Genomic DNA, 51,557 nt, shown 5'->3' with positions numbered 1-51,557 from the left:
ACGGGTTCATCCCGAAACATTGCCATCCCCAAGACAAGCCAAAGTACTTGGTCTGATGGTAGTCGGCGCCTTCTAATCGTCGCGGAGGCACTCAAACGCAGTGCAGATTCAACCCATTCGACGGGGATGTTTTGAGTAAATGAGCTGAGGTCTGAGAAGTTAAAGAGGTCGCTGAGGTCGAGCAGGTCTTGCTGAAAATCCATAAAAAATCCGATGATGTTTCCATCATTGGATTTTCTATTAAGCCCTGCGCTAACTCAAACACTTAAGTGAACAGCATTGCCGGTTTACCGGGGTTTTTTTTTAGCCATACCTGCAAAGGATTAGCAGTATAGGCAATTTGATATTGGTTTAGTGGCTGATAGTCACAAAAAGGGTTGGGATAGTATGATATCGTGCCCGGCTCATTTGTGCTGTTCAGGTGTCTGGTAATTTGTGATAAATGATATTGTCTGGCATCTGGCAGTTTCTGGTGCCTGACAAGCTAAAGTATTAACGAACGTTAACGCCGAATTTTTGGGTTGGTCTTGCTATAGTGCCGGTAATTGATTAGAAAGTTCGGCTACTGACAAAATTGTCAAACGAAGGGGATTTTGTTGGTTTTTGAGTGACATATCGCCACTTTTCTTACCAAAGAACTAAGTCCGGGGTAAAAAGAACTAAGCCCGGGGTAAAGTGGCAGAAGTGCATGATCCTGAGTATGAAATAAGAACCTCAGGAACAGGTCGGACTCTTAGGTAACAATAATGCTGACTGACGACAACCCTAGGTGGCGTTAGTCCTGGGTGGCGACAATATAATGCCGGTAGGCGGGAAATCCGGAGGCTTGATGAGTCCCGCTTCGGTGTCCGGCAGGAATAAGAAAGTAAACGGAAGTAAGAGTATTTCGAAGATGCGGTATTTAAAGGGCTGGAAGTGATACTGAAATCCGTAGCAATGTTTGTAATTGCCGGCCTGAGCTATTTTATTGCCCTGGTATTGTACATGCCTGTGAGTTTTGCCTGGGGGTATGTCCAGGAATGGCTTCCGCTGCAACAGCTACCCGTCAAGGTACAACAGACTAATGGCACTCTATGGGATGGCGAGGCGCTATTAAGCAGCCGTCAGCTCAGTGGGGTGATCGACTGGCAACTGGCTCCCCAGAGTCTGATCACTTCTGATTCATTGGTTAATATTGATTTCAGGTCAGACCGCATCAGTCTGACATCACAGGGAGCGTTAAGAAATTTCGAACAGGCAGAGCTCGATGCAAATCTGGAGCTAGACCTGGCAGCGCTGAATCCTTTGTTACGCCAGCATCGCTTAAATCTCAGCGGTGTGCTCACAATCCAGCGTTTGTCGACGGTGGTGGATCTGAATACAGGCAAGCCCCTGGAGCTTAAGGGGCAGGGCCGATGGGAGGGTGGCTCTGTCAGCTATCCCATGGGCAGAGAGGTACAGTCGACTGTAATGCCGCCGTTGGTTGGACAGATTACCCAGGTCGGCCAGGATATCTCTCTGGAAGTTACGGAAGAAGAATCGGGTAAAGCGGTGATGCAGGCTCAAATGGGGCCTGATGGTGTGGCGAAGATACAGATCCGCCGTCGGTTGCTGGATTTAGCTGGAGCACCCTGGAGTGGAAGTTCCGGACCGGATGATGTTGTGTTCAGAATCCAGCAAAAGGTGATTTAGACCCATGCAATCGTCTACTATTGCCAAACTTGCCTGGTGGGTAGGAATTCTGTTGGTTGCTGCGGTAGCCTGGCAGGCTGCAAAATTGACCTGGTTATTCTGGGAGGGAGCGCCACAGGCGATTGTGTTACCTTCCGGGGCGGTCAAAGGGAGTACGTCTGACGGCTTGAGTGCGCCGGGAAATTACTTGTCCTGGAATCTGTTTGGTAAAGCCAAAATCAAACAGGCAGATAAAGCCACTTTGAAACAGGTGGATGCTCCTGAGACAAAACTTAGGCTGGACCTTTATGGAGTTGTCGTTGGCCTGACGGACAATCAGTCCGGAGCCATTATTGCGGAGCGCGGTCGTAACGCGGAGTATTACCGGATTGACGATGACTTGCCGGGTAATGCAAAACTGGCCGCGGTCTATCATGACCATATACTCCTCAGTCGGTCGGGAGCTCTGGAGAAGCTGACCTTTGAGGAAGGGGCAACCTACGCTGCTTCCAATATCGAGGAGGTTTCAAGCCCGGCTCAGAGTGGTGGGGTAGACACTCCTGAGGAGTTTATGAGTGTAGCTCAGCAAAGGTTAACTGAAGATCCAAGGGCGGCACTGGCATCTGTAGGGTTGAGTCCAATCAATTCAGATGAAGGTCCCTCGGGGTACGTTTATAACGGAAACAATCCGATGCTGGGTGCTATGAGCATGCAGAAGGGTGATGTGATTCGTTCTGTAAACGGCCATGTTTTGGGTAACATAGAAGAAGACAGTCAGAGGCTACAGGAGCTCTATGAGAGCGGTATGCTGGAAGTAGAGATAGAGCGTGATGGCGCTGTATTCACCATCAACTATCCTTTACGCTGATGGATTCTGATTTACAAAAGTTGTTCGGGGTAAATGGAAACAGGCCATTAGAGTCTGATAATTGGCCCTTAAATTTGCGGATACCAACTGATCATAAAAATTTATGGATATGAAAACGATAAAAACCTCTGTTTTGGCTCTGTTGTTGTCATGCTTTCTGATAGGAGGGGCATGGGCTGAAGATCAAACCTGGAAGGTCAACCTCAAGGATGCGGATATCCGCGCATTTATCACCCAGATTGCTGATATTACCGGCTATAGTTTCGTGGTCGATCCCCGGGTTAAGGGGAAAGTCACCGTTGTTTCCAATGCGCCGATGTCTCAGGACGAAATCTATGAAATGTTTCTATCGGTGCTGAACGTTCATGGGTTTGCCGCCATTCCGTCTGAAGGTGTGATCAAGATTGTTCAGCAGAATGAAGCCAAGCAGACGGCGGAAAACCTGAAAATGTTCAAGTCTGTTCCCAAGGAGCAACTGGTTACCCGCGTTATTCAGGTAAAAAATGCCAATGCACTGGAGTTGGTTCCCATTCTGCGTCCTATGGTGGCTAAATATGGACACCTGGCGGGAGTGGCCGCAGCTAATGCTCTGATTATCAGTGATCATGTGAACAACATTCAGCGCATTGAAAGAATTGTCGGAGAGCTGGACAGTCCTTCCAACTATGAGCTTGAAGTTGTGCAACTGAAAGAAGCCTGGGTTGGTGACATGGTGAAGCTGCTTGAAGAGCTGGCACCGGCTGAGCTTGGTAAAGGCCCGACCAAAGCGGCCAATAAGTTCAGTGTTGTTGCTGATGAGCGTAGCAATCGTCTGATTCTTAAAGGTGATGAAAACTTCCGCGATAAAATGCGTGAACTGATCTCAAAGCTTGATCAGCCTGCAGCGATTACCGGTACGACGAAAGTTATCAATCTGCGCCACGCGGATGCCGAAAAGCTGGCAGAACTGCTCAAGGGGTTGATGGGCGATATTGCTCCAGCCAAAGGTGGTGGAGAGGGTGCAGCGGCGCCGGGGTCAGGCAAGGTCAGTATCTATCCTGATGAAGGACTTAATGCACTGGTGGTGAGGGCTGAGCCTTCGGTAATGAAAGAAATCGAGGCTGTCATTCAGCAGTTGGATATTCGCCGTGCCCAGGTGTTGATTGAGGCGGCAATTGTAGAGATAAGTGATGGTCTGAGCCGTCAGTTGGGTGTTCAGTTGGCTGCTGGTGATATTAGTGGTGAATCAGGACCTGCGGGTCTCACCAACTTTACCAATGTTGGTATCTCTGCCTCGGCCGTATTGAGCGCGATTGCCTCACAGACAACAGATATCGCGCTTGGTGATATTGCTGCCATTGGTGTTGGTGAGCAGAATGAGGGGGGGGCTCAGTGGGCTGCATTGATCCAGGCCCTTGGGACCAGTGGTCAGGCCAACCTGTTGTCCACTCCGTCAATTATCACTATGGATAACCAGCAATCAGAAATTATTGTGGGCCAGAACGTACCGTTCCGTACCGGTGAGACGGCAACAGGGACTGATGGTACAACGAATCCATTTACGACCATTGAGCGTCAGGACGTAGGTCTGACTCTAAGGGTGACTCCTTCTATCAGTGACGGAGATCTGGTTCGACTTGAGATTGAGCAGGAATCCTCTTCGATTGCGCCATCCAATGAGAATGCGTCAGACCTGATTACCAATAAACGTCAGATTAAAACCTCTGTACTTGCTGATAACTCAGAAACCATAGTTCTGGGTGGTTTGATCAGTGAGAACTATCGTACCAGTGAAGCGAAGGTGCCTCTGTTGGGGGATATTCCTTTACTAGGGGTTCTTTTCAGAAGTAATTCCAGGACCAAAGACAAGCAAAACCTCCTGGTCTTCCTGCGTCCAACCATTCTGCGTGACAAAGAGCAAGCAGCTCGAGTCAGTCAGGATAAATTCAACGCCCTGTGGGAGCTGAATCTGGGGATCAAAAGGAAGTCAGAGGGCGAAGACCATGCTGCTGAAATGGTCAAGCCGGATATCAATGAGCTGTACCAGAACAATAGACTGGAGCAGTGATCGGCAAGACATAAAAAAACCGAGCCTTGTGCTCGGTTTTTTTATGTCTGAATGCTTTTGCAGTCAGCGTCTGTGCAATTTATTTAACACCAGGAATCACTGGTGGCATAGGGCAATCAAGCAACTCAATTACTAATCGGAGTAGTTGATATTCCTTGAGTGTGACTGTTTGGTCGTGCATGACGGCTTCAGCACAGGCATCAATGATTGTAGGCTTCAGTAGAGGGCTCATGTTGCTGACTCGACGGATGGACTGGCTCAGTAGGGTTGACGAAATAGAGGGCTGGTAGCTGAGCTTCGTCAGTAGGGGGTAATAGAGTGTTGTGATCTCATTGAAAAGGGATTCTGGCCCCCTTGAGACTTGTTGATTACCGGATCCTTTAGTGCCGAGAAAGCAGAACATAGAAAGTATTACGGATAGTTCTGTTGCCAGAATGTCCGGCTTGTTTACGGTTTTTTCTGGTGGTTTGGTCAGGAGATGTTTGGCGGCAAATGAGAGAATAACGAACTCCGTAAAAGTCGTTTTATTATCTGCAGCAACCAATTCTTTGAGTGTTTGGGTGATGTGTTGTCTCACTTGGCTGTTACATGACTTGAGGACTGAGGTCGCGACTTCAAGCAGTGTCATCATGGCCTCAGGTGGGAGTTGTTTTAGTCTATTCCAGCTTTCGATGTAGTCAGGGTGCGAGAGAATGCTCTGACCATCAGAACTTTTCAGCTCCGTCTGCGTTGATGCCATTAAGCTGGTTTCTTTTAATACCAGTCCGTAAAGCAGTAGTTCACAGTGGGTGGGTTGATGAAGGGTGTCACCGAAGATCCGATCCAGTTCTCCCAGAATGTGGGTAGCCCAGCGTTGGCTATCCTCGGGGACAGATCCGGCGAGTTCATGCAGCGCGGAAGGAGGTTTTTGTTTTGCTGTCGGAGGTGGTGCCTGTGTGGTTTTCGTGCTGGCAAAGCCGCTGATGCCTGCTGATATAGGTGATTCATCTTTTTGCCCGGCTTCTGGCGCCAATTTTCCGGTGTTGTAGCGAGACCGCATGCGACTCATGAGTTTAGGGTCGATGGCGTCAATTCGCTGATTGATAGGGGGGTGAGAGGCAAACCAGCTATTTAGCTTAAGTGATTCTCCAAAACACATATGATTAACCTCCTGGGCTTTGGAGGTTGCAGTGAGGTAAGAATTTTGATTGGTGTAACCGATTTTAAACAAGGCTGCACCTATTCCATCGGGGTTGCGTGTAAACTGCACAGAGGATGAGTCAGCCAGTAATTCACGCTGCCTTGAGATTGCAGCTTGTATCATCCTCCCAAAAAAGAGCCCGGTATATCCAACAACAAAAAGTACCGCTCCGGCTCCTACAAGAGCTGCGGTGGAGCGGGCGTCATTGCCTCGTCGGCTGCCGACGCGAAAGCCCGTACGTGAAGAGTGAAAGGCACTGCGGAACAGAAAGCTGCCAATAGCGCCGATGAGTAAAATCCCGGCGAGGACAGAGACAATCTGTATGTTCAGTCGGGTGTCTGCGTTATGGATGTGACTGAATTCGTGGCCAATGATGCCCTGAAGCTCATCTCTGGTCAGTTGCTCCAGCGCGCCCTGTGTTACCGTCAGCGACATATCTTCAAGCCGGTACCCGGCTACGAATGCGTTAATTCCCTGCTCACTATGAAGGATAAATAGTCGGGGCATGGGCACCCCTGAAGCGATGCTCATTTCCTCGGTAATATTGATCAGCCTGCGTTCCCCTGGTAACCGGGTTTCTGGTGAGACAGGGGATGCTCCGAGTAACCGTGCGAGACTTTCTCCTCCCTTGTTCAGTTGGATTAATCTCCACAGGGTGCCGGCACCTACAGTCAGTACAACGCCTCCCGATATCCACCAGAACGGTTCCTGAAACCAAGCTTGGATGGATATGAGGTTATTGATCCACAGTCGGGTCACCCAATAAGCAGCGAAGTTTATAATGACCGTCATGGAGGTGAGTGCCAGTGCAAAATACAGGAGTAGCCAGTAAGTATTGCGACGGGCTTTGTCTTGCTTCTCAAAAAAGTCCATAGATCTAATTGCATGTGATGTGGTTCGGCATCATTCGGTGAATAGTCAGAAAGCCAGCGAATGATGCCTGAAGGGAATGACCTGGTTTAAAGTTTAGTTAAAGCTGACTTTAACGGCTTTTTTAACCTCCGCGGATTCAACCTCAAACATTTCGGTTTCCTTGAATCCGAAGAACCCGGAGATAAAGTTGTTTGGAAATTGTTCCCTGTAAGTGTGATAGTGCATCACGGCATCGTTATAGGCCTGACGGGAAAAACCGACTTTGTTTTCAGTGCTGGTCAGCTCTTCCATCAACTGTTGCATGGTGTCGTTAGCCTTGAGATCCGGGTAGTTTTCGGATACGGCGTAAAAGTTGGCAAGCGCTTTATTTAAAAGGCCTTCAGCCTGGGAGAGTTGCTTGATCTTGCCGCCGTCATCCGGCTGTTGGGCTGCGGCCTGTGTGGCGGTCACTGCCTGATTGCGTGCCTGCATGACTTGCTCAAGGGTTTCTTTCTCGTGTTTCATGTAGGCTTTGGCGGACTCGACCAGATTGGGGATGAGGTCGTGCCGTCTTTGCAGTTGCACATCAATTTGCGCAAAGGCGTTTTTGAAGCGGTTTTTGAGAGAAACCAGTTTGTTGTATATGGCAATCAGGTAGATCACCAATACGACTATCACACCTATTCCGATCATGGTCGAAATGCTCATGTTTACTCCTTTCTAGACTATTGAATCTGGTTCTTAAGCTTCGGCAGCGCTGGCAATGGTTTGGCAGTATTTCTGGAATTCATCAGCTGGAATAGGGCGGCTATAGAAGAAGCCTTGCACCAGATGGCAGCCATCATGCTTCAGAAATCGTTCCTGCTCCTCGGTTTCTACACCTTCGGCGATGACCTCCAGCCGTAAGCTTCGGCCAAGCTGGATAATGGCATGCACAATCTGTGTGTCATCTTCATCCTGTAGCAGATCCCGGACAAACTGCTTATCGATCTTGATTTTGTAAATAGGCAACTGTTTCAGATAGCTCAGGGAAGAGTAACCAGTACCGAAATCATCTACGGCGCATTTAACCCCATATTCCTTTAATTGCCGGAGTGTGGCAATGGCATCGCCCAGATTTTCCATGAAGCTCGTTTCAGTGATTTCAAACTCGATATTGCTGGTTGTCAACTGATGGGATTCCAGAATGGAGAGCACTTTGGGGACGAAATTCTTTTGTCTGAGTTGCTGGGGAGACAGGTTGACGGCGACTTTAATGTTCAGTCCCTGAGTACTCCACTCGCGAATTTGGCGGCAGGTTTCATTGAGTACCCATTCACCGATCTCCACGATGGATTCATTGGCTTCTGCCAGAGGAATAAACTGGTCCGGTGGAATAAATCCTTTCTCCGGATGCTGCCAGCGAATCAGTGCTTCTGCGCCGACAACTGTGCGATTGGTGAGATCGATCTGGGGTTGGTAGACCACAAAAAACTGTTTTTCCTGGACTGCTCGGGCGAGATCTTTTTCCAGGCGCTTGCGATCACGAATTTCACTGTCGACACTGGCTACATAAAACTGAAAATGATTCTGGCTCTGAGATTTTGCGAGCATCATGGTCTGCTCGGCTTTCTGCATGATTCGTTCGGCATCTCCGGCATCCTCGGGGTAAAGGGTAATCCCGATAGTTGTTGAGGTGGGAATCAAGGTGCCGTCATTTTCGAAAGGCCTGCTTAATTCATGCAGCAGGGTTTCTGCAAAGCTGGCCACACGGTAGTTGCTGGTAACATTAAACAGAATCAGGGCAAACTGATCTCCGCCGAGGCGGCAGACGGTGTGAACTCCTTCTCTCTGAGACAGCAGTCTCTCTGCGTAGGACTGCAGCAACTTATCACCCTGGGCGTAGCCAATCTGTTCATTAATCGATTTGAAGTCATCGATCCCGATACAGAATATTGCGAGTTTCTGATTGCTCATGTCTGCTTCGTCGATGGCGGAAGCGACATAGTTTGTGAACAGCAGGCGATTAGGTAATCCGGTCAAAGAATCGTATTGGGATAATTTGAGAACTCTTGCCTCTGCAGCATGGCGCTGTTTCTGGTGCTCCTCAATCGATTTGAGGAGAGAGTTTGCTGAACTCACCCAAAGTCCGAGTTCGTCTTTCTCATGTGACTCGGGAGTGGGGATTGACTGAAGGCCGGGTTCTGCCGGATTGATTCTCAAAAGCGCTGAAATAATGTTTTTCAGCGGTCGTGTCAGCAGGTAGTGATAGACCAGGTAAAGTACTATCGCCAGAACCAGTGCCCGCAACAGTCCGGTGACAAAGATTGAAATTGACCGCTCAAGGAATAACTCTGAGGAGTAGGCGGTGTCGAGAACGACAGCGAGGTCTCCATAGTAGGTTGGCTGAGGGGTCGGTCGATACAGGGAAATTTTGTATTGGCGAGCCTCGCCGAATACGAAGTCGGTAAACCAGCGATAATCAGCCTTCAGCAAGGGTTTGGATTTCTCTGCCAGTACCAGATTGTTGGGGTGAGATATGATTGCGTGGCGGACTGAGCGTTTTTCAAACAGCCCTTCAAGAACCTGGGCTGCCAGATCCGGATCAATATTATAAACGGCCTGAGTGGCGGGATCTCTGACAACAGCCAGCATTTGCCGGGCATCATCATCCATTTCATCGGAGGTTCTGACTGCTTCAAAAACTATCTGCCCGGCGCTGAGGATAAAGCCAACAATGAGTGCGGTGATAAGCACTCGGTTCATGAGTTGAGTCGATAGACTCTGGTGCCAGGGTAGCTGGGGCGAATTGTCCATATTTGTGTATGAGTTGAATACCTTTCGGGGAACAGGGAAGCCTCGTTAAAGACTTTGCTCTTAACGAATTAAGTGTAGTGTCTGACCGTTGAAACCCCAAATAATCTGCCGTTCATTCCACATCTTTCCATATTCTATCCTGTCCTGGCTTACTATCTTGATTATTGATGCGCCAATTTGCTCGTATTGCAAAAAAAAAACCGGAGTTGAGGCTCCGGTTTTTCAATTCTAAGGCTGTCGATTAGCCTGGGGTTTTAACGATTAGCCCAGATTTTTGGCGACGAAGTCCCAGTTAACCAGGTTCCAGAATGCGTCCATGTAGGCAGGACGAGCATTGCGGTAGTCAATGTAGTAGGCGTGCTCCCACAGATCGACAGTTAGCAGGGCTGTTTTGCCTTCAGTCATAGGAGTGCCAGCATTGCTGGTATTCGTGATCTCCAGAGAGCCGTCAGCATTCTTCACCAACCAGGTCCAGCTTGAACCAAAGTTGTTGATGGCTTTGTCTGTAAACTGCTTCTTGAATTCGTCAAAAGAGCCGAAAGCTGAGTTGATTGCGTCAGCAACAGCGCCAGTAGGAGCGCCACCACCATTGGGGCTCAGGCAGTGCCAGTAGAAAGTGTGGTTCCAGATCTGGGCTGCGTTATTGAATACAGGGCCACTGGAAGACTTGATGATGTCTTCCAGGCTTTTGCCTTCGAATTCAGTTCCTGGTACCAGGCCGTTCAACTTATCGACATAAGTTTTGTGGTGTTTGCCGTAATGGTACTCAAGAGTCTCTTCTGAAATGTGAGGGGCAAGTGCATTTTTTGCGTAAGGGAGTTCTGGAAGTTCAAAAGCCATGGTGTTCTCCATTTTTCAATGTGTTGATCCCAACTCTGTCTCATGTTCCGAACGATCATGAATGAGTAATTGTGGGCATTTTTCCCCGGCTTTTCCCTGTTGGGGTGCCGGTATAATTATGACGTCTGGTGCTGGATGGCCAAGTATTCTGCCGATGCGTTGATGTATACACGCAAAGCTATTGTTACGCGAAACCAAGGCCACGCCAGCGTCGGGACAGGGATGTCCTGTGCCCGCAAGCCCCGAGAGGTTGATCTCTTCCTCAAGATCAAAATCATAGCATGCCTTGATATATGGGGACTATCCCGAAAAATTCAAAGTTTTCAATGGCATTAATAAAAAATAAGTATCGTTGACTGGTGCAGAATTCGTGACAGGAAATAGCTAATTCTGTCTAGGAATTCTGCTCCGGTGACCAGGCAAAAGGTGCGTGTTCCGGTACAAAGGGCAGGCAGCGCTCAATTTTGTCCTTTAGCTCAGCGTAACTTTCCGCATTGACATTTATATGACCAACTTTGCGACCTTTGCGCTCAGATTTTCCGTATAAATGCAGGTGAGTGTCACGTAGTTTCAAGATCTGAGCTGCGTCCACAGTTCTGCCAATCAGGTTGATCATGCCGCTGACACGGTGTGGGTCTGTATCTCCGAGTGGGAGTCCCAGGATCGCTCGTAAGTGGTTTTCGAACTGCCCGGTATGGGCGCCATCCATTGACCAGTGGCCGGAGTTGTGGACTCGTGGTGCCATTTCGTTGGCCAGCAAACCTTCCGGTGTCTCGAAGAGTTCAAGCGACAGGACGCCCACATACTCAAGATGGTCCATCAATTTATGGAGGTATTCGGTAGCCGTGTCCTGGGTTTGCTGAGAAACCTTTGGTGCTGGGGCGATGGTGTATCGCAGTATGCCTTCATGATGAATATTTTCCACCAATGGGTAAGCAATAAATTCGCCCTGAGTGTTACGGGCTGCGATCAGGGAGACTTCTCTTGAGAAATGCACGAAGGATTCTGCAATCAGTCTGGGGTGGCCGATGGCTTCCCAGGCGGCTTGAGCTTCATTGGGAGATCTCAGGACTGCCTGACCTTTGCCGTCATATCCTTCGGTAACAGACTTGGCAACCACCGGTGTACCAAGCTCCTCGGCTGCTTTTTCCAGTTCTTCTGCACTGGCCACAATCCGGTATTCAGGAGTGGGAATGCTTAATTGCCGGAACAGGCCTTTTTCGTGCTCTCGGTTTTGGCATACTCGAAGCGCTTCAACACCTGGGTAAAGTGGTTTTTTCGATGCAATGTTATTTGCCAGATCCAATGGCAGGTGCTCGAATTCGTAGGTAACCACATCCACTGAGTCAAGGAACCGATCCAGCTCTTCCTGAGTGTTCTTGGGATCTGAATAAATCTTACCAACACCGGCTGAGGGGGCGCCGGAGGTGTCATACAGTGAAAACTCCAGTCCCAGAGGCAATCCTGCCAAAGCCATCATGCGGCCGAGCTGGCCAGCTCCCAGTACACCAACCCTGGTTGGACGGGGCTGTTCGGATGAAGGAATTTTCGTAGATGGATTGGTCATAGGTACGGCACGCCTGAATGACTGATAGAGGATAGTTTAGGACTGTTTTGGATCGGGTTCACTGAGAATTCTGTCAGTTTGTTGCTGACGGAAAGTCTTGATGGCTTCTCTGACAGTGAGGTCATTGGTTCCCAGTATCTGGGCTGCCAGGAGACCAGCGTTTGCAGCGCCTGCTGTACCGATGGCAAGGGTGCCGACTGCAATGCCGGCTGGCATCTGTACGATAGACAGCAGGGAGTCGAGGCCCTTGAGTGCCTTGGATTGCACAGGGACTCCAAGTACGGGAAGTGCGGTTTGCGACGCTACCATGCCAGGCAGGTGCGCAGCGCCGCCAGCGCCTGCAATAATGACCTTCAGACCTCTGTCTTCGGCAGTCTTGGCATACTCGAACAACTTGTCAGGTGTGCGGTGGGCAGATACGACCTGAGTTTCATAGGCAACTCCCAGGTTGTCCAGCATTTGAGCCGCGTGCTCCATGGTGGGCCAATCAGATTTGGACCCCATGATGATCCCAACTAAAGGCTGCATGATTTCTCCTCAATCGACGCCAGCTGCGATGAACACTATATTCTTCAGTGAATCAGATGAATTCGGTGCTGTGTGCAATTAGGCCATAAATTTATGAAAAAAAAAGAGGCGCATAGTTTAGTGAGTCGTATCAGGTGATGCAAACCTCTTGAAACTCCTGGAATCAATCATAGCGCCAGTTTGGTAAAAATAGGTGTCTCTGGGCGACAGATTGTCCGATTCCGCACAGAGGTTGCTCTGAAAAGTCAGGCCATGCCCTGTCTGGAAAGTATGGGCTTTATCTTAGTCCGGAAAATCGGAATAATATTCAAAATTCAATTTGTTATTGGCCTGAACCCGTGAAGTTGTCGGCAACCGGGGAGAGGCTGGGTGAGAGAGGAACTATGGACACCATTAAGCCGGAAAAAGATGAAGTAGACCGGTTTCATTCCCAGCGGCGGTCAACTAAAACGCCGCCGAACGATGAGAAAGGCAGCGAAACTCCCACTGCTGTACCTGCAAAGGCGAGTGGTGGTAACACAGTCAGTCTCACGAAATCAGCTCAGTTTGCATTGGTGTTTGTGTTTCTGATGGTCGTGATATTGGCCGGAATCGGCTTTTGGCAGGTGAATTCCCAGCAAAACACGATCCAGACTCTGGAGCAACAGCTTGAGCAGGCAAGACAATACATCTCTCAAAGTAAGTTGATCACCGCCAGATTGGAGGGGCAGATCAATCAGACAGATGCCACCATGGCGCAGAGTGGTAATGAAATGGCGCGAGAGCTGAAATTTCTTGATTCGGAGATGCGTAAACTATGGGATGTTTCCAACAAAAGAAATAAACAGTGGATTGAGGAGAATCAGCAGGCGCTTAAGACTTTGCAGTCGAACCTGAAAGCCAATGTGGATCGCACTCAGGGGCTAGCTGGTGAAGTAACCGGCCTTATCGCATTGAATGAATCTCACGGCCAGAGTATTAGCAAGCAGGATGAGGCGATTGCTAAATTGGCCGACAGCAGCAAAGCTTCCTTGAACCAGTTAACTGAAACCACCAAGGAAATTCAGGCGCAGCAGGTTTTGCTGGAAGGGCAGTTGGGGCAGAGGATTAATAAGCTGGAGGAAAATCTATCCTCGCAAACGCAGACTCTGGCGAGAATAGAGCGTGATGTGACGAAGCTTAGTCAGAATGACTACGAAAATCGTCTAAAGTTGCTCGAAGAAAATATGAGTGGTCTGGATAAAACCCGTAATCAGCTGGTTCAGCGTTTTGTCGAGCTGGATCGTCGTATCAATGAAATGACATTGGAAATCCGGTCTCTAAAGTCTCCGCAATCCGCTGGCACGCAATAATTACGCTTTCTGATCTCATTGCCGACTAAATAGAGAAGAGCGCCAGGACCTTAAGGTCTTGGCGTTGTATTGTAGACTTGGTTGTCAAAGTTTGGTGGGCGAAAGTCCGGCACTATCTGCACTTCGACCAATTGTCCGAACAGAATTGCTGCAGCAATTGACGTTTCCAGGCGAGCGATTTTATTTGGGTCATATAGCGACGCATCTTTATCCGCCTGCGCTGCCTGCTGATTCTGATTATATTCGGGGCCGCCAGCGGCGGGAGGGGCAAACAGTCCTGCAACGAATATATCGGCCAGTTCCGGATTGTTCAGTATCGCCATTGTAATTGATTCCATTGTGCTCCTGTTGGCGATCTCCTGGTCAGGAATGAAGTTGATCAGAGCTTCTGAAAAAGTGATGTCCAGGCCATCCCCGTTTTCAAATATCATTTCAATACTGGCTTCTACCGGTGAAAAGTCCGGTGCAAGAGAGTCGGGCACGTCGAGAGGGTCTTCGGCAAAACTGAACAGAGAGACTGTCAGCGCCAAAGTTGGAGCTATTAGGCTGCGGGTGCAGGAGACAGGTGCACCTTTCCTGATGTGTTTGGCTTTGTTAAGCAGTGTCATAGACACCTCCAGATAAGACTTCCTGGTCCGCACCGGCAATCCGCTACTACTTGAATCAATGGAGGCTCAGGCGACTCACTGTGTCGTTTATCTTCATTTATTGTTATGGATACTTTCTTATAACCGGGCCTGAAGGGCCGGTTCTTTCTTCTTATAGAATAAGTGTAACAATTAATCGGTATATTTCAGTGATGCAATTAGAAGTTTTTGACGCTTTTTTAGTCGGAAACGGTATAGGTGGAGGGTGGATGTTCTGGCCCTTCGTGGCATTATATTGAGCTGTCTTTTGAATGGCTTTGTTGGCTCAGTCAATAGAAATGGAATTTGGACGGAGGAATCATGAGTGTATCAAATGTCATTAACCAGCAGTTTGATCGAACCGCTCTGTTTGTGGACTCGTTGCGGACAAGATACGCCAAGGCCTACACCAAAGCGCTGAGTTCAGGAAAAGAAACTCTTAAGGAAGCAGGGGAGTTTACATCCAGTATTGAGCCGAGAGTGAAAGGGTTTGCCGCCGCGCATTGGCAACAGGCTCAAACCTTTATGGTTGACCTGAACCGTAACCTGGCGGAAAAGTCTATTCCTGAAGACAGGCGCTGCCAGATAGTTAACCACCGTCTTGAATGTAAGGCGAGGGAAGCGGCTAAGGATAATAAAGCGCCTGATTTGTAACTACTTTGCAACCCCAATTATCCATCGGATAAAAAATGAAATCAGTGTTTGACAGGCAGCGATAAATCATTAAAATGCGCATCTCCATTTGAGACGTGGGTGGTTAGCTCAGCTGGGAGAGCATCGCCCTTACAAGGCGAGGGTCGCAGGTTCGATCCCTGCACCACCCACCACTTCTCTAAGTGCTTTATGTAATTAGAAAAATGGAAATTGTTGGAGCGGTAGTTCAGTTGGTTAGAATACCGGCCTGTCACGCCGGGGGTCGCGGGTTCGAGTCCCGTCCGCTCCGCCAACTTCTCTCTTGATGGATCCAGTTTCGACTGGGTGGTTAGCTCAGCTGGGAGAGCATCGCCCTTACAAGGCGAGGGTCGCAGGTTCGATCCCTGCACCACCCACCACTTCTCTAAGTGCTTTATGTAATTAGAAAAATGGAAATTGTTGGAGCGGTAGTTCAGTTGGTTAGAATACCGGCCTGTCACGCCGGGGGTCGCGGGTTCGAGTCCCGTCCGCTCCGCCAACTCTTCCTTAAGGCAGTATCTTATCACTTCTTTTTAGATTGAAGCTGCTTCCAAATCTCATGCTTTTGATCACTCCGATTCTTATATTCTCATTGTTTTTTATGACGTTTGCGTGTCTGTTGGTCTGATTTTTCTGTCCGCTGTCTTCTTCTTGCTTATTTGTAAGCGATTTCTTTTAGGGTGTGTCATAAGTTTGTCATTCTCATACCGTAGTTTAGAAGGAATAATCTGCTTTCGAGGATTCAATAATGCAGGACTATATTGATGAGCTGGTCGAGCTCAATTGGGTAGAGTTTGATGATGACGAGGATTTGGATGACGGCGAAGAGTGGTAGCCCCTTAGACTCGATCGCGACTTATTTCTCTTCTGAGTTTTTGTGTAATTCCCTGAAAGGCTTGGGGTTTGAGTTAAACCATCGCTTAAAGGCGCGGTGAAACGCTGCGGGTGATGAATAACCAAGCAAGAAACCTATCTCACCTATTGAGAGGTCCGTTGCTGTCAAATAGCGTGCGGCGATACTCTTCCTCGTATTATCAACTACTTCGCTGAATTTGAGGCCTTCTTTATTGAGTCGTCTCTGTAATGACCAGGGTGTCAGACCCAACTGTCCGGCGATATCCTCCAGTTGTATTTCCTTTTTCTGCAGTAGTGGTGTGACGATTTGTCGCACGCGTTCTTCAAAAGGTTGTGCGCCGAGCAAGGCTGAAAGCTCGCGGTTACAGAGCTCAACAGCGTCCTGATGGGATGCTGTGTGCGCATAATGAGAGGGTTTGGTTAGCGCTTCTTCCTTGAATATCAGTGCGTTCCTTGGTTGCTCGAATTTGACCGGGCATTGAAAGAAGCTCTGGTATTCGGACGCGTAGGGCGGTGCGGGAAACTCCACCTGCACCTCTTGTATAAGGCTGCCTGATTCAGTAATCCATCCAGCCAGTTGATGCCAGCTGGCTAATATGCAATCAACCACGAAATAGTTGAAATCATTGTATGGGCTGATGGAGTAGAACTGCGCAATACCGCATCCATGCTCGATATAAAACCGACTGATGCCGCGCTTGTTTTCGCTACTCAGTCGCTCATAGTGAATCCAGAGTCTCAAGGCGGTTTCCAGATTGGCCGATGTCATGCTGGCGTGACCCGTTAGCCCCAGATGGGAAATTGTGATGCATGATCCCATTCTCAAACCCAGCTCGGGTAGTGTGAATTGTTGTATCAAGGCATGTCCCAGTCGCATGAATCTGGGAATACTGATTCGGGCTTTAGGAGTAGCCAGAAACTCTCTGGTAATCCCGAACTGCTGCATTGTTTCCTCAGGGTTAAATCCATGATCAAGCACCGCTCTGGACATGAGTTCGACATAATTAACCGAGATATCTCCTAGCTGCATGCGAGTATTTTGCCTCGTTTCTTGAGTGATTTGGTGTATTTTGAGGGTAAAAAAATGTTATTTGAAGACATTGTTAGATTAAGCGCATCATACTAATTTAGAGTCTTCATAAAAAGCAAAGGAGTCTCCGAAAAACGTCAGCATGACTATAATCGCTAGAAGGCGATTTTTCGGAGGTTTCATGATAAATGGGTGGGATTGCTGCCCTAAAAAAGAAAGTCAATTCAATAACAGTCTGTGAATCTGTTATATGTGTGATGAGAGGAGAAATTCATGTCGTCATCAGCACCTGGTCTTGCCAAGTATCCCAATTTGCTTTCCCCGCTGGATTTAGGGTTTACCACTCTGCGTAACCGGACTTTGATGGGGTCCATGCATACCGGATTGGAAGAGTCGCCGAATGGATTTAACCGGTTGGCGGCGTTCTATGCCGAGAGGGCTCGTGGAGGTGTGGGCTTGATTGTGACCGGAGGTATTGCGCCGAACCCTGAAGGTGCGGTGGCAAAAGGGGCGGCCAAAATGGATTCTCCTGAAGATGCTGAGCATCACAAAGTTATCACTCAGGCGGTGCACGAAGCTGGTGGTAAGATTTGTATGCAAATTCTGCACGCGGGCCGCTATGCCTACAATCCAAAACTGGTGGCTCCTTCTCCGGTGCAGGCGCCTATCAACATGTTTACCCCCCATGAACTCAGTACTGAAGAAGTTGATGAGCAGATCGACGCATACGCCAATTGTGCCAGGCTGGCCCAGGAAGCAGGCTATGATGGTGTGGAAATTATGGGGTCTGAAGGATACTTCATTAACCAGTTTATCGTCAGTCACACCAATAAGCGTACGGATAAGTGGGGCGGCAGTTACGAAAACCGTATTCAGATGCCGCTTGAGGTGGTTCGCCGTGTGCGTGCGGCGGTTGGTTCCGATTTCATTATCGTTTACCGCTTGTCCATGCTGGATTTGATTGAAGATGGCAGTACCTGGGAAGAAGTGGTCATGCTGGCAAAAGAGATTGAGAAAGCCGGCGCCACGATTATCAATACAGGTATTGGATGGCATGAAGCCAGGGTGCCAACCATTGCAACCATGGTGCCTCGGGCCGCATTTACCAAAGTCACCGCGAAACTGAAGAAAGAAGTGTCAATTCCCCTCGTGACGACCAACCGTATCAACATGCCGTCAGTGGCCGAGAAGGTTCTGGCTGATGGTGATGCGGATATGATTTCCATGGCTCGTCCATTCCTGGCGGATGCTGATTTTGTCGAAAAAGCGGCCCAGGATCTGGAGGGGGAAATCAATACCTGTATTGCCTGTAATCAGGCATGTCTTGATCACACTTTCCAGATGAAGCTGACTTCTTGTCTGGTGAATCCGCGTGCCTGCCATGAAACCGAGCTGGTGTATGTCAAAACCGCCGCGCCGAAAAAGGTGGCGGTCGTGGGCGCCGGGCCGGCAGGTCTGGCTGCGTCAACGGTCGCGGCTGAGCGCGGGCACCAAGTGACTTTGTTTGATGGGGCTGACAAAATTGGCGGTCAGTTTAATGTGGCGAAGCTGATTCCAGGCAAAGAAGAGTTCTATGAGACCTTGCGTTACTTCGACAATATGCTGAAGAAGCATAAGGTCGACGTGCGACTGAATACACGTGTGTCAGCTGAAGACTTAAAGGCGTTCGATGAAGTTATACTGGCGACGGGTGTCACTCCCCGTGTGCCGGATATTGAAGGGGTGGATCATCCGAAAGTGATCGGCTACCTGGATGCCTTGTTGCAGAGAAAGCCGGTTGGCCAGAAAGTGGCAGTGGTCGGCGCCGGTGGTATTGGCTTCGATGTGTCTGAATTTATCACGCATGAAGGAAAGTCTCCGAGCCTGGATGTGGATGCTTTCATGCGTGAATGGGGCGTGGATCTCTCTGTCGAACATCGCGGTGGTGTTAAAGGGGTGGAGGCCGAGGCGGTTGAAACGCCCAGAGAAGTCTTCCTGTTGCAGCGTAAAACTTCCAAGGTTGGAAAGAATCTTGGTAAGACGACTGGCTGGATTCATCGGACTTCTCTGAAGCACCGTCAGGTGAAAATGCTGTCTGGCTGTGAGTACGTGAAAATTGATGATGAAGGTTTTCATGTGAATGTGAATGGTGAAGCCAAATGTTTGCCTGTGGATACTGTCATCATCTGTGCCGGTCAGGATCCGTTGCGTGACCTGTATCAGCCCTTGGTGGATGCGGGCGTATCGGCGCATTTGATCGGTGGCGCGGATGTGGCCGCTGAGCTTGATGCCAAGCGGGCTATAAATCAGGGTAGTCGTCTGGCCGCTGAGATTTGATCAGCTCCGTTTGATGCCTGCCGGGGGCAATCTTTGGTTTTATGCCGAAGGTTGCCCCTTTCTTTTGGTGCTTATTCCTGTCTATTTAAGCCTTCCCGTTTTTGGTTCATCTCTATATACCCTTAATCTGTCGACACTCTCATACTGTTTGATTTCTTACCCTCAATAAATCTTCCGGCTTCAGTCTGAAAGACTGTGGATGCCAAGGTGTTGTTGACGGTGTGTGATGTCTTTTCATTTGCTGGTTAAGGGGTGTAGGCCAGAGGTGTTAATCTGTTCTGTTGTTGTCTTTAGATAATTTTCTTTCCCTGAGCATTACCTACGCTAAACTTTCTCTAAGTGTGCACTTTTGTAGGTGTCGCGTAGCTAACTGTATTTTTGGGGTAAATTACCCAAAAGCCGGACTGACAATGCGTCATTATCATGCTAGCTTTTACAGTCTCTTCGAAATAGGCAGGAGTCAGACGAAGGGAGTTTCATCTTTGTTCAGGTAATGTCTGCTGGTTGTAATTTGCAGACAATTCAGGAAATCGAAATGGCAAGGCCGATTAAAGACGATTACGAAGCCGTTCTCTTTCTGGAAGATCAATATGTCTCCAGACAAATGCGATACAGTGAGTTTGAGGCCATTCTGGATAATGTTGTCCCGTTGAGCGATCTGGTGGACACCGAAGTGAATGCCGTTTACATACAGATGAATCAACAACTGGCACCGCGGGCGTTAGTGTTTTTTAAGCTGTACTTTGATGAAGACGGTTTGGCGGACCCTGAGTGGAATGTGCCGTTGAAACGGCTGGCGTCAATCTCCGGATCGGGGCCGGACCTCGGAGGTGGACCCATTCGCCTTGCTTGTCGAAGTCAGTGCGCTATTTCCTGGCACCAAAGAGATCTGTGGGATCCGGATATGCGACCTGGAGGCAATGATTTCCAGGTGATCAAAAAGGCGCTGATAGAAAATCGTTTAAGTTTTGAAGTTGTACAAATGCAAGAAGAGGAAGTGCCAACGTTGCGGGAGGTTTCAGAAAAACCTTCCAGTAAGCGGAAGAATAAGCGTGAAGTCGATGAGGATATTCCTGTTCTGGTGCCTGAAGCTGTTCAGAAAAAACCAGATGCTGAAAGTGAAGCGCTTAAGGATCTTGAGAAGAAGCATCGTTTGAAACTGGCCAGAATACTGAAGGAGCAACGCCTACGTATCAAGACGCTGTCCAGTCAGCACGAAGCGGAAATTGAAGAGCGGGCTCGGATAAGTCGGATTGAAACCCAGGCTTATAAAAACAAGCAGCAGGAATTGGAGCAGAGCCTTAAGCAGACGCGGGTTTTGTACGAACAGACCAAAACCAAGCTGCAGAAAAGAAGTGATCAATTTTTAAATCTTCAGGACGATTTGACCAAACATCGGAAGAAGCTGGCATTGCTGGAAAAAGAACTGTCGGCTGCACTCCCTGGTGAAGAGGCTGAGAGATTAAAGCAACGGATGGAAGGGGAGTTGTCGATTCTCAAAGAGCAGCTGGACAGGCGTGAAGCAGAAATCTATTTTCGGAATGAGCGTGAAGAACAGCTACGGGCTGAAATTCAGAAGCTGAAAGAGGAATTGGATAACAGCGGTGACAGTCAGGTTTTGAGTCAGTTGTCTGAGTTGGACGTCGTATTTGTGGTCTATCACCCGGGGGCAGGACATTTGACCTTACCGGTGCAGGATATCAAGCGTTATATGGATAATCCCATTGCCTATGTGGCTGAGCGTTGTTCTGTTTCTGAGAAAGTGTATAAAGAATGGCTGGATCATTATGAGAAGCCTGCCTGTGATTTTCGGGTTCCCGGTCATGGTTTGTGTGGAAAGTCGATTAACAGAATTGCAGCCCCAAGTGATTATGTCCCCGGCGAAAGTAATCGTTGTGAAGAACATCAGGTAGGCTGATATCCGTTGATTGACCCACCTCTTATTATTCAGTCCGTCGATCTCAGTGCTATGCGGAAATACGGTCTGGAACTGTATATTGTCAGAGGGGATCTGACTCACCCGGACATATCCGGCAACAAGTGGTATAAGCTCAAGTACAATCTCAAGTACGCCATGGAGAAAGGCTATAAAGCTATCTTGAGTTTTGGTGGGGCCTATTCCAATCACCTCCATGCGCTGGCGGCTGCTGGCCATCAGTACCAGCTAAAAACCATCGGGGTGGTCCGGGGTCACTGGCGTACTGAGTATACGGCTACCCTGCAGGATGCCGTGAATTGGGGAATGCAGTTGGTGCCGGTGACTCACGAGGATTATCGACGACGTTATGATCAATCTTGGGTTGAAGAACAGCTGGCAAACTGGTTACAGGTGTCAGGTTTGGCTCAGGAAGGTGTGACTGGCAAAGAGGTGCTGGTGGTGCCTGAAGGAGGTAGCAACCGTGACGGTGTTCGTGGTGTCAGAGATTGGGCAGGAGAGATCTATTCCCGGTTTGATAGGCCTGTTACGATCGTTCTGCCGGTAGGAAGTGGCGGTACTATCGCTGGCTTTGCTGCTGAGAATTCTCGGCATCAAGTAGTAGGGATTTCAGTGGTAAAAGCCGCTGAGTCTCAACGGCAGACGGTTGAAGCTCTGTTGGCGGAGGGGCAGGGAGATGGGTCAAGCTGGGAAATTGTTTCGGGGTTTGAAGGTGCTGGTTACGGCAAGTGGGACCAGCAGCTTGTAACCAGTCTAAATGAAGTGAATCGGCAGGTGGGGATACCTCTTGAGCCTGTATACAGTGGCAAGGCTTTTCATGCCATGATGACATTGGCTGGCTCCGGCCATTTTAATACAGCGCAAGTGGTGTTTGTTCATACCGGAGGATTGCAGGGAGGTCGGAGTGAGCCTGCTCTGGAGTGGCTTGCATAGGCCGTTAATGGCGTCTTCTGCAGTGATTCAATAGCTTTGCCTTCCCATTGGTCGCTGACGATAAAGTATCGTTGTTTTTCCTCTAAAATATTTTTCCCGGACTCTTTCATGGCGGCGATCAAAATCGGTCGACCATCAGCCTCGTGAACCTGAGTCTGCAGTTCTTCAAAACTCAAAACATCTCTGTTGTCGCAGTGGGCTCTGCTTAACCATTTCAACTTGGGTAGTGCGACCCATTGATCACTGGTTGTTCTGATTTTGTTAAGATCGCATACAGGAAGCCATTCACCAAAGGCGGCTTTCGGGTGTGCGTGCGGTGGATAGGTCAGAGATTGGTTGAGAGGCTGGAATAGATAGCCCTTCATCAGGATCTGCTTGCTGGGCGGCGTAAGAATGCCCAAGTGTGCTAGAGCTTCAATACTCTCCGGGTGATCGGAAAGATGAATTTGTTGTTCAAGTAGCTTGTGGAGTTTCAGGTCGAGCCGGTCAATGGAATTGGGCCCGAACCAGGCAGAGGAGGCTTTCATGCTGCCAATTGAGCCTTCCGTAGCCTCGGCTGTGGCTGAGGTGCCAGTAGGCTTGGGAAGCCTGACTCCCAGGTAATACTTAACCGCAACTTCCTGGTGGATAACTTGGGTTCCGGCTTGTTCTCTGAGCAGGAAATCAAACTCTCCAAGCGTTTGCCGATTCTTCATCACCTGTAATCCGTGGGCGATCAGGTCGTGGGATTGGCTGTGTTCAATCAGAAATTTCCAAAGTGTTTCAAAGTAGGGGCCCAGAAAGCGGCTCTTCTGCTTCACTGCTTCCTGCAATTTCTCGCTGGGTATGGAGGGGGGCGGCAGCACCGGCGTGTCAGCATTGTATTGAGGGATTTCTATCAGTGAAGAACTGTTGATGACCCATTCGAGGTCTGCCTGTAGCTGTCTTGTGTCATCCAAAATACTGTCTTACCTGAGAAAAATTAATGAAGGATGACAGGATATTGGGAAGAACCTGTACGTGCAATCCTCTACAATGCGTCTGAAGTTGGTTACCATAAAGTGACAAATCACGTTTCTCTTGAATAGCCTAAGGGTATCTATGGAACAATTCAGAAACATTGGTCTGATCGGGCGGATGGGCAGTTCACAGGTTGTGGACACGCTAAAGCGGTTAAAGGCCTTCCTGTTCAGTGAAGGATATTCCGTCATTATTGAGGAATCCACCGCGGCAGTGATGCCGGGCCATGGCGCTCAGGTTTCCAGCAGGAAAATGCTGGGAGAGATATGTGATCTGGCAATTGTTGTCGGGGGAGATGGCAGTCTGCTGGGGGCTGCTCGTGCTCTGGCTGGTTCCAATGTGCCTGTTTTAGGGGTTAATCGCGGGCGTTTGGGCTTTCTGACCGACATCCTGCCGTCTGAGATCGAAGATCAGGTGGGAGAAGTGCTGAAAGGCAAGTATATTGAAGAATCCCGCTTTCTTCTGGATGCATACGTAAAGCGTGATGGCGAACCCATCGGTTATGGGTGCGGTTTGAATGACATCGTTTTGCATCCGGGGAAGTCCACCAGAATGATTGGTTTTGATCTGTATATTGAGGGACAGTTTGTCAACAGTCAGCGCTCAGACGGTTTGATTGTGACCACGCCCACAGGATCGACGGCCTACGCATTGTCTGCAGGTGGACCTATCATGCATCCAAGGCTGGATGCCGTTGCATTGGTGCCCATGTTTCCTCATACACTGAGTAGCCGACCGATAGTCGTCGACGGTAATAGCGAGATCAAGGTGATTATTGGTGACTATAACGAAACCTATCCCCATGTCAGTTGCGATGGTCAAACCCATATTACCTGTGCCCCCGGTGATACGGTCACCATTGGGAAGAAGCCTCAGAAACTGCGACTGATACATCCTATGAATCATAATTTCTATCAGATCTGCCGCGATAAGCTGGGGTGGTCAAGTAGTAAAAATGACGGAGTGTACTGACGGATGAGTGAAGTAGATACCGGATCAGAAGCAGGCCGTTTCAGTGGTTATGACTTTATCGGCGATGTGCACGGCTGTGCCAAAACGCTGGTAAAACTACTTGAAAAAATGGATTACCAGAAGATAAACGGCGTATTTCAGCATAAAGACCGCCAGGCGGTTTTTGTGGGCGATATTGTTGATCGTGGTCCTCGAATCAGAGAGGCGCTGCACGTTGTCCGGGATATGGTTGAGCATGGTGCTGCCCGGATTGTCATGGGAAACCACGAATATAATGCGCTGGGCTATTGTACATTGGCGCGACCGGGCAGTAATAAAACTTATCTGCGGGAGCATACCCCCCGGCATGAGCGCGTGATCAGGGAAACCCTGGAGCAGTTTGCGAATTATGGGCATGAGTGGAATCACTTTCTGGAATGGTTTATGACCCTTCCGATTCTGATTGATACACCAGAATTTCGCGTGGTGCACGCATGCTGGGATCATAAGCTGGTCGAGGATTTTTTGGAGATTCATCCGGATGCGGTCATTGATGAAGATTTTCTCCACGCTTCCACCGTCCGAGAAAGCTTTGCCGGCCATGTCATGGATCGTTTGCTCAGAGGCACAGACATGCCGCTTCCCAAAGGGTTGGCAATGAAAAGCGGGGATGGATATACCCGCACGTTCTTCCGTACCAAATTCTGGGCGGAAGATCCGCAAACCTACGACGACGTGGTGTTTCAGCCGGATGGTCTGCCCGAGGAGGTTCAGCACAGGCCTCTCTCTGACACTGAGCGATCCCGGCTGGTGTTTTATGGGCCGGATGAAGCGCCCTTATTTGTCGGACATTATTGGCTATCAGGAACTCCCCGACCGGTAAGAAAGAATATTGCCTGCCTGGATTACAGTGCAGTGAAGTACGGCAAATTGGTGGCCTATCGCATGAGTGGCGAGCGGGCTTTGAAGAAAGAGAATTTTGTCTGGGTGGATGTCTCAAGGGATATTCCGCCAGGGGCAGGGCTGAGTTATTAAGGCCGGTTAAACGAATGGAAAAAGTCCTCGAACTGGGGGTCGATGTGAATATCGAGCCCCTCTATCGTTATTTGCAATCACAACGAATTCCCATAAAGGTCTCGGAAGAATCCGGCAAACAAATTATCTGGGTAAATGATGCCAGCCTGCGGCCTATGGTACTGGAGGCGGCAAAAAGGTATCTGCAAGACACGCAACTGCAGGGGCAAGTGCAGGATTGGTTTCAGGGTCGTCAGGTGGCGACACCGTCACTATTGGCAAGGCTTGCCGGTTATCCGACTATCGTCTGTCTGCTGATCAGTTTACTCATTACAGCCGTCTGGACAGGGTTTGGCGAATTTGACTCGCATCGCTATTTTCTCTTCCTGGACAGGTATGCCTTTCCTTTTCCTCTAATGGCCTCCCCGATGGAGGGGATCCGTTTTCTGTTTCAGGAAGGGGACTACTGGCGTCTTATCGCTCCTGCCTGGTTACATTGGGGCGTGATGCACTGGCTGTTTAACTCCCTGGGGGTGTGGGTTTTTGGGCGTAGCCTGGAACGCTATATGGGGGTGTTTGGTTTACTGACTCTGGTCTTTGTCACCGCATTGATTTCCAATGTCAGTCAGTTTTTTGCCAGCGGGCCGGGGTTTGCCGGCTTTTCCGGTGTGGTATATGCCATGATCGGGGTCCATGCGGCAGGAATGATACTCGCGCCCAAAAAGGGAATATGGGTCCACCAGAGTTTAGTTGTGCTAAGTGTTCTATGGATGTTTGCCGGAATCTTTGGCGTGTTTGATCTGTTCGGTCTTCATTTGGCCAATATGGCGCATTTTATGGGGTTTGTTTGTGGGGTAGTGGCAGCGGGTCTGATGCTGATATTTAAAAAGCGTTGATGATTGTCGAGCTGGGCTCGCTCTGATATTTCCTTGGTGAATTCTGAAAATCAGATTGAGATAAAAGAAGCTGAAAAAAACGAGGGGGGAAAGCTGCAAGAACGACCGTTGTGATGGCGGTGATCCTAACAACGCAGCTTTCGTCTCTCCCTCTAAATATGCTGTGAATACTCTGATGAGAGTTTGTGTGGGATCAAACACACAATGCAAATGATAATGATTTGCAATTGTAAGTCAACACTTTTTTTGTGCTAACTGGTTTTTTATGTTGAATGGCCACAATCTACATGCGAGGTGAATTGGCCAGACGGGTAAAATGACTAATAGGGCTATTTGTATTGCAGGGTTATTTGTATAGCGGGATAAAAGAGAGCTGGGGCTTTGTGGTATAGTTCCGCTCCAGTTTCCGGTTAATGTTTCCTGCAGGAGAAACCATGTCCTTTGTTGAAGTCGCGAAGAATCTTACACCTGAAGTTTATGAGTCGCTGAAGCGTTCCCTGGAACTGGGGCGCTGGCCGGATGGACGCTCACTGACGACAGAGCAAAAACAGATTTGCATGGATGCTGTTATTGCCTATGAAGCGGCCAATAATGTACCGGAAGAGCAGCGGGTAGGGTATATCGCCCGCGACAAACCCACTCCTTGTGCAGAGAAAGCAGGTAATCAGCCCGCATCTGGTGTCTGGACGCCTGGCGGGAACGACACCCGTCACTGATCGCCACATAGGCAAAATTTATTCAATTGAATGGCACTATCTGTGGGGCACAGGTCCTGAATGGCTGCCATCCTGAGCGATTGCCAAGCCGTGAGCAGGCTTAGGGAGTCGCCGACATATAATCAAAAGAACGACACAGCGACGGGGTACTCATGTATACCTGTCAGTCGCTGAATATATGAGGTGATACTTTGACAGATACAGTGCAAGGCTGCCTGGAAAAAATGGGCAGCCGCCTGAACTCTGAGCCAGGAATGCCGGTGGATTACCAGATGATCATCGGTGACGAGCGTATTGACCTGAACCCGAGTCTTGGAAAGACGGTCGAACTCAAATTCAGTGGTAATATCTTCTGCAGTCATTGTGGGCGTAAAACCAAAAAGAGCTTTAGTCAGGGATTCTGCTTCCCATGTTTCAAGAAACTGGCACGATGCGATTCCTGCATCATGAGTCCGGAAAAATGTCACTATTTTGAGGGTACTTGTCGTGAGCCGGAATGGGGTGAAGCTCATTGTATGGTTCCACATGTTGTCTATCTGGCAAACTCGTCAGGATTGAAAGTGGGGATTACCCGGAAAACCCAGATACCCACTCGTTGGATTGATCAGGGGGCAGCACAGGCACTGCCGATTCTGGAAGTGCATAACCGACGCATGTCCGGCCTGGTGGAAGACCTTCTCCGATCAGAACTCAATGATCGTACTCACTGGCAAGCGATGCTCAAAGGCGCCCCTGAGCCACTGGATTTGTTGGCTGAGCGTGATAGATTATTCGCGACCTTTGATCAGGGAGTTTCACAGTTGATTCAGACGGAGCAGGGTGCAGAAGTGACAAAACTTTTAGACGCAGAAAGCCTGGAGATCGCTTATCCTGTCCTCGAATATCCTGTCAAAGTAAAAAGTATTAATCCGGAAAAGATCCCGGAAGTCAGTGGTACGCTTCTGGGGATTAAGGGACAGTACCTGATTCTGGATACGGGATGTATCAATATTCGTAAATTCACTGCATTCGAAGTGGAATTTAAAGCGGCATCGTGAACCGGTATGATCCCGGGCAATGGTCGGGTACTGGTTTAAGACATAAAACCAAGATGAATCAGAAGATCACAGCATGAAAGAAAGCCAGCCAAGAACTATTTATCTGAAAGATTATCGTCGACCTGATTTCCTGATTGATGAAACCCATCTGAGGTTTCAGCTGTTTGAGGATGGCGCCCGGGTGACTTCCCATCTGCACATCCGCCAGAATCCTGATGCGGTGGATTTTCGTAACGTACTGCGGCTGGATGGCGTGGACCTGGAACTTCAGCATCTGGTACTTGATGGTCGTGAGTTGCAGCCCAATGAGTATGTTCTGGACGAAGATGGGCTGACTCTGGAAAGACTGCCCAAGGCATTTGTGCTGAATGTGGTGACCTGGATCAAGCCTCAGGAAAATACCTGTCTTGAGGGGCTGTATCGATCCAGTTCTATGTTCTGCACTCAATGTGAAGCGGAAGGTTTTCGCCGGATCACCTACTATCTGGATCGTCCGGATGTGATGTCCAGGTTTACGACAACCATTGAAGCGGAAAAAGACCGTTATCCTGTTCTGCTATCCAATGGGAACCCGATCGAAAGCGGTGAGTCAGATAATCGTCATTGGGTAACCTGGGAAGATCCGTTCAGAAAGCCATGTTATCTGTTTGCTCTGGTCGCTGGGAATCTTGAGTTTGTTGAATCCCATTACGACACCATGTCCGGGCGTCGCGTTCAGTTACGCATATATGTGGAGCCTCATGACCTGGAAAAATGCGATCATGCGATGGATTCGCTGAAGCGTTCCATGAAGTGGGATGAGGAAGTTTACGGCCGGGAATATGACCTTGATATCTTCAATATCGTGGCCGTGAGTGATTTCAACATGGGGGCGATGGAAAACAAGGGACTGAATATATTCAATTCCTCCTGTGTCCTGGCCAATCCAAAAACGGCGACGGATGCGACTTTCCAGAGAGTAGAAGCTATTGTTGCTCATGAATACTTCCACAACTGGTCAGGGAATCGGGTGACCTGCCGTGACTGGTTTCAACTGAGTCTCAAGGAAGGATTTACTGTTTTCCGGGATTCAGAGTTTTCGGCTGACATGCATTCCCGTGCGGTGAAGCGGATTGAAGATGTGAATCTGCTGCGAACTGCGCAATTTGCCGAAGATGGCGGGCCCATGGCGCACTCGGTACGTCCGGATTCCTACATGGAAATCTCCAACTTCTATACCCTGACCGTTTATGAAAAGGGCGCTGAAGTTGTTCGTATGCTGCATACCTTGCTTGGGGCTGAAAAGTTTCGCGAAGGGAGTGATCTGTATTTTGAGCGCCATGATGGTCAGGCGGTGACAACTGATGATTTCGTCGCCTGCATGGAGGAGGTCAGTCAACGGGATCTGACTCAGTTCCGTCGCTGGTATAGCCAGTCGGGAACACCCAGAATTGTTGTGACGGACGAATACGATGAGGCCAGCCAGGTTTATCGGCTTCATGTTTCTCAATCCTGTCCACCTACGCCGGGGCAGGAGGTGAAAGAACCGTATCATATACCCATGAAACTCGGACTGGTGGGTAGTGATGGTCAGGATCTTGCCATTCCCTTTGCCAATGATGTGATTGAGCTTACTCAGTCTGAACAGACGTTTGAGTTTTCTGATGTGTCTTCCCGGCCGGTTCCTTCACTTTTCCGGCACTTCTCTGCGCCGGTAAAGATTGATTACGGTTACACCCGTGAACAGCTGACCTTCCTGATGTCCCATGACAGTGATGGTTTCAACCGCTGGGATGCTGGGCAACGGCTGGCAACCAGTGTGTTGCAGGACATGATGGAGGCCTCTCTGGCAGGTGAAGCTCTTCAGGTCGATCAGGCCTATCTGGAGGCATTCAGATCAGTGCTGGAGGATAAAGGCGACGATTATGCCATGCTGGCCAAAATGATGGCGGTTCCCAGTCTTTCTTTCCTGGCAGAGCAGAGTGATGTCATCCATGTGGATGCCTTAATCGACGCTAGAGAAACTTTGCAGAAAAGGCTTGTGGCTGAATTTGAATCGTTGATCGTGGAGCGCTATCAGGTGCTGGATTCGTCGATGAAAGGGACGGGGACAGATAGTCTGACCATGGGGATGCGGTCATATAAAAATGCCTTACTAATGCTGCTGGCGGCAGGTGGAAGTGAGTCCGTGGGCGATCTGGCCCATAGGCAATTCCGGGCCGCTGAGAATATGACTGACGAACTTTCGGCGTTAAATGCTCTGGTGACAGCGGCGAGCGAACAGGCGGCACAGGCGCTGGAGGCTTTCTATCAGCGCTGGCACAAGGATGCGCTGGTCATGGAAAGCTGGTTCAGCGTGCAGGCGGCGAGTGACGCCTATGGATCTCTGGAAAATGTAAAAGCACTGACAGAGCATGATCTGTTCTCAGAAAAGAATCCAAACAAAGTGCGCTCAGTGGTTGGGGTCTTTGCAGGCCAGAACTGGAAGCAGTTTCATCAGGCGGATGCCAGTGGCTATGAATTTCTGGCGGACTGGATACTGAAGCTGAATAAACTGAACCCTCAGATTGCCGCACGTCTCGTAACGCCTCTCACGCGCTGGAAGCGTTATGAGCCCGCTCGTTCAGAAGCCATGAAGAGTAGTCTGGCCAGAATTGCCCGTGCGCCCGATTTGTCAAAAGATGTTTATGAAGTCGTAAGTAAGAGTCTTAAATAGGCTCTTTCTTGCGTCGATTTGTTAATAAATATCAATATTTGGTTACTAAATGAATAGCGATTCTGATAGACAATCACGGTCACATGGTTAAGCTATTCAATATCAACAATTTGCGAGCCTGTCTGCGAGCAATTTGCAAACAGCTCTGTGGTTAGGCCCGGAGCTGTTATAAGTCCAATAATAATAACGATTCAACGAATAATAACAAAAGCATCACTATGGGTACTTGTTCTGGGAGCTCGGGTTCGAGTCTCTGAGTCTGAATGCCCTTTAAAGACCTACGAGCAGGATACACATGTCTATGAACCATAAAAAAATAATACTTGGTGGTCTGTTGGCATTTGCCTTTTCCTCCACCAGTGTGCACGCTGAAGTATCCGCCGCAGAAGCGGCAAGACTAGCGAAAGATCTGACTCCGTTTGGAGCTATCAGGGATGGTAATGGAAAGGATATTCCCAAATGGGATGGTGGGATAACCGAGCCACCGGCAGAATACCAGCGGGCTGGTCAGCACCACCCGGATCCATATAAGGCCGACAAGCCGATTGCGACAATTACCGCGCAGAATATGGACAACTATAGTGCCTATATGACCGAGGGTCTGAAAGCGCTTTTCCGTACTTACCCTACCACTTTTAAAATCCCCATTTATGAAACCCGACGTTCACACTCGGCGCCTGAATGGGTTTATAAGAACACTGCTGAGAATGCTAGCCGGGCGAAGTTGAGCAAAGACGGTAATGGTATCTCAGGTGCCTATGGGGGCATACCGTTTCCTATTCTTCACGGAGCCAATGACCGGCAAGCGCTGCAGGCCATTTGGAATCATCTGACTCGCTGGCGGGGTATTTTTGTGACTCGTCGTGCTGCCGAGGCGGCGATTCAGCGCAATGGGGAATACAGCCTGGTCAACTCTCAGCAGGAAGTGTTCTGGAATATGTATAATCCGGAAATTGACCACAAAGGTCTGAAAAATACATTGTTCTATTACCTGTCTTTCACCATTTCACCCGCACGTCTTGCTGGTGGGGCGGTACTGGTGCATGAAACTCTTGATCAGGTGGAGGAGCCCAGACAGGCGTGGGGCTATAACGCTGGGCAGCGTCGGGTCAGGCGTGCTCCCAATCTGGCATACGACTCACCCATTGCCGGTGCTGACAATTTGCGAACTGCAGATGATACCGATATGTTCAACGGTGCCCCCGACCGTTATAACTGGAAGTATGTCGGACTTAAGGAAATGTATATTCCTTACAACAGTTTTGAGTCTGCACAGGCTGGTCTGAAGTATTCTGATTTGCTGGGAATTTCCCACGTTAATCCAACCTATACTCGTTTTGAAAAGCATCGGGTTCATGTTGTTGAGGCGACCTTGAAGGAAGGCGCGCGGCACATTTATTCCAAGCGGGTCTTTTATATTGACGAAGATAGCTGGAATATCGCCCTGATTGACCAATATGACGGTCGGGGAGATCTGTGGCGTGTGAGCATGGCTCTGCTGAAGAACTATTATGAGCTGCCAGGGACATGGACGGCGCTGGATGTATTCTATGATCTGCAGGCCAGGCGTTATCATGTTCAAGGACTTGATACTGAGGAGCGCTCCACTCTGGTGTTTACCAACGAAGTGCCCGACCGCCGGTATTTTAGTCCGCAGTCGCTTCGACGCCGCGGCAAACGCTAGTTAAATCAAGTCATCTCCGTATTGATGTGACGTAAAAATAACAAGCTTATCTCTTCAGGTAAGCTTGTTATTGCATGGGCTTTTACTATCTTTTTTAGTGAGCGATCAAAAGCTTGTCGGAGATTATTTGGCATGATTCACCAGCGGTCGGCTCAACATTCCGACTGTTTCTAATACCTATAATAGCGCGACATTGATAAAAAACGCACTTATAACAACTACGCTAACACGAAGGCTGAATGGAATGAGGTACAAAACACCATTACGAAATTTCCTCGCTGTATGTGCACTTGGTCTTTCCATCGGATATGCATGGGCTGAAGATCCAGATGTGCTTGAGACTCCGGCCATGGAAACCGAACTCGCGACAGAGAACCTGTTATTGGATGTTGCTTCGGCAGGTAGCCGGTTGGTTGCAGTGGGGCAGCGTGGTCATATTATTTATTCGGATAATGAAGGCCAAAACTGGACTCAGGCGACCGTACCGGTATCGACACTGATTACGGCGATACATTTTGCCGATGAAAAGACCGGTTGGGCGGTTGGTCACGGCGCTGTCGTTCTGCATACGAAAGACGGTGGCGAAACCTGGGTGAAGCAGTTTGATGGAACGGTTGCCAATGAGATGGTAATCGCACAGGCGCAAAACAAAGTAACCCGACTCGAAGAGGAACTGGATGCTGCTGATGAGGCAGATCTTTCCGACCTTGAGTTTCAGCTTGAGGAAGCCCAGTTTGCGCTGGAAGATGCCGAGTTTGACGCAGATATCGGGCCCAGCAAGCCACTGCTTGATGTCTGGTTCAAGGATAATCAGGTGGGCTTTGTGGTTGGGGCATATGGATTTTTCTTTAAAACAGAAGATGGCGGAGAGACCTGGTCTAACTGGGGTGCACGTTTGGATAACTTTGAGCGATTTCATCTGAATGCCATCAATCAGGTTGCAGGTGGGGCGTTGTTCATTGCGGGAGAGGCTGGGATCGTTCATCGTTCGACAGATCTGGGAGATACCTGGGAAATGCTGGAGAGTCCCTATGACGGCTCTCTTTTTGGTGTTAGCGGTAATGGGAATGTGAACGAGGTTCTTCTCTACGGCTTGCGAGGACATCTTTTCTATTCACAGGATGTTGGTGAGTCATGGGAGCAGGTGAGCTCTGATGCAGACCAGACTCTGATGGCTATTGCTGTCGGGGATAAAGGCAGGCTCGCGGTTGTCGGGAATTCTGGTGTGATGATGCTCAGCAGCAATTATGGCGAAACCTTCCGGACGCATACGCGAGATGATCGTCTGGCGTTGCTGGGAGCCAAGTTTCTCTCTTCAGACAAATTGCTCCTGGTAGGCGAGGGTGGTGTCAGCATCGTAAGCGGAATCAGCGATCTGAACTAAGAGAATATTCGATATCAAGCCAATAAAAAATTTATATGACAGGGGAAACCTGAATGTCGAAAAAGTTACATGATCAGGGTGATCATTATATCCTGACGCCCAAGGCGGAGCCTCTTCTGGAACGGTTGGTCTTTAATAACCGTTTTTTTATTCTTATTGCCTTTCTTTGTATAACTGTCTATCTGGCTTACAGCGCATCCCAAATCAAACCGGATGCCAGTTTTGAACGTCTGATTCCTCTTGAGCATCCGTTTATCCAGAATATGCTGGAGAACCGTGATGATCTTCAGAATCTTGGTAACTTCGTCAAGATTGCCGTAGAGGCAAAAGAGGGGACCATATTTGAAGAGCGCTATATGGAAACCCTGAAGCAGATCACGGATGAGGTCTTTTACCTCGGTGGTGTGGACAGGTCGGGGGTGAAATCTCTATGGACGCCGAATGTCCGCTGGGTGGAAGTGACCGAGGAGGGCTTCCAGGGCGGTACGGTAATTCCTGACGGTTACAGTGGTGACAAGCGAAGCCTTGATGATCTGCGTCAGAATATTCTGAGATCCGGGGAAGTTGGGAGCCTGGTGGCGGATAATTTCAAGTCCACGATTATTTACGCACCTCTGCTGGAGGTTGATCCTGACACAGGAGAGTCTCTGGATTACGAGGCTTTTTCAATAGAGCTTGAAGCCAAGATTCGTGATAAGTATCAGGCACAGAATCCCAACATTAATATTCGCGTGATCGGCTTCGCCAAGAAAATTGGTGACCTGATTGAGGGTATTGGTGCCATTGCTAAATTTGCTGGTATTACAGTTGGGCTGACACTCATTCTGTTGTTCGGCTATTCCCGTTGTTGGTCGGGCACGCTAACACCGATATTCGCTTCCATTGTGGCGGTTATCTGGCAGTTGGGTATTTTGCGTCTGCTGGGGTATGGTCTGGACCCGTATTCCGTTCTGGTCCCATTCCTTGTCTTTGCTATCGGTATCAGTCATGGCGTACAGATTGTGAATGCTATGACAATCGAGTCGGCGCGTGGGTTCGATGCCATGACCTCGGCTCGACTTGCATTTCGCGGGCTGTATATCCCGGGTATGCTGGCACTGGTCAGTGACGCCATGGGCTTTCTGACATTGCTGTTCATCAAGATCGATGTCATCAAGGATCTGGCGGTTGCCGCCAGTATTGGTGTGGCGGTGATTATTATCACCAATCTTGTGCTGCACCCGATTATTCTCTCCTATGTTGGTATTACCAAGCGTGGAGTTCGTTATATCCAGAAAAGCGATGAAAACACGGATCGTAAATGGCATTGGATGTCTTACTTTGCCCATCCGTCTGTGGCACCTATTTCTATCCTTATAGCTGCTGTAGGGACGGGGCTCGGGATCTATTACAAGCAGGACCTGAAAATAGGAGACCTCGACAGAGGAGCGCCAGAACTGAGGCCGGATAGTCGTTACAATCTGGATAATGATTATATCATTTCCAACTACAGTACCAGCTCTGATGTATTGGTGGTTATTGTTAAAACCGGTACCGAAGGCTGCTCCAGTTATCCGGTCATGAAAGCGATGGACCGTCTGCAGTGGAAGCTGGAAAATACGTCCGGTGTCGAGTCAACGGCTTCTCTGGTGACGGTGTCAAAAATCGTGACCAAAGCGCTGAATGAAGGGAATTTTAAGTGGTATGAATTATCCCGAAATCAGCAAATTATCAACTCATCCATTCAGAGAGCGCCCTCGGGTCTGATCAACTCTGACTGTAGTCTCACGCCTTTGTTTGCGTTCCTCGAAGACCATAAGGCTGAAACTCTGCAGCGGGTTGTGGGCGTGGTGGAAGAATTTGCCAACGAGAACAATAACGAAGACATGCAGTTCCTGCTTGGGGCGGGGAATGCCGGGGTTGATGCTGCGACCAATCAGGTGATTTCCAAAGCCAAGGACCTGATGCTGTTTTTTGTGTATGCCGTTGTCAGTATTCTGTGTTTCCTGACATTCCGTTCGCTTAGAGCGGTTGCCTGTATTGTTATTCCGTTGGGGCTGACATCAATCCTGTGTGAGGCGCTGATGGCGCAAATGGGGATTGGTATCAAAGTGGAGACGCTGCCGGTGATCGCATTGGGAGTTGGTATCGGCGTAGATTACGGTATCTACATATATACCAAATTCGAGCATTATCTACTTGAAGGGAAGACGCTACAGTCTGCATACTTTGAAACTCTGCGTTCTACCGGTAAAGCTGTCATGTTCACCGGTGTGACGTTGGCAATTGGTGTTTGTACCTGGATATTTTCTCCCATCAAGTTCCAGGCAAACATGGGGCTTTTGCTGTTCTTCATGTTCCTGTGGAATATGATTGGGGCGCTTTGGTTGTTGCCGGCGCTGGCCCGCTTCCTGCTGAAGCCTGAAAAAATGGTAGCCAAGGCCAGGGCAGCCGAGGCTGTTTAATATAGGATACTTTGCGCTGGCAACAGGTAGCGCGGGAAACAGATGACACTGGAACAGGTGGTAGTGACGTAATGAAACGAGTGGTCATTGGAGTCTTATTCGTATTGCTGGGTCTGTCATGTCAGGGATTCGCTGCGGATGTCTCACACGTCACTATCGCCACTGGTAATGAAACCGGTGTTTATTTTCCAACCGGCGGCGCTATTTGCCGGTTGGTAAATAAAAACAGCAAGGAAAACGGTTTTCGCTGCTATGTCGAAAGTACAGAAGGGTCCCCTTTTAATCTCAGAGCTCTGAGAGCAGGTGAGGTGGATTTTGCTGTTGTGCAGTCAGACTGGCAGTACCATGCTTATTATGGATCAGGCATATTCAAAGAGGCTGGTGAAAATAAGTCCCTGAGATCAATATTTGCCATCCATCCAGAAGCTTTTACGGTTGTGGCCAGAGCCGATGCCAAAATCAAGACTTTTGAAGACATTAAAGGTAAGCGGGTTAATGTCGGTAGTGAAGGTACTGGGCAGAGAAGCACCTTGGAAGTTTTGATGCAGGCTTATGGCTGGACCTTGAAGGACTTTAAGGAAGCGACAGAAATAAAAGCGATAGAACAGCCTAGGGCGCTCTGCGCAGATGATATCGATGTGATGCTGTATGTAGTCGGGCATCCCAGTGGTGCGGTGAAAGAGGCGACGACGTTATGCGACAGTGTCCTGGTGCCAGTGAAGGGGGATCAGGTTGAGCAGTTAATTAAGACCCATACATATTATCGCCATGCCTCCATTCCCCAGGGAATGTACAAAGGTACGGATAAAACCATCGAAACCTTTGGTGTAGGTGCAACATTCGTAACTACAACGGAGGTCTCGGATCAGGTGGTTTATGCGGTAGTGAAAGCGGTCTTTGAAAACTTCGATCTGTTCAGGCGGTTGCACCCGGCCTTAGCCAATTTGAAGAAAGAGCAGATGGTGCTGGATAGTCTTACCGCCCCTTTGCATTCAGGGGCAGAGAAGTACTATCGGGAAATTGGGCTGCTGAATCAGTAAATAAGAGCAGGTCGCTCAGGTGCTTTTTTTCAGTTTCTTGTTCAGGTTGTCCCACAGCAGCTGGTAGGCAAGATTTCCTACGCTACGAAAAGCAAACTCACCAACCGGTGCCCGGAATTCCCCCATTTTTTCAATATCACTGCAGTATGGAATATAACCTAGCGGGCGTTTTCCAATAAGTTTCTGACATTTATCTGAAAACTCCCGGTGAAGGTTTTTGCGGCGGTCAATCATCGTGAGTACCGGATAGAGCTTTTGGGTTGGGATGTTCTTTTCCTTCATGATCTCTTCCATGTTCCGGTATGTCTCAAATGACAGGTGGGTGGGGACCGCCGGCGCCAATACCAAGTCACTTGCGGTCAGCACTTCCAATGCCAGCTCTGAAAAAGAAGGTGGGCAGTCGAGAATGATGACCTGATATATCTCCCCCAGCGCCGATAGCCATTGTCTGACTTGGTTGCCATGACTCCGGGAAAGCAGGACATCAAGATTTCTGTAGGAAATGTCCGATGGAATGATGTCCAGGTTGTCAAAAGGAGACTCATGAATCAATTCGGAGAGAGGGACCTTGTCTTTTACCAGCTTGGTTACTTTGAGTTTCTTCTTCTGGCTGATGTTGTAATACCAACTGGCGGCTGCCTGTGCGTCGAGATCCCACAATAGTGTCCGGTATCCCTGACCAGCACTGTAGTAGGCTAGATTTACTGCGGTGGCGGTTTTTCCAACACCACCTTTAAGGTTGTATACGGCGACGACTTTCATTGAGGCCTTGCTCCTTGGGCTCTGTTTTATAATGTAATTTTCCTAGAATAGCTTCTGGGAATAGTATCTCAACATTTAAGTTGGTAGAATCACCAGCCCATTTTTTAACGACAAGTGATCTTTGGTACGGATCACCACTGTAAAGGATACGACTATGCCTGTAATTACCTTACCTGACGGAAGCCAGCGCGAATTTGCCAATCCTGTTTCTGTTTTCGATGTAGCCAGTGACATTGGGCCTGGCCTAGCCAAGGCGGCCCTGGCTGGTAAAGTGGATGGTACGCTGGTTGATACCTCTCATGTCATGGAGAGTGACTGCCAGTTGGCGATTATCACCGAACGTGATCAGGAGGGAGTGGATGTTATCCGTCATTCCTGTGCTCACCTTTTGGCGATGGCTGTAAAAGAACTATTTCCGTCTGCCCAGGTGACTATCGGACCGGTAATTGAAGACGGTTTTTACTACGATTTTGCTTTCGAGCGTCCGTTCACGCCGGAAGACCTGGCTAAAATCGAAGCTCGAATGAAAGAGCTGTCTGATGCCGATTTCCCTGTCAGTCGGTCTTTGATGTCCCGTGCTGAAGCAGCAGAGCTGTTTCATAAGATGGGCGAAGAGTACAAGGTTGAGATTATCAAGGATATTCCCACCGAAGAGAATTTATCCTTTTATTCCCAGGGCGATTTCATTGATCTGTGCCGTGGCCCCCACGTACCCTCCACGGGCAAAATAAAAGCCTTCAAGCTGACTAAAGTCGCGGGAGCCTACTGGCGTGGTGATTCCAATAACGCCATGTTGCAGCGTATATATGGGACTGCCTGGGGGAATAAGAAAGATTTAAAAGCTTATCTTCACCGAATTGAAGAAGCTGAAAAGCGTGACCACCGAAAAATTGGCAAAAAGCTGAATCTGTTCCATATGCAGGAAGAGGCGCCAGGTATGGTTTTCTGGCATGCTGACGGCTGGACGCTGTATCAGGCTGTTGAGCAGTATATGCGCAGGCAGCAGCTGAAACACGGATATCAGGAAATCAAAACTCCGCAGGTGGTAGAGCGGTCATTGTGGGAGAAGTCCGGTCACTGGGAAAAGTTCCGTGAGGATATGTTTACCACTCAATCGGAAGATCGTGACTATGCTATCAAGCCAATGAACTGTCCATGTCATGTGCAGGTCTTCAATCAGGGGTTGCGCAGTCATAAGGATCTGCCTCTAAGGCTGGCTGAGTTCGGTTCCTGTCATCGTAATGAGGCCTCTGGCGCCCTTCACGGGTTGATGCGTGTTCGGGGATTTACCCAGGATGATGCTCATATTTTCTGTACAGAAGATCAGATCCAGGCTGAAGTAAGCCGCTTTATCGATTTTCTGCACGAAGTCTATGAGGACTTTGGCTTTAACGAAATCATTTACAAGCTTTCTACTCGTCCTGAGAAGCGTGTTGGCTCAGATGAAAGCTGGGATAAAGCGGAAAAAGCCCTGGCTGAGGCGTTGGATGCGAAGAATCTGCCATGGGATGAACTTCCGGGTGAAGGCGCGTTTTATGGTCCAAAGATTGAGTTCTCATTGAAAGATTGTTTGGGAAGGCTCTGGCAGTGTGGTACTGTCCAGGTAGACTTTTCCATGCCGGGTCGACTGGGGGCTAAATATGTCGCCGACGATCAAAGCCGAAAAGTGCCGGTTATGTTGCACCGTGCAATATTGGGATCGTTTGAGCGATTTATCGGAATTTTGATTGAAAACTATGAAGGGGCATTTCCTGTTTGGTTGGCTCCAACCCAGGTTTCAGTGTTGAATATTACCGATAATCAGGCCGAATATTGTAAAAAAGTTACACAAATGCTCAATGAACAGGGCTTTAGGGCACATCTGGACTTGAGAAACGAGAAGATCGGCTTTAAAATTCGCGAGCATACTTTGAACAAAGTGCCCTATCTGGTCGTAATCGGCGATAAAGAAGTAGAAGCACAAACACTGGCTATCCGGACTCGCCAAGGGGAAGACCTTGGAACGATGTCCTTTTCTGCGTTTTCTGAAATGCTCCAAGAGAATGTTGCATTGCGCAGTCGGGGACAGGCTATCGGGAAGACGTCATAGTTTCTTCCCGGTATTAAAGAAAGTCTGTTAGCTGGATCTGTTCACATTGAAATGGAGAGATTGATATTAAGCGCAACACGCCACAAGGCAAAGATCGTCCAAAAATAAATGAAAACATTACCGCTACAGAGGTCCGCCTGATTTTATCGGACGGTACCCAGGTGGGAATTGTTCCTCTGAGCGAGGCCTTGGAAAAAGCTGAACAGGAATCTCTGGATCTTGTGCAGATAGCGGATGCAGATCCGGTAGTGTGCAAGGTCATGGACTACGGCAAGAAGATCTTCGAAGAGAAGAAACAGAAAGCCGCAGCCAAGAAAAAGCAGAAACAGACTCAAGTTAAAGAGATGAAGTTTCGTCCAGGGACGGAAGAAGGGGATTATCAGGTAAAACTGCGCAACCTGATACGTTTCCTTGAACACGGGGATAAGGCCAAAGTATCGATTCGCTATCGCGGTCGGGAAATGGCTCACCAAGAGCTCGGCATGCAACTGCTGCAAAGGATCGAAAAGGATCTGGAGGAGTTTGGTGTCGTCGAGCAAAGGCCCAAAATGGAAGGGCGTCAGGCAATGATGGTGTTGGCCCCGAAAAAGAAAAAGTAACGCCCTCAGCTCATCACTGAGGATACCAGCGTTATACATTTATCATTTTATGAATGCGGAGTTATTCTAATGCCTAAGATGAAAACCAAGAGCTCGGCTGCCAAGCGGTTCAAAAAAACTGCTAACGGTTTCAAGCATCGTCAATCCTTCACCAGTCACATCCTGACTAAGAAGAGCACTAAGCGTAAGCGTCACCTGCGTCCTAAAACTCAGGTTCACGTCGCTGATGTTCCATTGGTCAAGCGTATGCTGTGTCAGTAATTTATTGTCATCATTGATTCGGAAGGATTGAAAATATGCCTCGAGTAAAACGTGGTGTGACGGCACGTGGTCGTCATAAAAAAGTTTTAAAACAAGCCAAGGGTTACTACGGTGCGCGTAGCCGCGTATTTCGTGTAGCCAAACAGGCGGTTATCAAAGCAGGTCAGTACGCCTACCGTGACCGTCGTCAGCGTAAGCGTCAGTTCCGTGCTCTGTGGATCGCCCGTATCAACGCCGGTGCGCGTGACAATGGTCTGTCTTACAGCCGTCTGATTGCCGGTTTGAAGAAAGCCAATATCGAAATCGACCGTAAAGTTCTGGCTGATCTGGCCATGAATGAAAAAGCAGCTTTTGCTGTTGTCGTCGAGAAAGCGAAAGAGGCCCTGGCTTAATCTACATAGTCAGCAGTACTTGTTGATGAAAACTCAATAGGGGAAAGGGGCGACTCTTCCCCTATTTTTGTTTCTTGGAGCAATCAATGGAGAATCTTGAAGGTATCGTTGGCCAGGCCAAAGATGCGATTACTCAGGCAGGCAGTGAGCAGGCTCTTGAACAACTGCGTGTTGAGTACCTTGGTAAGAAAGGGTTGATTACCCAGCAGTTGAAGGAACTGGGTAGACTGGAGCCGTCAGAGCGACCAGCAGCTGGTGCCCGCATTAATGAGGCGAAAGTTCAGGTTCAGGACCTGATAAACTCAGCTAAATCCACCATGGCTGAAAGAGTGGAGGCAGAGAAGCTGGCCTCTGAATCGATCGATGTGACCTTGCCAGGTCGCACGCAATCGCAAGGATCGATTCACCCTGTCACCCGAACCATGCAAAGAATTGAAGACTTTTTCGCGCGTTGTGGTTATACCGTCGAAGAAGGCCCTGAGATTGAAGACGACTACCACAACTTTGAAGCTCTGAATATACCTTCCCATCACCCGGCAAGGGCGATGCACGACACGTTCTATTTTAATCCGACAACATTGCTGCGGACTCACACATCTCCTGTACAAATCCGAGTAATGGAAGAGCGCGAGCCACCATTCAGAATGATTTGTCCGGGTAGAGTATATCGTTGTGATTCTGATATGACTCATACACCGATGTTTCATCAGGTGGAAGGATTGCTGGTAGATAAAAAAGTCAGTTTTGCCGATCTCAAAAGTACGATTGTTGAGTTCCTGCGCGAGTTTTTCGAGAAAGATCTTGAAGTCAGATTTCGTCCATCTTATTTCCCTTTTACAGAGCCGTCTGCGGAAGTGGATATTGAATGGGGTCGTGATGAAGATGGCAATGTGAAGTGGCTGGAAGTTATGGGGTGTGGAATGGTGCATCCTAAGGTTTTCCAGGCAGCAGGAGTGGATCCGGAAGTCTATACAGGTTTTGCCTTTGGCCTGGGTGTGGAACGACTCGCAATGCTGCGCTATGGCGTTAATGACCTGCGCATGTTCTTTGAAAATGATATGCGTTTCCTGGAACAGTTTTAACGTTGTTTCCTTCGTCACAATTGTTATGGCGATTGGAAGCTTAGCGTCCTGACATTTAATTGAATATCGAACTAAAACCGAATTTTGAAGGCCTTCCTCTGCATCTTTGCATGGAAGCTTCACAGAATATCCTAGGCGAGCAAAATGAAATTTAGCGAAAGTTGGCTGCGAGAGTGGATTGATCCAAAACTGAGTTCGGAAGCCCTGGTGCAGCAAATCACCATGGCAGGTCTTGAAGTTGACGGCACGGAATCAGTTGCCAAGCCATTCAGCGGTATTGTTGTTGCAGAAGTTACCGGGCTGGAGCCTCATCCAGATGCGGACAAGCTCAGGGTTTGCAGCGTCAGTGACGGGACGGACACTCATCAGGTCGTCTGTGGAGCGCCCAATGTTTTCGCGGGTATGCGTGTACCGTTTGCGCGTATCGGTGCTGTTTTGCCTGGTGATTTCAAAATTAAGAAAGCAAAACTGCGAGGCGTAGAGTCTCACGGTATGCTCTGTTCTGAAGAGGAGCTTGGCCTGGCAGAAAAGTCCGATGGCCTGATGCCTTTACCAAAAGATGCGCCATTGGGTGTGAATGTACGCGACTATCTTAAGCTTGATGACACCATTATTGATGTGGACCTCACGCCAAATCGCAGTGATTGCCTGAGTTTGCTTGGGCTGGCCCGCGAAGTTGGGGCATTGAATAAAGAGACCCTTGATGATCCTGAGGTCAAAGCAGTTGCGGCTGTCAATGAAGATCGTTTTGCTGTGACCATTGAGGCAAAGGAAGCCTGTCCCAGATATGTTGGACGTGTTATTCGTAATGTGGATTTATCCAGGCCTACACCTTTGTGGATGGTGGAGAAACTGCGTCGCAGTGGTATTCGCAGTATCGATCCGGTCGTTGATATCACCAACTTTGTCATGCTGGAGCTGGGGCAGCCCATGCACGCCTTTGACTTGAATGAGCTTAAGGGTGGGGTTGTCGTACGTTTCGCCAAAGACGAAGAAAAATTGGTGTTGTTGGATGGTCAGGAAATTACCATTCAGCCTGATACCTTGGTGATTGCTGACCAGGAAAGGCCCCTGGCGCTAGCCGGTATTATGGGAGGAGAGCACAGTGGTGTCAGTGGAAACACCAAGGATATTTTCCTCGAAAGTGCCTTTTTCTCTCCCTTGAATATCGCCGGGAAGGCAAGAAGTTACGGTTTGCATACGGATTCTTCGCATCGCTTTGAACGTGGTGTGGACTATGCTCACCAGGCGCGTGCGGTTGAGCGGGCGACACAATTGCTTCTGGATATCGTTGGTGGTGAGCCTGGCCCGACAACCGTCGTGGAAAGTAAAGAGCACTTGCCTGAAAAAGAATATGTCACTCTGCGCCATCACCGGATTGATGAGGTGTTGGGAATTCACTTGGATCGAACTAGAGTGGAAGAGTTGCTGGCTCGTCTCGGTCTTGTTGTGGAGAAAGTGACTAAAGAAGGTTGGACCTTTAAGGTGCCATCTCATCGTTTCGATATTTCCATCGAAGTAGACCTGATTGAGGAGATTGCCCGGGTTTACGGTTATAACAAATTGCCGACGACAGAGCCAATGGGTTCAATGTCGATTCAGCCTCTGCCAGAGAAGAAGACTTCTTTGCGTCGATTAAAGCAGCATCTGGTATCTCTCGGATATCAGGAAGTGATCACTTATTCTTTCGTTGATCCCAAACTGCAGGCTCTGATCACTCCTGATCAGGAAAACATTGAGCTGGCCAACCCGATTGCCAGTGATATGTCTGTCATGAGAACGAGCCTTTGGGCAGGTTTGTTGAATACGGCCCAATATAACCAGAATCGCCAACAATCCCGGGTAAGGTTCTTCGAATCTGGTCTTACCTTCGTGAAACAAGGTGAGGAAATTATTCAGGAGCCCGTGCTGGCAGGTTTGGTTGCAGGTTCCAAAATGCCTGAAAACTGGTCTCAGGGAAAAGGGGCGATCGACTTCTATGACGCTAAAGGTGATCTCGAATCGCTTATCGGAGTAATTGGTGACGATTTCAGTTGGGAATCTGCCCAACATCCAGCTCTGCATCCAGGGCAAACTGCTCAATTAAGCAGAAACGGTCAAGTTGTCGGTACTTTAGGTGCTGTGCATCCAAAAATTGCTAAAACTTTGAATTTAAATGGCCCACTTTTTATATTTGAGCTATTCTTAAATCGAGTAGCAGACGGAAAAGTGCCATTTTTCAAAGGAGTGTCGCGTTTTCCGGAAATCCGTAGAGATCTTGCTATTATTATTGATGAAGCAACGCCTTATGCCGAAGTCGCTAAATCAATTATAGAAAGTGCAGGGGAGTGGCGTGTCAGACACCATATTTTCGATGTATACCACGGTGAATCTGTCGGAAAGGGCAAGAAAAGCCTTGCCATTGGGGTTATTTGGCGTCATCCGGAACGCACTTTACGGGACGAAGAAATCACGGAGGCATTCAATAACGTGATCCAAGAACTTAGCAATCGTTTAGGTGCATCCTTGAGGAGTTAGTCGTGGGAGCTTTGACAAAAGCAGATATGGCTGAGCGCCTCTATCAGGAGGTTGGGCTCAATAAGAGAGAAGCCAAAGAAATGGTAGAAGCCTTCTTTGATGAGGTTCGGGATGCTCTGAGCCACAACGAGCAAGTGAAGCTATCGGGCTTTGGTAATTTTGATTTGCGAGATAAAAAACAGCGGCCGGGTAGAAATCCGAAGACGGGAGAGGAAATTCCTATTACCGCACGTCGTGTGGTAACGTTTCGTCCGGGCCAGAAATTAAAAGCAAAAGTAGAAGCCTATGCTGGAACCCAGTCACAATGATGAATTGCCCCCGATACCGGGCAAACGTTATTTCACCATTGGCGAAGTCAGTGATCTCTGCAGTGTAAAAGCTCATGTGCTGCGTTATTGGGAGCAAGAGTTCCCACAACTGGCGCCGGTGAAGCGACGCGGTAATCGTCGCTATTATCAGCGTCAGGACGTACTGATGATCCGCCAGATTCGAAGTCTCCTGTATGATCAGGGCTATACGATTGGTGGCGCCAAGCAGAAACTGTCGGGTTCCGAGAATAAGGACGATGCTACTCAGGCTAAACAGCTGATTCGCCAAATGATCACTGAGCTTGAAGAAGTATTGTTAGTCCTGGAAAGGTAGAGCTTCTACCCCAAGGACGAATGATGATTCAACATTCGTCCTAAAAATTTGCTTTCCAACCCTTTAAAATTCCATTCGCTTGGGGTAATATTCGCACCCGTTCCAGCAATCGTATGGAACTTCTCAGTCGGGGCGTAGCGCAGTCTGGTAGCGCACTTGTATGGGGTGCAAGTGGTCGCAGGTTCAAATCCTGCCGTCCCGACCAATTTAATATCCTTTTCCAATATGTAAAACCACTTCAAAGTTCGGAATTCTAGACCGCAATAGTTTCGGAATGGCTTCTTTTTTTGATCCTAAAGTTTAGCAATGATTCCTTCTTCTTTAACTCTTAACTATCTGGTATATATTTTTCCGCTACTTATTGCGGCAGTCGTTATTGTGGTGATGTTAGCAGTCTTGGTTTGGGAGAGTTGATGTGCACATGAATAGCTATTCATGCCATATGCAGAGGCTACTTATACCCATGCAATGCATACCCGAGCTGTCATTTGGGTTCTACCCTTTCGAGCTGCTTTAGAGCATTGTCACAAAGTTTTTGGCAGGTATTGTTATGTTGCGAAGGGTAGGGTAATGGCACGGGAGCAAGCTTATAAACAAAAAGTAATGGCGGGTGTCCTTGGAAGGGAGTGCCCCGCCTGACGAGGCTGTTAAGTCTCGTTTTTCTTTGTGTATTTGTCCATAAAGTGTACTTGGACCCAAGGAACACCTTTTTCATAGCGAATCAGGTCACTGTTCTTAACTTCTGCGATTAGCTTAATACCTTCATCGCTAGAGTTATCAAATATAAGCGCGTGATCCGCTGTCATGGCAGCATCAAAAAGCATGTCCATTGTTCGCTGGTATCGAGATAATATTTTATCGATAGGGACGGGGTGTCCGCCTTCCTTCACTCGGTTGGCTACACGCCGGACATTAACTTTCGGGTCATTAATCCCAACAAATAGCAGAGTAACTTCAAATCCGTCAGCCTGAGCCTGCACCATGTATTCTATTTTACTCGGGTGACTCATAACTGATTCAAATGAGTGAGAAACCCCTGCAACTCTTAACTTGTTGCGCTGATTCTCTGCAATTTTTTGGGCTTGTCTGGCTCTTTCAATGTCAGAGCCGGTAAGGCGAGCGGCAATTTCATCAGGGTTTACATAAACGCCAAAATCAAAGCCTTTTGTCATCAAGTGGTTAGTGAGCGTACTTTTTCCTGACCCGTTAGGCCCGGCAATTAAAATTAGTTTAGGCTTTTTGGTCATCTTCTTTTGACTCTTCCTGAATCGTTGTTTGAATTGTTCCATCGGGTAATTTCTTATCGATCACCGTGCGGCCCTGTTCGTCGATACGACATACTTCCAACCCGGCATTTAGTGCTCGATCCCTGGCTTGTTTCCCTGCCTGTAAAGCTAACTCTGCTATTTCATCCACAGACACGTCATCGAACGAACGCAGCTCATAATCATCTTTATCCACTGACTTGCCAGCCATGCTGACCTCCTTAAGTTTATTCCAGTTTGATTCTAAACTGACTGGTTATTGTATCACCATAAAGAGGTTGCAAACATTGGTCGTTACACAATCCGCAGTAGGTACTTGAATCTGTCTAACCCTATGAAGGATTAGTCAAAAAAGTATTTTTGTACGGAACGATAACTTGAGAGAAAATTAAAAGTACCATGAAAGTTTCGGATTTAGTCCGAACTTTGCGGTCGATTTACACAATATTTAACTATTTATACTGGTTGCTCACCGAAGTCGGTCGCGTTTAAGCCCTACAGTCACCAGAAGTTTTAGATCCCTTCTCGTTGTGTAAAGCTCTAACTTTCAGTGATTTTAAATTGATACTGTTGCACAGCTACGTCTTCATTATGAGTTATGCAGAAGGCTGAAAATGAATCGCTTCACCGTATCGGCTGCATACCCTTTCGGTGAAATCTCTTTGGCAGTGGTCGCTAATTGATAAGCCCCCTCTATTGAAGCGATGCTCATCATGGCGATATTTTCAATATTCTGGGCTGTTAACATGGCCTTGGTGTCTGTCGCGTATTCTGACAGCCGTGCGATCAGTTCCAATTTATTGCGGTTAATAATTTCCTGATAAAGCTCTTGAACCTCGGCCTGGCGGATAGCCTCAGCGCCAATAATGACCCAGGCAGAGACGGCCTTTTCGTTTGAGTTTGGCCCTAAGGACAGGGCCGCGTCGATAAAGGCTTCCAGCTTTTCTTTGGGGCTGGTGGCTTTTTCCAATAACTCTTCATATCTATCCCACGCGATTGAGGAGAGGGTTTTTATCAGGGCAACCAGGATTTCCTGCTTACTCTTAAAGTGATAATGAATAAGCCCTGGTGTTAATCCACACGCTTTGCCTATCGCCTGGATAGAGGCGTTCTCATAACCTTTTTTCGACATCACTTCGAGCAGACCTTCGACGATCTGTTTTCTTCTTTCATCTTTGTTGGAGGGGCGCGGCATTGCTCATTTCTCTGAGGTTTTTGTTGAGGTGATCTTATCATTTATTGGTCGATCAACCAAATTACTTGACGGGTGAGAATGTGTTGGGATATAAATTGGTTGTTCAACCAAATTTAAGGGGTGGTAATTTGAACCTGGAAATCCTGGAAGCGAGTTGGAGTCGAAATATAGATCGCTGGGGTGGGAATAGCCTTCAGGCTGAGCGATGGTTCAGGTTTTTGGTGCGCCAATACACCTCCAAAGAGCGCCAATATCATTCACTCAATCATGTGATTCACCTCCTACTTCTTGCGGAAAAATACAAGGCTGCAATCAACAATAGGCAAGCGTTCTACATTGCTATCTGGTTTCACGATGTTATCCAAAATAGATTCACTGCTAATGAAAAGGTGAGTGCCCAAATGTGCCTGGAAGCAATAGGTGACCTCGAATTGTCTTCAGAAGCGAATGAAGCCGCTGAACTCATCTTGGCGACGGAAGATCATATGTCGACCAAATCCAGTGACGAAAGGTTATTCGTCGATTTAGATTTGGCGATTCTTGGTTCTTCCAGAGAAGAGTACAGCCAGTATGCAAAACAGTGCCGGGATGAATATAACTTACCTGGAGGTCAATATTGCCGGGGAAGAATACGGATTTTGAAGTCGTTTCTTCAGCGGGATTATCTTTACCAAACATCTGTTTTTCGTAAAACGTTTGAGTATCAGGCTCGCCAAAACATCGCGTGGGAAATTGATGCTTTGACAAAGGAGGGGGCATTATGATGTTGGATTGCGAAGCTAACGAGAAGCTTGTAGATCTATCACCTCAAACAAAAAAGGTATGCTTTGTCATCAGAAACGCTTTCAGTAAAGCAGAGTGCGAGGAGATTCTCAGGCAAGCGACATGCACTGAATTCAGACCTGCCAATGACAAGTACCCAGAGAGCTATAGAAACAATGAGCGTCTTCAGGTTGATGATTCCGGTTTAGCCGATGTGCTGTTTGAAAAGGTGCGTTACCTAACACCAGAAAAAATCGAAACCAGTAATAAGTCATATGTTCTCTCGGGTCTCAATGAAAGACTCAGGTACTGTAAATACGCTGCAGGTCAGAGCTTCTCTATACATCAGGATGGTATTTACTTTGCCAAGCCTGGCGAAGAGTCCGTTCTCACTTTTCTTTTATATCTAAACGACCGTAATGACTATGAGGGGGGCGAGACGGCCTTCTTTGAGGATCAATCAGGAACGGTCAAAGTTGCCGAATATAAAGGTCGCATGGGAGATGTGATGATCTTCGATCACTCTCTTTGGCATAGCGGGCAAACAGTGACGAAGAACTTTAAGTATATTCTGCGCAGTGACCTTATTTACAGGGTGGTCGGGCAACGAGAACTGAATCAGTCACATCACGATGGATATATTTGGAAGCTGATCAATCTTCCAGGGAAGCGAATAGCTTCTGCTTCACGAGATAAATCTATAAAAATCTGGAACGAGTCGATGACTTTGGAGCAAACACTCGTGAGCCATGAGAACTCAGTGTTTGATATAACGGGGTCAGGGAATTATTTGTACTCCGTATCAAGAGACGGATTCTTATTGATCTGGGAAGAAGGGGCCTCTGGTTATGAACTAATAGAAAAAATTCACACGGATCACCAGTCGGTGTTGAGTGTCGCTGTTTGTGGAGAGAGTATTTTAACCTGCGGTGCTGATGGATGTGTGAGCAGATGGGATACATCAGGCAAGCTTATCGATAGCAAACAAGTATCCAAGGGTTGGGTCTGGAAAATCTTGGTCGTGACAGACGATGGTTTCTTAATCAGTACCTCCGAGGGAGAGGTTAAATATCTAAAGCTGGCTTCACTCGAAACAGTATCTGAAATCTGTTTGGAGGATTCTGTACGATGCTTGGCGGGAAATGGTGAATTCTTTTTTGTTGGTGGTGAATCTGGATTCGTCTCTCAATTGGACGCCACGTCTTTAGAGGTTGTTCAGTGTTGGAAGATCCACAATGGCATTGTCCGGGATATTACTATCAAAGGCTCTGAAGTAATCACTTGCGCTGAAGACGGTAAAGTCATGGGCTTTAACCTGGAGTCTGAGATGTCTGCAGAAATTCATATGCATAGCAACTTTGCAACATCACTATGCTGGGGTAATGGGGGTAAACTCTTTTCTTCCTCTTACACAGGTCGGATTGAGTCACACGAGACCTGAGGGAACAATGACGGTTACAGGAGTCTATGCCGAGCAGGAAGTTAATCAGCAGCATCTTTTGATTAAGGGAACTTTTCCAATATCCCGCATTACTTAGTAGAAGAATCAAAGTCTACCGAGTTATCTGTTCGGATTAGCGTCCTGTGTTATGGGCCGCCTGTTAGTTATTTCGTGATATCTGGTTGTCGCTCGTAGCTTACAAAAGCTGTCCATACCCTTGTCGAAATTCTCACTTCAGGTGAGAACAAATTATCTCATAGAGGAGAAGAAACAAAATGCCAGATCAGGGACAGGATATGATTCAAGCCTTGTTGAGAAAACAGAAGCTCCTGGATATCAATAATTGCCCGGCAGTTCCGGTAGAGGTCAGCAAGGCAATATATGGTGTTACTCAGGATGATACCGGAGACGGAATCAAGTTTACGAAATCCACAGTGAAGAAAAGGATCGATCCATCCGTCATATTTGAGGGGAATTCATACACTGCGGTATGGCATTTCATGTTGGAAAATCCCGTGCATCACTTTGTTGTGGTGCCCTGGTACCAGCATACGACACCGGAGCAGGGGCAGTTTTACACAGTGCTGATGGCATGGGAAAACAAATATACCTTGAATCAGTATATTAATGGCACCAATGGCGCGCCTACAGGAGCGAAAGGTTACAAGGCGAAGTGGACAGCAGAACAGGTTTCAGATCTGGTTTACGACCTACTGAAGGGTGGCCGGGACGCCATTGTTGACTACTGTGGTCAGGCCGGAGCTTGGGATCAGAACAAAGAGACCCAACTTACCTTGTGGAAGTATAAAAAGGTTTTGCTGACGACTGCGGCGGAGAATGTGGCTACTTATTAGATTAGTGCAGACTTTACCCTATCAATATCATTGAGACGCTCGTGCTCTGTACATCCATATGGTGACTGAGGTAATTTGGATATGCCAGTTAAGGGATTTATTTAATTGCTGATTCCACAAGGAAAAGGAAGGCCATATGAAATATCAAGTCACCATTTCTGCACTTCTTGTATCTGCTCTATCCAACTTGGTTGGAGCGCAAACGATTTACGTGACCAAGTTCGCGGATACATTCGACGGCACCTGTGATGACGATTGCTCACTGCGGGAAGCTATAGAACTTGCCAACCAGTCTCCAGGAATGGATAGGATCTATCTGGGTGCTGGAACCTATACACTGGAAATTCCCCCTGAGCCCGATGACTGGGAGTTCATTGACGAAAACCACAACGTCAGGGATGACTTTGATATCACTGATGACATCGAAATCATTGGACGCTCCATGGAAGACACTATCGTGAAAAATACGACTCGTGGTCGGTTATTTCACGTGGTCAGCGGTAATGCCTGGTTTGAAAGGTTAAGCATCGTCGATGGTGATACTCCCGTAAGCGTCCGGCTATCACAGGTTGACCGGACCGCTCCAGTTGTGAGGCAGTAATTCAGCAATGGCACTGTTCTTCTGCGTCGGCAGACGCGCCAGTACATCTTTCAGATAAGCATAGGGATCATGTCCGTTCAGTTTGGCCGATTGGATCAGACTCATTACTGCCGCTGCCCGCTGACCACTGCGCAGCGATCCGGCAAACAACCAGTTGGAACGACCCAGCGCCCAAGGCCGGATCTGGTTTTCCACCCAATTATTGTCG

Annotated in this window: 45 protein-coding genes and 5 tRNA genes; 35 read left to right on the top strand and 15 right to left on the bottom strand. The window is 48.3% G+C overall.

The features are described from left to right. Positions 1 to 203: transposase domain-containing protein (locus F566_RS36250; RefSeq protein ID WP_020405116.1), on the bottom strand; the 203-nt coding region annotated here is incomplete at its 3' end. A gap of 712 nt (positions 204 to 915) precedes the next feature. Between F566_RS36250 and gspN the strand changes: the two genes are divergently transcribed. From gspN to gspD, 3 genes are all read left to right on the top strand, one after another. Further along, a complete protein-coding gene (gene gspN, locus F566_RS0108915) occupies positions 916 to 1,671 on the top strand; it encodes a type II secretion system protein N (protein WP_157496713.1) in 756 nt (251 codons plus the stop codon). 4 nt (positions 1,672 to 1,675) lie between these two features. Then, positions 1,676 to 2,518, top strand: coding sequence for a type II secretion system protein N (locus F566_RS0108910; protein ID WP_020406641.1), 843 nt, complete (start codon positions 1,676 to 1,678; stop codon positions 2,516 to 2,518). Positions 2,519 to 2,627: 109 nt separating this feature from the next. Continuing rightward, positions 2,628 to 4,565, top strand: a complete 1,938-nt coding sequence (gspD, locus tag F566_RS0108905) for a type II secretion system secretin GspD (RefSeq protein ID WP_157496712.1) — start codon at positions 2,628 to 2,630, stop codon at positions 4,563 to 4,565. A 79-nt stretch (positions 4,566 to 4,644) separates the two neighbouring features. On the opposite strand, the gene F566_RS0108900 is transcribed toward gspD, so the two are convergent. From F566_RS0108900 to purE, 6 genes are all read right to left on the bottom strand, one after another. After that, entirely contained in the window at positions 4,645 to 6,618 is a 1,974-nt protein-coding gene (locus tag F566_RS0108900; protein WP_020406639.1) for a M48 family metallopeptidase, read from the bottom strand. Positions 6,619 to 6,711: 93 nt separating this feature from the next. Beyond that, positions 6,712 to 7,305 carry a LemA family protein gene (locus tag F566_RS0108895; protein WP_020406638.1) on the bottom strand — a complete coding sequence of 198 codons (594 nt, stop codon included), beginning with the start codon at positions 7,303 to 7,305 and terminating at the stop codon, positions 6,712 to 6,714. A gap of 33 nt (positions 7,306 to 7,338) precedes the next feature. After that, positions 7,339 to 9,342: a putative bifunctional diguanylate cyclase/phosphodiesterase gene (locus F566_RS0108890; protein ID WP_020406637.1), complete on the bottom strand. Its 2,004-nt coding sequence runs from the start codon at positions 9,340 to 9,342 to the stop codon at positions 7,339 to 7,341. Positions 9,343 to 9,654: 312 nt separating this feature from the next. Further along, positions 9,655 to 10,233, bottom strand: coding sequence for a superoxide dismutase [Fe] (gene sodB / locus F566_RS0108885; protein WP_020406636.1), 579 nt, complete (start codon positions 10,231 to 10,233; stop codon positions 9,655 to 9,657). A gap of 394 nt (positions 10,234 to 10,627) precedes the next feature. Next, complete coding sequence (locus F566_RS0108880; protein ID WP_020406634.1) at positions 10,628 to 11,800, bottom strand: 5-(carboxyamino)imidazole ribonucleotide synthase; 1,173 nt, start codon at positions 11,798 to 11,800, stop codon at positions 10,628 to 10,630. A gap of 36 nt (positions 11,801 to 11,836) precedes the next feature. Next, positions 11,837 to 12,328 (bottom strand): 5-(carboxyamino)imidazole ribonucleotide mutase, encoded by a 492-nt coding sequence (purE, locus tag F566_RS0108875; RefSeq protein ID WP_020406633.1) that lies wholly within the window; start codon positions 12,326 to 12,328, stop codon positions 11,837 to 11,839. Positions 12,329 to 12,711: 383 nt separating this feature from the next. Between purE and F566_RS0108870 the strand changes: the two genes are divergently transcribed. Beyond that, positions 12,712 to 13,659, top strand: coding sequence for a hypothetical protein (locus F566_RS0108870; protein ID WP_020406632.1), 948 nt, complete (start codon positions 12,712 to 12,714; stop codon positions 13,657 to 13,659). Between the two features lie 50 nt (positions 13,660 to 13,709). Here the strand turns inward: F566_RS0108870 and F566_RS0108865 are convergent, their stop codons facing one another. Further along, positions 13,710 to 14,267, bottom strand: a complete 558-nt coding sequence (locus F566_RS0108865; protein ID WP_020406631.1) for a hypothetical protein — start codon at positions 14,265 to 14,267, stop codon at positions 13,710 to 13,712. A gap of 339 nt (positions 14,268 to 14,606) precedes the next feature. Between F566_RS0108865 and F566_RS0108860 the strand changes: the two genes are divergently transcribed. The 5 genes from F566_RS0108860 (at position 14,607) to F566_RS0108840 (ending at position 15,456) form a co-directional block, all read left to right on the top strand. Further along, complete coding sequence (locus F566_RS0108860; protein WP_020406630.1) at positions 14,607 to 14,939, top strand: hypothetical protein; 333 nt, start codon at positions 14,607 to 14,609, stop codon at positions 14,937 to 14,939. A gap of 97 nt (positions 14,940 to 15,036) precedes the next feature. Then, positions 15,037 to 15,112: transfer RNA gene (locus F566_RS0108855), tRNA-Val, on the top strand. Positions 15,113 to 15,154: 42 nt separating this feature from the next. Continuing rightward, a tRNA-Asp gene (locus tag F566_RS0108850) sits at positions 15,155 to 15,231 on the top strand. 30 nt (positions 15,232 to 15,261) lie between these two features. Beyond that, a tRNA-Val gene (locus F566_RS0108845) sits at positions 15,262 to 15,337 on the top strand. A 42-nt stretch (positions 15,338 to 15,379) separates the two neighbouring features. After that, positions 15,380 to 15,456: transfer RNA gene (locus tag F566_RS0108840), tRNA-Asp, on the top strand. A 357-nt stretch (positions 15,457 to 15,813) separates the two neighbouring features. Here F566_RS0108840 and F566_RS0108830 read toward each other — a convergent pair. Continuing rightward, the gene (locus F566_RS0108830; RefSeq protein WP_020406629.1) at positions 15,814 to 16,842 is read right to left on the bottom strand and encodes an AraC family transcriptional regulator; all 1,029 of its coding nucleotides are present in this window, start codon (positions 16,840 to 16,842) and stop codon (positions 15,814 to 15,816) included. A gap of 273 nt (positions 16,843 to 17,115) precedes the next feature. Here F566_RS0108830 and F566_RS0108825 point away from each other — a divergent pair, with 273 nt between their 5' ends. The 3 genes from F566_RS0108825 to F566_RS32365 all read left to right on the top strand — a co-directional run bounded on the left by F566_RS0108825 (position 17,116) and on the right by F566_RS32365 (position 22,027). Further along, positions 17,116 to 19,158: an NADPH-dependent 2,4-dienoyl-CoA reductase gene (locus F566_RS0108825; protein WP_020406628.1), complete on the top strand. Its 2,043-nt coding sequence runs from the start codon at positions 17,116 to 17,118 to the stop codon at positions 19,156 to 19,158. A 535-nt stretch (positions 19,159 to 19,693) separates the two neighbouring features. Next, positions 19,694 to 21,076: a hypothetical protein gene (locus F566_RS0108820; protein ID WP_033416007.1), complete on the top strand. Its 1,383-nt coding sequence runs from the start codon at positions 19,694 to 19,696 to the stop codon at positions 21,074 to 21,076. Positions 21,077 to 21,082: 6 nt separating this feature from the next. Then, the gene (locus tag F566_RS32365) at positions 21,083 to 22,027 is read left to right on the top strand and encodes a 1-aminocyclopropane-1-carboxylate deaminase/D-cysteine desulfhydrase (RefSeq protein WP_020406626.1); all 945 of its coding nucleotides are present in this window, start codon (positions 21,083 to 21,085) and stop codon (positions 22,025 to 22,027) included. Here the strand turns inward: F566_RS32365 and F566_RS0108810 are convergent. Further along, positions 21,970 to 22,965, bottom strand: a complete 996-nt coding sequence (locus F566_RS0108810; protein WP_020406625.1) for a DUF1853 family protein — start codon at positions 22,963 to 22,965, stop codon at positions 21,970 to 21,972. The genes F566_RS32365 and F566_RS0108810 overlap by 58 nt on opposite strands. Before the next feature lie 142 nt (positions 22,966 to 23,107). On the opposite strand from F566_RS0108810, the gene F566_RS0108805 reads away from it, so the two are divergent. From F566_RS0108805 to F566_RS0108760, 10 genes are all read left to right on the top strand, one after another. Next, on the top strand, positions 23,108 to 23,998 hold the full coding sequence (locus F566_RS0108805; protein WP_020406624.1) for an NAD(+) kinase: 891 nt from the start codon (positions 23,108 to 23,110) through the stop codon (positions 23,996 to 23,998). A 3-nt stretch (positions 23,999 to 24,001) separates the two neighbouring features. Next, positions 24,002 to 25,012, top strand: coding sequence for a metallophosphoesterase (locus F566_RS0108800; RefSeq protein WP_020406623.1), 1,011 nt, complete (start codon positions 24,002 to 24,004; stop codon positions 25,010 to 25,012). Between the two features lie 14 nt (positions 25,013 to 25,026). Further along, positions 25,027 to 25,887 carry a rhomboid family intramembrane serine protease gene (locus F566_RS0108795; RefSeq protein WP_020406622.1) on the top strand — a complete coding sequence of 287 codons (861 nt, stop codon included), beginning with the start codon at positions 25,027 to 25,029 and terminating at the stop codon, positions 25,885 to 25,887. 434 nt (positions 25,888 to 26,321) lie between these two features. Then, complete coding sequence (locus F566_RS0108790; protein ID WP_020406621.1) at positions 26,322 to 26,603, top strand: YeaC family protein; 282 nt, start codon at positions 26,322 to 26,324, stop codon at positions 26,601 to 26,603. 191 nt (positions 26,604 to 26,794) lie between these two features. Continuing rightward, positions 26,795 to 27,640, top strand: a complete 846-nt coding sequence (locus F566_RS0108785) for a DUF2797 domain-containing protein (RefSeq protein WP_020406620.1) — start codon at positions 26,795 to 26,797, stop codon at positions 27,638 to 27,640. Positions 27,641 to 27,713: 73 nt separating this feature from the next. Further along, a complete protein-coding gene (pepN, locus tag F566_RS0108780; RefSeq protein ID WP_020406619.1) occupies positions 27,714 to 30,335 on the top strand; it encodes an aminopeptidase N in 2,622 nt (873 codons plus the stop codon). A 301-nt stretch (positions 30,336 to 30,636) separates the two neighbouring features. Next, positions 30,637 to 32,019, top strand: coding sequence for a DUF1329 domain-containing protein (locus F566_RS0108775; RefSeq protein WP_020406618.1), 1,383 nt, complete (start codon positions 30,637 to 30,639; stop codon positions 32,017 to 32,019). A gap of 244 nt (positions 32,020 to 32,263) precedes the next feature. Continuing rightward, positions 32,264 to 33,403, top strand: coding sequence for a WD40/YVTN/BNR-like repeat-containing protein (locus F566_RS0108770; protein ID WP_020406617.1), 1,140 nt, complete (start codon positions 32,264 to 32,266; stop codon positions 33,401 to 33,403). Between the two features lie 53 nt (positions 33,404 to 33,456). Next, positions 33,457 to 35,847: an efflux RND transporter permease subunit gene (locus F566_RS0108765; RefSeq protein ID WP_020406616.1), complete on the top strand. Its 2,391-nt coding sequence runs from the start codon at positions 33,457 to 33,459 to the stop codon at positions 35,845 to 35,847. Positions 35,848 to 35,918: 71 nt separating this feature from the next. Beyond that, a complete protein-coding gene (locus F566_RS0108760; protein ID WP_020406615.1) occupies positions 35,919 to 36,887 on the top strand; it encodes a TAXI family TRAP transporter solute-binding subunit in 969 nt (322 codons plus the stop codon). 15 nt (positions 36,888 to 36,902) lie between these two features. Here the strand turns inward: F566_RS0108760 and F566_RS0108755 are convergent, their stop codons facing one another. Beyond that, positions 36,903 to 37,649, bottom strand: coding sequence for a ParA family protein (locus F566_RS0108755; protein ID WP_020406614.1), 747 nt, complete (start codon positions 37,647 to 37,649; stop codon positions 36,903 to 36,905). A 154-nt stretch (positions 37,650 to 37,803) separates the two neighbouring features. On the opposite strand from F566_RS0108755, the gene thrS reads away from it, so the two are divergent. From thrS to F566_RS0108710, 9 genes are all read left to right on the top strand, one after another. Beyond that, positions 37,804 to 39,738, top strand: a complete 1,935-nt coding sequence (gene thrS / locus F566_RS0108750; protein ID WP_020406613.1) for a threonine--tRNA ligase — start codon at positions 37,804 to 37,806, stop codon at positions 39,736 to 39,738. A 59-nt stretch (positions 39,739 to 39,797) separates the two neighbouring features. Continuing rightward, entirely contained in the window at positions 39,798 to 40,337 is a 540-nt protein-coding gene (infC, locus tag F566_RS0108745) for a translation initiation factor IF-3 (protein ID WP_083921036.1), read from the top strand. A 69-nt stretch (positions 40,338 to 40,406) separates the two neighbouring features. Then, complete coding sequence (gene rpmI, locus F566_RS0108740; protein WP_020406611.1) at positions 40,407 to 40,598, top strand: 50S ribosomal protein L35; 192 nt, start codon at positions 40,407 to 40,409, stop codon at positions 40,596 to 40,598. Between the two features lie 35 nt (positions 40,599 to 40,633). After that, positions 40,634 to 40,990, top strand: a complete 357-nt coding sequence (gene rplT / locus F566_RS0108735; protein WP_020406610.1) for a 50S ribosomal protein L20 — start codon at positions 40,634 to 40,636, stop codon at positions 40,988 to 40,990. A gap of 86 nt (positions 40,991 to 41,076) precedes the next feature. After that, positions 41,077 to 42,072 carry a phenylalanine--tRNA ligase subunit alpha gene (pheS, locus tag F566_RS0108730; protein ID WP_020406609.1) on the top strand — a complete coding sequence of 332 codons (996 nt, stop codon included), beginning with the start codon at positions 41,077 to 41,079 and terminating at the stop codon, positions 42,070 to 42,072. A gap of 144 nt (positions 42,073 to 42,216) precedes the next feature. Next, on the top strand, positions 42,217 to 44,589 hold the full coding sequence (gene pheT / locus F566_RS0108725) for a phenylalanine--tRNA ligase subunit beta (RefSeq protein WP_020406608.1): 2,373 nt from the start codon (positions 42,217 to 42,219) through the stop codon (positions 44,587 to 44,589). Positions 44,590 to 44,591: 2 nt separating this feature from the next. Then, positions 44,592 to 44,897 carry an integration host factor subunit alpha gene (gene ihfA, locus F566_RS0108720; RefSeq protein WP_020406607.1) on the top strand — a complete coding sequence of 102 codons (306 nt, stop codon included), beginning with the start codon at positions 44,592 to 44,594 and terminating at the stop codon, positions 44,895 to 44,897. Next, positions 44,875 to 45,231, top strand: coding sequence for a MerR family transcriptional regulator (locus F566_RS0108715; RefSeq protein WP_020406606.1), 357 nt, complete (start codon positions 44,875 to 44,877; stop codon positions 45,229 to 45,231). The genes ihfA and F566_RS0108715 overlap by 23 nt, the downstream gene beginning before the upstream one ends. A 128-nt stretch (positions 45,232 to 45,359) precedes the next feature. Continuing rightward, positions 45,360 to 45,436, top strand: a tRNA-Pro gene (locus F566_RS0108710). A gap of 442 nt (positions 45,437 to 45,878) precedes the next feature. Here F566_RS0108710 and F566_RS32360 read toward each other — a convergent pair. The 3 genes from F566_RS32360 to F566_RS0108695 all read right to left on the bottom strand — a co-directional run bounded on the left by F566_RS32360 (position 45,879) and on the right by F566_RS0108695 (position 47,691). Next, positions 45,879 to 46,478: an ATPase gene (locus F566_RS32360; RefSeq protein WP_020406605.1), complete on the bottom strand. Its 600-nt coding sequence runs from the start codon at positions 46,476 to 46,478 to the stop codon at positions 45,879 to 45,881. After that, on the bottom strand, positions 46,462 to 46,707 hold the full coding sequence (locus F566_RS0108700) for a hypothetical protein (RefSeq protein ID WP_020406604.1): 246 nt from the start codon (positions 46,705 to 46,707) through the stop codon (positions 46,462 to 46,464). The genes F566_RS32360 and F566_RS0108700 overlap by 17 nt, the downstream gene beginning before the upstream one ends. Before the next feature lie 378 nt (positions 46,708 to 47,085). Further along, positions 47,086 to 47,691, bottom strand: a complete 606-nt coding sequence (locus F566_RS0108695) for a TetR/AcrR family transcriptional regulator (RefSeq protein WP_020406603.1) — start codon at positions 47,689 to 47,691, stop codon at positions 47,086 to 47,088. A 44-nt stretch (positions 47,692 to 47,735) separates the two neighbouring features. On the opposite strand from F566_RS0108695, the gene F566_RS32355 reads away from it, so the two are divergent. The 4 genes from F566_RS32355 to F566_RS0108675 all read left to right on the top strand — a co-directional run bounded on the left by F566_RS32355 (position 47,736) and on the right by F566_RS0108675 (position 51,349). After that, positions 47,736 to 48,455: an HD domain-containing protein gene (locus tag F566_RS32355; protein WP_051085293.1), complete on the top strand. Its 720-nt coding sequence runs from the start codon at positions 47,736 to 47,738 to the stop codon at positions 48,453 to 48,455. Then, complete coding sequence (locus tag F566_RS0108685) at positions 48,452 to 49,894, top strand: 2OG-Fe(II) oxygenase (protein ID WP_020406601.1); 1,443 nt, start codon at positions 48,452 to 48,454, stop codon at positions 49,892 to 49,894. The genes F566_RS32355 and F566_RS0108685 overlap by 4 nt, the downstream gene beginning before the upstream one ends. A 275-nt stretch (positions 49,895 to 50,169) precedes the next feature. After that, positions 50,170 to 50,748 (top strand): hypothetical protein, encoded by a 579-nt coding sequence (locus F566_RS0108680; protein ID WP_020406600.1) that lies wholly within the window; start codon positions 50,170 to 50,172, stop codon positions 50,746 to 50,748. A 136-nt stretch (positions 50,749 to 50,884) separates the two neighbouring features. Beyond that, the gene (locus tag F566_RS0108675; RefSeq protein WP_020406599.1) at positions 50,885 to 51,349 is read left to right on the top strand and encodes a CSLREA domain-containing protein; all 465 of its coding nucleotides are present in this window, start codon (positions 50,885 to 50,887) and stop codon (positions 51,347 to 51,349) included. Here the strand turns inward: F566_RS0108675 and F566_RS0108670 are convergent. Further along, positions 51,311 to 51,557 (bottom strand): IS66 family transposase (locus tag F566_RS0108670; protein WP_020405654.1); only part of this gene is annotated, 247 nt, incomplete at its 5' end. The two genes, F566_RS0108675 and F566_RS0108670, sit on opposite strands and share 39 nt — an antisense overlap.

Source organism: Hahella ganghwensis DSM 17046, from assembly GCF_000376785.1.
GTDB lineage: Bacteria > Pseudomonadota > Gammaproteobacteria > Pseudomonadales > Oleiphilaceae > Hahella > Hahella ganghwensis.
The sequence above is the reverse complement of the archived record's forward strand: the minus strand, read 5'-3'. Positions and strand labels throughout refer to the sequence as shown.

What these genes read in the sequence shown, in the direction of transcription:
- F566_RS0108830 (WP_020406629.1), bottom strand. Translation starts at nt 16,842, where the DNA reads ATGCAGCTAGGAGATATCTCGGTTAATTATGTCGAACTCATGTCCAGA.
- F566_RS0108700 (WP_020406604.1), bottom strand. Translation starts at nt 46,707, where the DNA reads ATGGCTGGCAAGTCAGTGGATAAAGATGATTATGAGCTGCGTTCGTTC.
- F566_RS0108910 (WP_020406641.1), top strand. Translation starts at nt 1,676, where the DNA reads ATGCAATCGTCTACTATTGCCAAACTTGCCTGGTGGGTAGGAATTCTG.
- F566_RS0108805 (WP_020406624.1), top strand. Translation starts at nt 23,108, where the DNA reads ATGGAACAATTCAGAAACATTGGTCTGATCGGGCGGATGGGCAGTTCA.
- F566_RS0108865 (WP_020406631.1), bottom strand. Translation starts at nt 14,267, where the DNA reads ATGACACTGCTTAACAAAGCCAAACACATCAGGAAAGGTGCACCTGTC.
- F566_RS0108820 (WP_033416007.1), top strand. Translation starts at nt 19,694, where the DNA reads ATGGCAAGGCCGATTAAAGACGATTACGAAGCCGTTCTCTTTCTGGAA.
- F566_RS0108685 (WP_020406601.1), top strand. Translation starts at nt 48,452, where the DNA reads ATGATGTTGGATTGCGAAGCTAACGAGAAGCTTGTAGATCTATCACCT.
- sodB (WP_020406636.1), bottom strand. Translation starts at nt 10,233, where the DNA reads ATGGCTTTTGAACTTCCAGAACTCCCTTACGCAAAAAATGCACTTGCC.
- rplT (WP_020406610.1), top strand. Translation starts at nt 40,634, where the DNA reads ATGCCTCGAGTAAAACGTGGTGTGACGGCACGTGGTCGTCATAAAAAA.
- F566_RS0108760 (WP_020406615.1), top strand. Translation starts at nt 35,919, where the DNA reads ATGAAACGAGTGGTCATTGGAGTCTTATTCGTATTGCTGGGTCTGTCA.
- F566_RS0108890 (WP_020406637.1), bottom strand. Translation starts at nt 9,342, where the DNA reads ATGAACCGAGTGCTTATCACCGCACTCATTGTTGGCTTTATCCTCAGC.
- F566_RS0108825 (WP_020406628.1), top strand. Translation starts at nt 17,116, where the DNA reads ATGTCGTCATCAGCACCTGGTCTTGCCAAGTATCCCAATTTGCTTTCC.
- F566_RS0108870 (WP_020406632.1), top strand. Translation starts at nt 12,712, where the DNA reads ATGGACACCATTAAGCCGGAAAAAGATGAAGTAGACCGGTTTCATTCC.
- F566_RS0108715 (WP_020406606.1), top strand. Translation starts at nt 44,875, where the DNA reads ATGCTGGAACCCAGTCACAATGATGAATTGCCCCCGATACCGGGCAAA.
- purE (WP_020406633.1), bottom strand. Translation starts at nt 12,328, where the DNA reads ATGCAGCCTTTAGTTGGGATCATCATGGGGTCCAAATCTGATTGGCCC.
- F566_RS0108680 (WP_020406600.1), top strand. Translation starts at nt 50,170, where the DNA reads ATGCCAGATCAGGGACAGGATATGATTCAAGCCTTGTTGAGAAAACAG.
- pheS (WP_020406609.1), top strand. Translation starts at nt 41,077, where the DNA reads ATGGAGAATCTTGAAGGTATCGTTGGCCAGGCCAAAGATGCGATTACT.
- rpmI (WP_020406611.1), top strand. Translation starts at nt 40,407, where the DNA reads ATGCCTAAGATGAAAACCAAGAGCTCGGCTGCCAAGCGGTTCAAAAAA.
- F566_RS0108775 (WP_020406618.1), top strand. Translation starts at nt 30,637, where the DNA reads ATGAACCATAAAAAAATAATACTTGGTGGTCTGTTGGCATTTGCCTTT.
- F566_RS0108800 (WP_020406623.1), top strand. Translation starts at nt 24,002, where the DNA reads ATGAGTGAAGTAGATACCGGATCAGAAGCAGGCCGTTTCAGTGGTTAT.
- F566_RS0108770 (WP_020406617.1), top strand. Translation starts at nt 32,264, where the DNA reads ATGAGGTACAAAACACCATTACGAAATTTCCTCGCTGTATGTGCACTT.
- F566_RS0108860 (WP_020406630.1), top strand. Translation starts at nt 14,607, where the DNA reads ATGAGTGTATCAAATGTCATTAACCAGCAGTTTGATCGAACCGCTCTG.
- F566_RS0108900 (WP_020406639.1), bottom strand. Translation starts at nt 6,618, where the DNA reads ATGGACTTTTTTGAGAAGCAAGACAAAGCCCGTCGCAATACTTACTGG.
- F566_RS0108675 (WP_020406599.1), top strand. Translation starts at nt 50,885, where the DNA reads ATGAAATATCAAGTCACCATTTCTGCACTTCTTGTATCTGCTCTATCC.
- F566_RS32360 (WP_020406605.1), bottom strand. Translation starts at nt 46,478, where the DNA reads ATGACCAAAAAGCCTAAACTAATTTTAATTGCCGGGCCTAACGGGTCA.
- F566_RS0108765 (WP_020406616.1), top strand. Translation starts at nt 33,457, where the DNA reads ATGTCGAAAAAGTTACATGATCAGGGTGATCATTATATCCTGACGCCC.
- F566_RS0108880 (WP_020406634.1), bottom strand. Translation starts at nt 11,800, where the DNA reads ATGACCAATCCATCTACGAAAATTCCTTCATCCGAACAGCCCCGTCCA.
- F566_RS0108895 (WP_020406638.1), bottom strand. Translation starts at nt 7,305, where the DNA reads ATGAGCATTTCGACCATGATCGGAATAGGTGTGATAGTCGTATTGGTG.
- gspD (WP_157496712.1), top strand. Translation starts at nt 2,628, where the DNA reads ATGAAAACGATAAAAACCTCTGTTTTGGCTCTGTTGTTGTCATGCTTT.
- pheT (WP_020406608.1), top strand. Translation starts at nt 42,217, where the DNA reads ATGAAATTTAGCGAAAGTTGGCTGCGAGAGTGGATTGATCCAAAACTG.
- pepN (WP_020406619.1), top strand. Translation starts at nt 27,714, where the DNA reads ATGAAAGAAAGCCAGCCAAGAACTATTTATCTGAAAGATTATCGTCGA.
- F566_RS0108795 (WP_020406622.1), top strand. Translation starts at nt 25,027, where the DNA reads ATGGAAAAAGTCCTCGAACTGGGGGTCGATGTGAATATCGAGCCCCTC.
- F566_RS0108790 (WP_020406621.1), top strand. Translation starts at nt 26,322, where the DNA reads ATGTCCTTTGTTGAAGTCGCGAAGAATCTTACACCTGAAGTTTATGAG.
- F566_RS0108755 (WP_020406614.1), bottom strand. Translation starts at nt 37,649, where the DNA reads ATGAAAGTCGTCGCCGTATACAACCTTAAAGGTGGTGTTGGAAAAACC.
- thrS (WP_020406613.1), top strand. Translation starts at nt 37,804, where the DNA reads ATGCCTGTAATTACCTTACCTGACGGAAGCCAGCGCGAATTTGCCAAT.
- F566_RS0108695 (WP_020406603.1), bottom strand. Translation starts at nt 47,691, where the DNA reads ATGCCGCGCCCCTCCAACAAAGATGAAAGAAGAAAACAGATCGTCGAA.